Origin of the sequence: Aneurinibacillus danicus, from assembly GCF_007991215.1 — a bacterium.
GTDB lineage: Bacteria > Bacillota > Bacilli > Aneurinibacillales > Aneurinibacillaceae > Aneurinibacillus > Aneurinibacillus danicus.
Window position 1 is genome coordinate 1 of record NZ_BJXX01000019.1, and the last position, 57,671, is coordinate 57,671.

The window sequence follows — 57,671 nt, forward strand, 5'->3', positions numbered from 1 at the left end:
AATATAAATAGGACTATATACTTGGAGGTTAGGGAGTGTATAAGCAGAAATCAGTAGGCACTGGGGTTCTTTTGGCATTGTTCTTAGGTGGGATAGGAGCACATCATTTTTATGTCGGAAAGTACATAAGGGGTACGCTATATCTTCTTTTTTGTTGGACGTATATACCGATTTTTCTGGGCTTTATTGACATATTTTTCATAAGACGCTGGGTGGAACAGTCGAATGCGGCTGCCCTGCTTGTAAAAATGGAAGAAATTAGAATGATTGAAGAGAATCCGCGAGAAACGTTTGAACCTGTTTCAGTTTCCACGATTCCTTTTTACAATGAAACTGACTTGATTTTACCTGAGTTTCAGTATTTGAAGACTCCGACGCACATCTTAGAAGAGATCGAGTGTATACGGCAGCCTGTACACAGGAACAGAAGCGGTATTTATATTGAAGTTTCAACTTATCATTCTGAGTTTGTTAAGCAGTCGCTGGCATATTCGCGGCGTGTCGGTAAGAAATGTTCCCATATTCCTTTAAAGGCTTATTACACTACATTTCAACATTTAGATGAAAGGCAAAAAGAATGGTATTTTTACTGGCGCTCTCAGGTGTTACAAGGGAACTATCCTAATACAGATTTAAGTTATATCTTCTTATTTGTTTATGAACTAATTAATTACAGCTTTAATCAAAATGCAGCATTTAATATTAGCATGCTTATGCGTTTGTATAAAAATTACAAAGAGCGGCATCCGAACCTAGAACATTACCTATTGAGATGGAAAGAAGATTTTTTACACGAAATTTATGCTTAAAGACAGTCGAAGACGAAAAATGGGAAGAATTATTAAAAAGTTTACCCAGTGAATACTCTTTGTTTGACATCTTTGGTTACCATAGAAAAGGTATGGATATTCCGCTCGATACATGGGAGTTTTGGGGTAAAGTACCTGTCGGAACGAATGTATACCAATTGGTTCCTGGGGTGCCGTAGCCTGACGGAGAGAACGAGGCTCTTCCTTATTAATATACAAGCTATTAAGAAATGAACACGAATGTTATCACATGGACCGTGATAAATATATAGAAATAAATGAATTAATTAAAGAGGCGATTATAAATTGAGAAACAACCAGAAGCCATATACGATTCACATGACGTTCGGTCAGGGGGATTTAGGGGAAATTATTGACGATTTAGCACGGCAAGTCGTTAGTAAAAACATGGGTGCTTTTCATGCAGGGAACCCACGTGTTAAAAAAAGCACGTCAATCGGACGGGCAATATAATAGATTTTACGGCTTTACAAGCATAGAGTAACCTGGTCCCTCTGGTCGATTGGCCAAAGGGCATTTTATTATGCGAATCGGAAAGTGAATACGAGGGAGAGTTTATAATGAGATATCCATCAAGTCAAGTAAAAGAAGGAAAAGCTGCCATCTATGTCCGTGTCAGTACGCTAAAGGAAGCACAAAAGGATAGCCCTGATCATCAAAAAAACGTATGTCTGGAAGTAGCGAGATGTCACGGTTTACAAGTGTATGAAGAGTTTATATATGAAGACAGAGATACAGGGACAAATATTGTAGATCGTCCCGCCATTCAACAGTTAGTACGTGATGCAAAGCGCGGGGCGTTCAACGTGATTATGTTCTCTTCCTTATCTCGATTTGCCCGCGATACTGCTGATGCACTTGATTTGAAACGTAAACTCGTGAATGCGCTGGGATTGCGTTTAGTATCGCTTGAAGAGAATTATGACTCCGATATTGACCAGGATGAATTAAAATTTACCATTGTTTCTGCTGTAAATCAAAAGATGAGTGAACAAATCAGCCATAGCTCGCGGCGGGGAATTCGGCAGTCCGCGCTAAAAGGGAATTTTACGGGAAGCATTCCGCCTTACGGATATAAAAAGCAGACGATAGCGGGGAAGAAAACACTAGTTCCTGACGAAAAAACAAAAGACATCGCTCGTTTGATTTTTACTCTTTATGTTTTGAATAAAATGGGTGAAAAAGAGATTGTAAATTATTTGAATGAGCGGGGAATCCCTTCACCAAAAGGTGGAATATGGGGAATTACAACAATCCAAAGGATATTGCAGAATGAAGCTTATGTGGGAAGAAATGTATTTTGTAAGTATGAGCAAAAGAAAGTATATACAAATATTGCTGATATGTCCCAACGTAAAAACAAGCTTGTTCAACGTGATAAAAAAGAGTGGGAATATGCACATAATCCTCATACACATGAAGCGATTATTGAAGAGGAGATGTTTACTAAAGCGCAGGAAATCCGCTTGCAGCGTGGCGGAGGAAAGCGCGGTGGAATTCGTAATCGGGTAAATGTATTTGCAGGGATGATTAAGTGCGCGCATTGTGGTTCATCGCTGGTGAGTATGAAAAGTAAAACAAGAAGCCAAAAAGAGTATCGCTATCTTATTTGTTCTAAGCGTAGACGCCAAGGACCAAAAGGGTGTGAAAATGATAGCTGGATTCCGTATGAGCGGTTCCGAGACGATTTGCTCGGCATGATTTCGAGTCGAATGAGATCGATAACATCGCCAGAAGAACTATTAGAAAGACATAAGTCTTCCATTCGAATTGATACAGTAAATACAGAAAAAAGACTAAAAGAAATCGAAGAACGTATTATTGTGAATCGAAAGCTATTGTCGGATTTGCGGCGTGAGAAGTTACTAGGAGAAATTGCAGAGGAACAGTATAAATTTGAAAAGGAACAGTGCGAAAAGAAAATTGACAAATTAGAATGGGAAAAGGCGCAGATAGAGCAAGAGATAAGCAAGAAAGATGACCTGTATTTACTATATGAAGAGGTCCAAGACGCACTGGACGAAATGCTGGATCTAGATTTTGAGAAGTTCGACGAGTTGCATTTAGTTGTAAAGAAGCTAATTGAAAGTATTACTGTAAACAAAGAGAAAGAGATACATGTAAAAACAATGTTTGGAATTGAATTGCAAGAGTTGGAAGAAGTAAATAAACAGGAGTATCAGGAAGTATAGAGGAAGCAATCTATGGCAAGCACTTGCAGATAAGGCGAGTGTTTGCTTTTTTGTTATCGTTAAGTATTCTATAATCAGGAAAAAGGTGATAAAGGAGAGAGTACATGATTTACCAGTGGAAAGTTGAGCTCACAGGAATACATCCGCCAATCTGGCGTCGATTTCAGACATTTGGCGATATTACGTTTGACCAGCTTCATAAAACACTACAAATCATCATGGGCTGGAAAGATTACCATTTGTATATGTTTGGCTTTCCTGACAAGATGATTCACATTCCTGACCCTGATTTTCCGAATGAGAGAATCAAAGAATTAGACGCAAGACAAGAAAAAATAAGCGTCCATGTTACAGAAGAGGGGCAGCATTTTATTTACTTATACGATTATGGTGATAATTGGGAGCATGAACTCGTTTTGGAAAGAATTGTAGAACAGGAGAAAGAGACATATCCAGTTTGTCTGGAAGGAGAACGTCACTGTCCGCCTGAAGATGTAGGCGGTGTGCCTGGTTATCTTGAGGTACTGGAGATTTTACAGAATAAAAGCCACCCCGAATATGAGCATACATTAATGTGGGTCGGTGGGCGGTTTAATCCCGAAGCTTTTATGAAAGAGAAAGTGAACCAACAATTGTGGCAGCAGGCAGTGAAACTAAATCCAAAACAAAAGCAGCAGCCGTATGGTCAAAAGAAAGGGAGCAAACTAACCGTTCCACAGTTAAGAAAACAACTGCAAAATCTGCCACAGGATGAACTCGTTCGGTTAGTCGTTGATTGTGTGAAAGCAAGTAAAGAAGCGAAGCATTTCTTCATGATTCAGCTGGCGGGAGAAGAGGCGTTGGAAGAAATGGCAGAAACGTATCGTAAAAAGATACGGGAGGAGTTTTTCCCAACACGCGGGGAACCGAAGCTGCGGTTATCTGAGACGAAAAAAGCGATACGTGAATTTGAAAAACTGTCGCAGAATAAACGATATACGATCGACTTGTATTTGTATTATGTAGAAATGGGTGTGGAATTTACAAACATATATGGTGACATAACAGCGGGTTTTTATAGTAGCTTGCTGTCGGTATATGATTCTGTTGCTAAAATGTTATATAAGGAAGGCAACGAGAAGTTGATACAAGAATTTGAACCGAGGATGCGGGCGATTGTAGAAGAGGCAGACGGAATCGGCTGGGGATTTCATGACACTCTTCAGGATATTTATGCGGAGCTCTTTGCTTAAACATACACAGATTGGGCGGCTGCTTCTTTTTTGTTTTCTTCAGCAGGTATAAAGGGTAAAAAGGTTGTAAAGAATAGAGATAGACAAACTACCTCTTTTGTGTGTTTCAAAACACGTCAGAAACGTCATGCAGAAACTGAACGTAAAAGGTCGTTCTCAAGCAGTTGTTGAACTTGTTCGTTTAGGTGAATTAAAAATTTAATCTCACCTTGAACGACAGCCCGCCTCATATGAGGGGGGTTTTTTATGTCATAAAATCTTACGTAAAACTTGACGTAAGTGCTATTCCTGCGTATCATTTTTTCAATATAACGAGGAAAGAATGACGGTGGGGGAGGAAAATGAAAGAACAATCCGGTTTTTTCGCACGTATCTCCCAACTGCTGGCTCGCGGAGTGGGAAAACAGCAAATGAATATGTTCTATGGACAGAGAGGAAGCGATTTACGCCAGGAAGCCTGGATGCGTTCCATTCTTAAGGAATCTCAGCGCCATTCTGCTTTCCTGCAAACCCCTCTGCGCGGACTAACTTATACGTCTTTAGATATTGAAACAACAGGCTTTCACCCTGAGCACGGTGATGAAATTCTTTCTATTGCGGCTGTACGCGTCAACGGAAACAGGCTGTTAGAAACAGAACGGTTTTCCACCTATGTTCATTCTACGATTCCCATCCCACCTCATATTACTGAATTAACAGGAATTACGGAAGAAGAGGTAGGGAATGCACCGCCACTGGATAAAGTGTTTGCTTCGCTTGAAGCTTTCATCGGCAGCAGTATTGTACTCGGATATTACATTGGCCATGAATTGAAATTTTTTAATCACTTTCTGTGGCGGACAGCCCGTCGCCGATTTGGGTATCGTACATTGGAGATGAAGAAAGTGGCTGAATGCTTGTATCCTGAGCTTGGTGCCTATGGAATGGAAGAAGTATTGGAGAAAGCGGGGATTCAAATTGAAAATCGTCATCATGCATTGAGCGACGCGCAGATGACGGCTAAACTGTGGATTGTTATGCAGGAGCAATTAGAGGCCGCTGGTGTAGAAACATTAGAACAGTTGTATGCTCATTTGGCAAACGGGCAAAGAAGGTAAAAAGAAGACAGTGTGTATAAGGGTTATTTTCTACACGCTGTCTTCTTTGTACCACTTGCCCACGATAAGGGTGGCATCATCGTCAATCCGTTTCATCTCCTGTACCAGACGTTTGAGCGTCTTCTCAGGAGAAAGGCCATTGGCTATAATGTACTCCCAATTATTAGGTAACTCAATTCCGTCAGAAAACAGGACAATGGTATCATCAGGATAAAAGGGAAGATACCGTTCTATAGCGCGAAAAGGGCGGCCATTGAGAAATCCTGGGTTTGAAATCAGATACTGTTTTTTGCGTTCCCGTGTTACCACCAGACAAGTAATATTTCCGATCCCTGCATAGGCAACCTGTTGATTGCGGTTATCAATCATGGCAATTCCCACTACGGAACCGCGAGAACCGTGGAGAGAACGGTTTCCTTCTTGAAGGAGACTGAGCGGGGTATTTCCAGCTTCGGCACGCTTCTCGATTTCGTCAATCATTTTTTGGGCCGCGTCTCTGGCATCAGGGCCGCTTCCTAACCCGTCTGCAATGCTGATCAACACCGTATCACCGTACGATTTGACAAAGTAACAATCCCCTGACGGTGTGTTGGGCTTTTTAGATGTATGATGGACACTGTACTGAAAAGAATACAAAGGAAAATCCTCCAGATCAATTCCTATTCCGAATTCTTCATATAGGCTTCTCTCATCTGCTGAAGTGTCTTGCGCAGAATACGGGAAACCTGCATTTGAGAGATGCCCAGTTTCTCACCAATTTGACGTTGTGACCATTCTTCATAATATACATAATGGATGACCTGACGCTGCTGCTCATCCAAATTTTCGAGCAGATCGGCCAAATCCATTTTGCGATCCACATCTAAAAAGCCCGGATCCTGCTCCGGAATCATATCCATCAGTATATGGGAATCCTGCTCTTGATTATCAGCTTTCATTGGGGTATCAAGGGAAAGAACATGGACATTTCCTTTATTCTCCATAATCTCCAACACTTTCTCTTCACTGACTTCAAGCCTTTTCGCGATTTCATCAATGCGAGGTGAACGCTGCAGCTCGATGGTTAATTCATCAATCGTCTTCTGCAGTCGGTATCCCATCTCTTTAATCGTCCGCGGTACACGGATGCTCCATGTTTTATCGCGGAGATAGTGTTTCATCTTACCGACAATGGTTGATATGGCATAGGCATCAAAATTATGGCTTACATCACTGTCAAATTTATCGATAGCACCTAATAAAGCGAGCATGCCCACTTGGTATAAATCGTCCACCAAATGAAAGTCGCGGGCCATTTTGGAAGCGAGTTTTCTTATTGTCGTCTGGTAGTTTTCAAGTATTTGCTCTAGTACTTCTTCTGAGCCGATTTCCTGGTACGTACGGACATATTCGGTAATGTCACGGTTGAATGATTTCCTGGTGGACGTTTGGCTCACTTTCGCTCACCTCATCCCTCTTGAGATATTTAGTTAGTGAAACTTTAACCCCCTTTTCTCCAGTGTCATACTCAATTTCATCCATGAGTGTTTTCATCAGGTAAATTCCCAGTCCGCCTACATCGATTTCATCGAGGCTTTTTCCGTGAAGTGAAGAAGCTTCTTTCTTCAGTTTCTTAGCGTCAAAGGCGGCCCCTTCGTCACTGACGATAATCTGCAGACGATCGACCTCAACATGAAAGTCAACGCTTATCTCACCAACTTCGCTGTTTTTATAAGCGTGGCTAACAACGTTGTTGCACGCTTCTGCCAACGCTACCTTAATATCCTCGATGTCGTTATATGTAAATCCCATCTGATAAGCCAGTCCGGAAACGGTTAAACGAATTACGCTTATATAATCGGCACGTGCCGGAACGTTTATCTTGACGTGGTCATTCAATTCTGGCATACGAATCCCCCCTGTAAAAATTACGCAATTGTTATATATTGATCGACGCCTGAGATTTGGAAGATCCGCTGGATTTTCTTAGGAACTTCCTCTAAAAACATCTCACCATTAATGATTTTGCGCAGCTTAAGTGCCGCTACAAAAACGCCAAGACCGGTACTATCCATGTAATGAAGGTTTTTCAAGTTAACTTTTAGCGTTCTGCTATCTTTTTCAGCGAGCGGGAGCAGGGTCTCACGTAGCCGGGGAGCAGAAGCCAGATCTAGATCACCATGAATGTATACGCAGATCTCTTTCTCTTTTTCCTCGGTTTCAACTAAGAAGGGAAGCTGGTTCATTATGTTCACCTCTACTATCAGTATATGTACACGATATTTTCCTTTACCTCGGAAGAGAGGAAACCAAACAAAAAGCTATGTGAAAAATCCAATTTACTTTTTACGAATCATAACAATCGTGTGGTCGTCATCTAACTGATAGTTTTTTTCATCAATGGCATGCTGATACATATGATTGACAATTTCCTGTGCAGGAAGCGACAAATCCGCGCTGGAGATAGCCTCGCGCAGAATGGAATTGTCATCCGGCTCATCGGAATCTTTTCGCTCGGTTACTCCATCTGTATACAATACTATGAAATCTCCGGATTCAAGCTGAATGGCTTTCTCCTCATATTTTACATTGGCGTCTACACCTAAAATCAGCCCTTTGGTATTCAAATCTTGAAATTTCTTCGATTTGGCTTGATAATAAAGCGCGGGTTCATGACCGGCGGAGGAGTAGGTAAGAATAGAGGTTAACGGGTCATAAATCGTATAAAACATTGTAACAAATAGGCTCGGATCGGCATTTTTTAATACTAGACGGTTCAAATAATCAAGAATCATATTGGCTGGTTTTACGTCATTTTCCAGTGTGTCCATCGCATACTTGATCATCGACATGCAAAGAGCAGCCGGAATCCCTTTGCCTGCGATATCCGCCACCAAAATACCTAACTTGTTTTTTCCGTGTTTTGTGTAGTAGTAGAAGTCACCAGACATCTCACGTGCAGGAGTGCTGATAAAACCGACCTCCAGGTCATGGAATCCATGCTCGAACGTGTGTGGATACAATTTTTTTTGCATAGAAATGGCAACATTAATTTCGCTTTCCAACTGTTTTTTCTTTAGACGCAGGCTTTGCCGCTCTTGATACGCCATGCCAAATGATACCATGATTTCCATCAAAAACTGAAAAGAACGTTCCCATTCCCTTGGCAAAATATATCCGTTTTCTTTCATGATGTTGATGTGAAGGGCTAGAATATCTTCTGGTGGAATATCTTTTTCGATGAGCGATTTACTAAGTTGCTGACCGGCATACAGTTGATGTTCACCGGGATTTCGCAGATAGTGGAGCATGATTTTTTTATAATACTCCTTCACTTGTTTCAAAAAATGCCCTCCTTCCTTACTGGGCTATATCGTTTGTTGGTTAGAAAAGCTTCCATTTCACCGCCGTAACTAGCGTTCCCTTGCCTTCGCTGGATTCAATTGAGAATTCATCCATCAGGCGCTTTACGCCCGGCAGTCCGGCCCCTAATCCGCCGGAAGTAGAATATCCATCCTCAAGTGCTTTCATTACATCTTTAATCCCTGGTCCATTGTCGCGAGATATTATTTTGATACCTACCTTGTCACCTTCATAAACAGGAGAAACCTCAATCTCACCCTGCTTGGCGTATAGATAGATGTTGCGAGCTAATTCAGAAATAGCAGTAGTAATTCGTGCCTGGTCCACTTCTCCGAATCCGAGGGATTTAGCGAGATCTCGCCCGCTTTGTCGGGCAACAACGATATCCCACTCGTTATAAACATGAATGCTAGGATTGTTGTCCACCTTTATCCCTCCAATAACTGCTTCAATTTTTCCAGGCCCTGTTCTAAATTCATTGCGGTTTTAATATTGCGGAAGCTAATGCCTAAATCGATAAGTGTAATGCTGACCGCCGGTTGAATCCCGGTAAAGACGACTTGGCAGCCTAGCAATTCGGACATCTTGACGACATCGCCCAGCACACGGGCAATATAGCTATCAATCATCTGTACGGAGGTAAGGTCGATCACAACCCCTGTTGATCCTGTTTTATGAATCATATTCAGCAGGTCTTGCTGGAATTGAACAGCTGTTTTATCATCGAGTTCAATTTGGATAGAAACAAGCAGATAGTTTCCGAGTTTTAATATTGGGATTCTCATCGTAGCATCTACCCCCTTAATTGATCTCCTTAATTTCTTTTCCTGTTCTAGCGAGAGCTACGCGAAGGCCCTGGCTCATAGAGCTTAATGTGGTAAGCATGTCCATATCAATACCTAAGCTGATCATTGTTTGCGCAATTTCAGGTCTGATGCCTACTACAATGCATTCAGCGCCGATGAGATGAATAGCTTCCGCCGCTTTGACGATATGCCGCGCTACCATCGTATTCACTTCAGCCACTCCCGTAATATCAATCAATACTACTTTGCTTTCGTTTTTAATGGCTCCGTAGAGAAGGTTTTGCGTAATTAATTCTGCGCGATCCGTGTCAATAGCTCCAACAATCGGCATAACTGTAATATTTTCTAATAAAGGAATCAGTGGGGCTGATAATTCCATTATAGCCGAACGCTGCGCCAGCAGCTTATTTTTCCAGGAAATGGAGTAAATGTCATGGATAAAGGTAATCAGATGCAAGAAGAATCGATCCATTTCTTTTATTAAGGGGAGTATGAAAGCAGGATGCTGTTTAACCTCTTCCGTTTCCAACAGTATGTCCCGAATGAGATAGAAGGGTTGAATGACTTCAGAAACAGGGATATCCGCTTCCATACACGGTGGAACATAACGGTAGCAGGACTGTTCGATATTGTTTATTGCCTTTTCACGTTCTTTTTCCTTATCCGAGAAGAAATTGGAAAGGTGAAGAAGAAAGCCATCCTGTGTCATATGATTAATGAATGTTTCAATCGTCTGACTGTGTGAGGAAGGAACAGCAGACCTCCTTTCCCGCCACAGTTTTTCGATTTCATCGGTATTTTCTTGAATAAATTGTTGAGAAGTTTTTTTAAACATAGTAGCACTCCTATCTTCGAATTGTGCCTTTTGATATATCGTTTGCTTTGCTGCGCAACGGTATATGCTGTAATACAAACCTTCCCACTTTATCTTAACATAGTTCTCAGGCAGAAAAATACGGGTAATGAACATCAGAAAAACAACATAGATGGGAGGAAGAATTTCTTCTCCCGCCATCCTTCGGCATGACTCATTTACATTGTCTTTGAATCTATGCGCAAATGTATTGCTGTTTCATATACTATCTGAAAAACTTCCGTGCTATTCGAATACCGTGGGGACAAGGTGAGGCAGCAGGCGCTTGACCGTTCGCTATAGAAAGCGTATCGTTTTTGAGCAGGAGGACCGATTGTACTCCATTGCGTTTATCACTCCTCTTTGGATAGAATATAATGCGCTTTACCACCCCATCCAAAGGATTAAACTTAAAATAAAGAGGAAAGGTTACGCTCAGGGATTGTGAAATTCGAATCTTGTATTTCATAGATGAAATCCCCAAGATAAAAGAGAACGACTGAGAGAAGGAAGCGACTAGGAGAATGAAACAAGGAATAGGAATTATTGATTCAGGCGTCGGCGGACTGACAGTGGCTAAGGAAGTGCTGCGCCAGCTGCCGCGCGAAGCGATTTATTATTTCGGAGATACGGCCCGGTGTCCCTATGGTCCAAGGCCTGCTGAAGAAGTGCGGGCGTTCTCGCTTCAGATGATCGAATTTCTGCTGAAGAAGAACATCAAAGCGTTAATGATCGGATGCAACACTGCAGCTGCTGTGGTCCTGCAGGAAGTGAGTGAATGGCTCGATATCCCGGTTATTGGAGTTATCGAGCCGGGTGCCCGTACCGCTATTAAGGAAACGAAGACGGGGCGTGTGGCCGTCATCGGAACGGAAGGAACGATTCGCAGCGGTGCGTACGTCAGCGCACTAAAAAAACTAAATCCGCAGATTCAAGTTGTAAGTCTGGCCTGCCCTTCGCTTGTTCCTCTGGTGGAAAGCGGGAGGCTGCATGATAGGGAAGGGCTTGAGGTCGTGCGTGAAGCGCTGCGTCCGCTTGCGGAAGAAACATTTGATACGTTAATTCTCGGTTGTACGCATTATCCGCTTATTGCTCACTTCATCCAGAAAGTTGTAGGGCCTAATGTTAAGCTTATTAGCTCTGCGGAAGAATCAGCCCGGGAATTAAGCGCAATGCTTTCGTTTCGACGCATGCTCGCAAATGGGGGGGACATCGTTAATCCGCAGCACCGTTTTTTTGCAAGCGGCAATCCCGAGTTATTTATGTCCATCGCGGAAGAATGGCTCCATATTAAAGTCTGTGCTCATCAAATCAACTTAGAAGGAGAGAGAAAATAAAATCTGGACAAAGCATGTATAAATCCTGTTCAGGCTCGTATACATAGTAGTACAAAATGAGCCTGAGGAGGGGAAGCTATGGCACGCAGGTTATTTTTGCTAAGTGCCTTTATGGGTCTTTTATTCGTGCTAAGCGGTTGTGGACTGTTTGGCCCGAAGGATGCACCAAGCAATGGAGAAATTGATCCGCCTCGCTTGCAATCACAACCGGCGGCAGGAAGCGATAAGGTGAACGAACTGTCGGCCGACCAGAGCAAAAAAGCGGACAAACCGGTTAGTATGCACAAGGTGTATGTGCTTGACACAGACGGTTTTGTTGTGCCCTGGGAGATAGAACTGCCAAAGTCTGAGGGCATGGCCAAGCAAGTGCTGAATTACATGGTACAGGGAAGTGAAGCAGAGAAATCGCTGCCTCCGGGTTTCCGTGCTGTTCTTCCTAAGGGAACGAAAGTGCTCGGTATGACAATCAAAGACGGAGTAGCAACAGTAGATTTTTCGCCGGAGTTTAAGAAATATAAAGCGGAAGACGAGCAAAAAATTCTAGATGCTGTAACCTGGGCACTGACAGAGTTTGATGCTGTAAAAGAGGTAAATATCTGGATTAACGGACATCCGCAGGAAGTCATGCCGGTTAAAGGAACCCCGATCTCCCATCTAAGTCGTGAGAATGGTATTAATATGGAACTGTCTGATGCTGTTAAGCCTGGTCAGGCTATGCCGGTAACCTTGTATTTCCAGAATCAAGTATCTGACAATCTAACGTATTTTGTTCCGGTAACCCGTTTGATTCCGGAAACGGATAACAAAGGGCTGGCGGTTGTTAAACAATTGATTGAAGGGCCTAAACAGGGATCGCCGCTTTTCTCTGCCCTGCTTCCCTCTATGAATGTGAAAAGCGTAAAACAGCAAAAGGACATTATGATAGTCGATTTTGATAATAAAATTCTTTCTTATAATCAGGGGCAGGCAAGCCCGGATGCGCTCGAATCCGTAGTGCTGTCTCTTACAGATAATTCCAGCGCGCAGAAGGTGCAGATTATGGTGGATGGCAAGAATACGGTTAAGGCGGGCGCTATTGACTATACAAAGCCGGTGACTCGTTCGATGATTACGGACAGCCAGGCGTACTAAGGCGAGAGAAAGAGTGGGGGGTCCCCACTCTTTCTCTATCACGACAGCCGGGCAGACGGATAGTACATGTTCCATGACGGGTTGTGCTATAATAAGCCAGAAATGACAAGTGGGAGGGAATGGCATGAGAATCGATGGACGGGAATACGATCAGATTCGACCGGTCACCATTACCATGGATTATATAAAGCATGCGGAAGGTTCTGTTTTAATAGAAGTCGGAGCAACAAAAGTCATCTGTACGGCAACGGTAGAAGAGAAAGTTCCTCCGTTTATGCGCGGACAGGGTCGTGGCTGGGTGACGGCCGAATATTCTATGCTGCCCCGCGCTACGGAGACCCGCAACATACGTGAATCCAGCCGCGGCAAGGTAAGCGGCAGAACGCAGGAGATTCAACGTCTTATCGGACGTGCGCTTCGTTCCGTGGTAGACTTAGAGGCGCTCGGAGAACGTACAATCTGGCTTGATTGCGATGTAATCCAGGCAGACGGAGGGACCCGCACGGCTTCCATTACCGGCGCGTATGTAGCCATGGTATCGGCGATGGGCAAGCTGGTGGAGAAACAGACTATATCAAGGCTTCCTGTGACTGATTTTCTTGCGGCTGTAAGTGTGGGCATTCTTGAAGAAAAAGCGCATCTTGACCTATGCTATGCTGAGGATTCGCAAGCGAAAGTGGATATGAATATTGTGATGACAGGCCAGGGGAAATATGTTGAAATACAGGGTACAGGGGAAGAAGCGCCGTTTAGTCCAGAAGAACTCCAGGAATTGCTTGCATCCGGCAAAAAAGGCATTACGGACTTAATCGCTGTGCAAAAACAAGTGCTGGGTGTACTCGGTGAAGGGATCGGAAATATGCTTAAGGAGAAAACGAAGAATGTCTAAGCACACTTTTCCATGGAAACGCATCGTCCTGGCTACGAAGAACAAAGGAAAAGTCCGTGAGTTCAGCCGCATGTTTAAAGGGTTTGATGTGGAAATTGTGACTATTGCAGATTTGCCGGATATGCCTGACGTGGTGGAAGACGGGGAGACGTTTGAGGAAAACGCGCGCAAGAAGGCCGAAGCAATCTCACATGCGACCGGCCTTCCGGCGCTGGCGGACGATTCGGGGCTTGAAGTGGATGCACTGGGTGGAAAACCCGGCGTATATTCGGCCCGTTTCGCCGGGCCAAACGCCACTGATAGTCAGAATAATGCCAAGCTAATAGCATTGATGCAGGATATTCCGGAAGCAGAGCGCAAGGCCCGTTTTGTTTGTGTACTGGCGCTTGCGATTCCGGGCGGCGAGACGCTGTTTGCGCGGGGTACATGTGAGGGACGCATCGTGCTTGAGTCGAAAGGAGAGAATGGTTTTGGATATGATCCTCATTTTTTCCTGCCGGACAGGCAGCAGACGATGGCCGAGCTTGCGCCGGAAGAGAAGAATCGGATAAGTCACCGGGGTGAGGCGGTAAGGAAGTTAGAAAACGTACTACGGGAGCGTTTTTTATGAAATTGATAGTGGTAAGTGACACGCATGGAAGCACGGAGCATTTGCCGGCGATTCTGGCACGTCATTCCCACGAGGCTGCCTTTCACTGTGGAGACTTCTGTTATCCACGCGGGCAAGCGCCTGAATTTACTTATGTAAGGGGCAACTGTGACAGCGACATGGACACGCCTGAAGAGAAAGTCACCGAGCTAGGTCCCCTGCGGATTTTTCAAACGCACGGACACATATACGGAGTGAAGCAGAGCGCAATGCGCCTGCGTTACCGTGCCATGGAAGTCGGGGCAAACCTTGTTCTGTTTGGCCATACCCACGAAATCACCGCCATCTGCGAGAACGATATTTTATATGTCAATCCCGGCAGCCTTTTGCTGCCTCGATCGTATTTTTCAGCGACTTATGCACTGCTTACTGCGGAACAAAACGAGGAGGGGGTACGGGTAGAAGTCTCTTTTTATTCGCCGGAAGGAAAGGAACAGCCCGGCCTGAGTCGTACCTTTATGCTGCCGCCTGCCGTTTCTAAATAATAAATGTGGTTCAACCGCGTAGTAGAGAGGTGGAATGGAGGATGCCACAGAACAATAAGGAAAACGTAATTTTGTTTCCGGGGTTCGTGGAAGAGAATTTGCGGCAGGCAAGAGAAGCGTCCGAGGAAGAGCGGTATGATCAAGCGCTTGAGTATGTACAGGAGATTTTGCGCCTTGCGCCGGAGCATACGGAAGCGTTCCTTGCTGCGGCAGATATTCTTATCCGGGCTGGTCGCCTGGAGGAAGCGCTTCCGCTCGTCGCGCAAATATGGGAAGAGCAGAGCGGGAATATTGCGGAGACATTTCACACCTATCTTGGGCTTCTTCTGAAGCTAGAAGAGTTCGAAAGAATCCGGCAGTTGTTAGAACAAGCGACAATGATAAAGGAATTAACGCCTTTTATGCATGAGATTCAGGCGATTCAGGAGACATTTCAAATAGTAGAGACCCAGAAAGAGCAGTGGGAAGAGGAAGACCGCTTCTCACGTCAGACCGCTCTGCAAAAGGCAGAAATGGATCCTGCTTATGTCTTGCGCCTGTATGAAAAGCTGGAGGGCGGAACATTCGAAGAGCAGCTCGGGGCGCTTGAACAGCTTAAATACATACCTTCACCGGAAACCGTTTCGGTGTTAAAAGAATATATGATGCTTGTCTACCCTGATCCCATGCTGAAAACATTTGCGCTTCGGGCATTGAAGCGAATGGGGGAAACGGGCCGGGTCTTTCTTTATAAATTCGGCCAGAAGTTTGAGACGGTGATTGAACAGGTACCTCTGCACGATGAAGAAATGCCGGACGGCGAACGCAAAGTGCTGGAGTGCCTGTCCCGTGTTGCCTATCAGCAGGACGCCTCGTTTGTTTCATTTGCCTTTCAATTATGGATGGAATACTTATTTGCCATTTATCCGCTCCATCCGCCTGTCGATGCTCCTGAGGAATGGGCGGCGGCTTTGCATTACAGCGTAACCAGACTCCTGCGCATGGAACAGAATGAACGCGAGGTTGCCGAATTGTATCATGTTTCTCTTCCTTTAATTAAGCGGAATTACCAGACGCTGACGGAAGTGCTGCATCTGGACGCCCGATCGCCAGAATAAGTAATAATTTCCTTTTTTCTGCATTTTGTGGCGTAATTCATTGCTGCCCCTTTTTCTTGGCTAGTTTTCCTTGCAGGGAAGCAACACTGTCCATTCCGTTTCAGAAAAAGCAGCCAATTGTCTCCCTCTTCGTGCTGCCCAGATGTTTTGGATGCGCTGAAATTCGGACAGCCACGGACAGTGATACATCTATGCAACGGAAAACCAAACGAAGAAAAAGGAAGTGATTCTATGTAGAGTTGAAAAGCAATTTGATTATGATATAATGAAATGGTTATAATGGCAGATGTAACACAACATACATAGTGTGGATTTTTATAGGAACACGTGTATTGGTTTATAGATCTTTAGGAGGGGAAAGTTTAAATGAAGGCAACTTGGGAAAAGTTAGAGAATAACCAGGGCGTACTAACGATCGAAGTCGAAGAAGCCCGCGTAGATCAAGCAATCGATCAGGCGTTTGCAAAAGTCGTTAAGAAAGTAAACGTTCCCGGATTCCGTAAAGGTAAAGTGCCGCGCAAGATTTTCGAAGCGCGTTTTGGGGTGGAATCCTTATATCAAGACGCACTGGACATTATCCTGCCGGAAGCTTACACCGAGGCTGTTCAGGAGACAGGCATTGAACCTGTTGACCGTCCGGAAGTGGACGTGGAACAAATAGGCAAAGGCCAGCCGCTCGTTTTCAAAGCGACAGTAACGGTAAAACCGGAAGTAAAACTGGGCGACTACAAAGGTCTGACAGTAGAGGAGAAAGATTTCACTGTAACTGACGAAGCGGTAGAAGAAGAGCTGAAACAGATGCAAAACCGCAGCGCTGAGCTTGTTGTGCTTGAAGACGGTGCTGCTATTGAAAAAGGCGACTACGCTATTATTGATTTCAAAGGCTTCGTAGACGGTGAAGCATTTGAAGGCGGCGAAGCAGAGAACTATCAGCTCGAAATCGGATCCGGCACATTCATCCCGGGCTTCGAAGACCAAATTATCGGTCTGAAGAAAGGCGATGAAAAAGACATAGAAGTTACATTCCCGGAAGATTACCATGCTGCAGAGCTGGCGGGCAAACCGGCTGTATTTAAAGTAAAAGTAAATGAAATCAAGCGCAAAAACCTTCCTGAGCTGGATGACGAGTTCGCAAAAGACGTAAGCGAATTCGATACGCTTGACGAATTGAAAGCTGATATCAAGAATAAGCTGGAAGAAAAAGCGAAAACAGACGCTGAGAATTACAAGAAAGAATCTTTAATCGAAAAAGCGACTGAGAATGCGGAAATCAATCTGCCTGAAGTAATGGTTGAAAACGAAGTTAACCACATGGTGAACGATTTCGCACAGCGTCTGCAGTACCAGGGTATGAATCTGGACTTGTACTACCAATTCACCGGCCTTGATGAAGAGAAGCTTCGCGAGCAGTTCCAACCGGATGCTGAGAAGCGCGTCCGCACAACATTGGTGCTTGAAGCGATTGGAAAGGCGGAAAATGTGGAAGTAACAGATGAGGACGTAAATAACGAGCTTGAAGAACTGTCCAAGCAATACAATCGTCCGGTTGAAGAGCTTCGCAAAATCTTTGAAGGTCGCGATAACTTGGAAAGCCTTAAAAACGATATCCGCATTCGCAAAACGATTGACCTGCTTGTCGAGAACAGCAAATGATGTCATAATAACAACAACTAGTAACAAGGCACGAATATTCGTGCCTTGTTTTTCCAAACCAAAATACATACCGGGTTGTGAAGGGAGGATTATTGCGTTATGAGTGTTATACCTTATGTTGTGGAAAGTACAAATCGGGGGGAGCGCGCGTATGATATTTACTCCCGTCTATTGAAAGACCGCATCATCATGCTGGGATCTGAGATCGATGACCAGGTAGCCAATGCGGTTGTAGCGCAGCTGTTGTTTCTGGCTGCTGAGGATCCGGACAAGGACATACACTTATACATAAATTCTCCCGGAGGCTCAATTACAGCAGGCATGGCTATCTATGATACCATGCAATTCATAAAGCCCGACGTGTCGACAATCTGTATCGGCATGGCTGCCAGTATGGGTTCGTTCCTGCTGATGGCCGGGGCCAAGGGTAAGCGGTACGCGCTGCCTCACAGCGAAGTAATGATTCATCAGCCGCTCGGAGGAGTCCGGGGACAGGCGGCGGATATCAAAATCCATGCCGAATGGATTCTGAGAACCAAAGAAAAGATTAATCAAATCTATGCTGAGCGTACAGGTCAACCGCTTGATAAAATTGAGCGCGACACGGACCGCGACCGATTTATGGATGCCCTTGAGGCCAAAGAATACGGGTTAATTGACGAAGTCATCACTCGTAATGATCAAAAGTAAGGGGTGATTTCATGTTTAAATTCAATGATGAAAAAGGCCAACTCAAGTGCTCGTTCTGCGGCAAGACTCAGGATCAAGTGCGCAAACTTGTGGCTGGTCCCGGAGTATACATTTGTGATGAGTGCATCGAGCTGTGTACGGAGATTGTGGAAGAGGAATTAGGCACAGAGGAAGAAATCGATCTGAAAGAAATTCCGAAGCCGCATGAAATCCGTGCATTCCTTGACGATTATGTTATCGGACAGGAAGCGGCCAAAAAATCGCTTTCCGTTGCGGTCTATAACCACTACAAGCGCATTAATACAGGCTCAAAAATCGACGATGTAGAATTGGCCAAGAGTAATATCCTGATGCTTGGACCGACGGGAAGCGGGAAAACGCTGCTTGCCCAGACTATGGCTCGCATTCTAAATGTACCGTTCGCTATTGCGGATGCTACATCTCTAACCGAAGCGGGATATGTAGGGGAAGACGTCGAAAATATTCTGCTTAAACTGATTCAGGCTGCCGATTACGATGTAGAGAAGGCTGAGCGCGGCATTATCTATATCGATGAAATCGACAAGGTGGCGCGTAAGTCGGAGAATCCGTCTATCACTCGTGATGTATCCGGTGAAGGCGTACAGCAGGCGCTGCTTAAAATTCTTGAAGGGACGGTTGCCAGCGTACCACCGCAAGGGGGACGGAAGCATCCGCATCAGGAATTTATCCAAATCGATACGTCCAATATTCTGTTTATTGTAGGCGGAGCGTTTGACGGTATTGAGTCGCTTATCAAACGTCGTGTCGGCAAGAAGGTCATCGGTTTCGGCACCGATATAGAGACAGGCACAAGGGATTTGAAGTCAGGTGAATTCTTGCAAAAAGTATTGCCCGAAGACCTTCTCAAGTTTGGATTGATTCCGGAGTTTGTTGGTCGTCTGCCGGTCATTACGACGCTTGAGCCGCTGGATGAAGATGCGTTAATCCGAATCCTGACTGAGCCGAAGAATGCGCTTGTTAAACAATATCAGAAGCTGCTTGAAATGGATGATGCAGAGCTTGTATTTACAGACGGCGCGCTGCGCGAAATCGCTAAAGAAGCGATTAAACGCAACACCGGTGCCCGCGGCTTGCGCTCCATCATTGAAGGCATCATGCTTGATATCATGTTTGACCTGCCGTCCCGCGACGACATTGTCAAGTGTGTTATCACGGAAGAGACCGTTAAGCAAAAAGGCAACCCGGAGCTTTATACCAAGCAGGGCAAGCTCGTTAACGATAACAAAAAACCTGAAAGTGCGTAATGTATTTCTCAAAGGCCATCGGAGTTTTCCGGTGGCTTTTTTGCTTTAATTGTGCATGTTTATGTTGTTTTTTCTTAGCTGGTTTTCCTTTGCAGGGAAGCAACACTGTCCATTCCGTTTCAGAAAGACGGGCAAGTTCAAACCATTTCGGAAATATGGAGCGGGCATGATAACTTCTTCGCAGAAAACACAGACGTATTTTCCCCCCTGCGCCGCCTTATCTCAAATTTTTATTTATGCAACTCCTCACTTCGTTTTCCTGTGCCTCATTTTTCGTTTATTCCCCCACCTTCTAGGCAATAATACACGTAGAAAACAAGAGGTGCTGGCTTTTCACTTCTCATACATAGGAGGGACATATGAACTGGACATTACTACTTACGCTGATTCAAGTTTTTTTTGCCGTTATCATCGGCATGTACTTCATGAGCCTGCTGAAAAATCAGCGCAGCAGCCGCACATATGTAGACCGTGAATCAAGAAAAGAAATGGAACAACTGCGTAAGATGCGTTCCGTTTCCTTATCTGAGCCGCTCTCTGAAAAAACCCGTCCTGCTACGTTAAGCGACATCGTTGGACAGGAAGACGGGATCCGTGCTCTTCGCGCCGCATTATGCGGACCCAATCCACAGCACGTGATTGTCTACGGTCCCCCCGGGGTCGGTAAAACGGCAGCAGCCCGCGTTATCTTAGAGGAAGCCAAAAAGCAAACGGCCTCGCCATTCAACGAACACTCACTGTTTACTGAGATTGACGCTACGACCGCGCGCTTTGACGAACGCGGTATTGCCGATCCGTTGATTGGTTCTGTACACGATCCAATTTATCAGGGGGCAGGCGCTATGGGCCAGGCCGGTATTCCTCAGCCGAAGCCTGGGGCAGTTACAAAAGCGCATGGGGGCATCTTGTTTATTGATGAAATTGGGGAGTTGCATCCGATTCAGCTCAACAAACTGTTGAAAGTGCTTGAGGACCGTAAAGTGTTTCTTGAAAGCGCCTATTATAGTGAAGAAAATCAGCAAATTCCGAAACATATTCACGACATTTTTCAGAACGGATTACCTGCTGATTTCCGCCTTGTCGGGGCTACCACGCGTACGCCGGATGAGCTGCCGCCCGCACTTCGTTCGCGATGCCTTGAAATTTTCTTTCGTCCGCTTGTCCCTTCTGAAGTGTACAAAATTGCGAAAAACGCTGCGGAAAAAATAAAGATGGAAATAGAAGAGAGCGCCGTCGAACTTTTAACCCGTTATGCTACCAATGGGAGGGAAGCGGTAAATATGGTGCAGATTGCGGCTGGAATTGCTATTACGGAGCAGCGCAAGAACATCGCCCGAACAGATATCGAGTGGGTGGTCAACAGCAGCCAGAAGTCGCCCCGACCGGACAGAAAAGTGCTGGGAGGCTCTTTCGTCGGACTGGTTAACGGATTGGCCGTCTATGGTCCAAACATGGGAGCGCTGCTTGAAATTGAAGTTACCGCAGCAAAAGCACCTGCACCGGGAACGGGCACTGTTACGATTACCGGCGTTGTCGATGAAGAGGAGATGGGAGGCAAAGGGAGAACGCTGCGCCGCAAATCTATGGCGCGAGGATCGCTTGAAAACGTGCTAACAGTGTTGCGCCTGCAGGGTATAAATACCCTGGATTATACGCTGCATGTTAATTTTCCGGGAGGAGTGCCCATTGACGGCCCATCTGCCGGAATCGCGATGGCAACGGCTATCTATTCTGCCATTACAAAGCAGCCGATCGATAATTATGTAGCCATGACAGGCGAGTTGAGCATTCACGGTACAGTTAAGCCGGTTGGTGGCGTAGTTGCCAAAGTGGAGGCCGCACGCTTTGCAGGGGTCAAAAAGGTGTTGGTGCCGAAAGAAAACTGGCAGGAAATTTTCAGACAGGTGGAAGGCATTCAGGTGATTGCGGTCGAGCGATTGGATGAAGTACTGCATCATGCCACTCTGCCACAAAACGAAGAGGAAGCCCAGCCACTTCCGGCCGCTTTGCGCCAGGCAGCCGAAATATTAAATCCTTCTCCTACTTCCATTTAGAAAAAACGCTTTCCTGTGCTTCAGGATTAGACAACGAACAGCAGTTAAGCTAAAATGAAGTGAAGACAACCTTGTATTTGGTACAACTTTCTTGCCAATACTACAGGGATTTGGAGGTAGAAAAGATGGGAACAAACGAAAAAGAGAGACAAATCCCTCTTCTCCCATTGCGAGGATTGTTGGTATTTCCGGGTATGGTTTTGCATCTTGATGTAGGACGTGCCAAATCGGTAAAAGCGCTGGAAAAAGCGATGGTAGACGATAACCTCATTCTTCTATCTACACAGGAGGAAGTACATATTGAGGAACCAGAAAAGGAGCAAATTTTTACGATTGGTACCGTGGCCAAAGTAAAGCAAATGCTCAAGCTGCCAAATGGAACGATTCGCGTGCTTATAGAAGGGGTCAGCCGCGCAAAGATAGAAGATTATCTGCAGGAAGACGAGTATTTTGAAGCTCAGATTTCCTACCTGGATGAAGATCAGGAACGAAGTCCTGAAATTGAAGCGCTTATGCGCACCGTACTTGCCAATTTTGAGCAGTACATCAATTTATCTAAGAAGATTATTCCGGAGACGTTCGCCTCTGTTTCCGATATTACCGAGCCGGGTCGACTGGCAGACATTATCACTTCCCATCTGCCGCTTAAAATTCGCGACAAGCAGGACATTCTCGAAACCATTGATGTTAAAGCACGCTTGGAAAAGTTGCTTGGCATTCTGAACAATGAACGTGAAGTGCTGGAGCTGGAGCGAAAAATCGGGCAGCGCGTGAAAAAGCAGATGGAAAAAACGCAGAAAGAGTATTATCTGCGTGAACAGATGAAGGCCATTCAGAAAGAGCTCGGCGATAAAGAAGGACGCGCAGGAGAAGTAGAAGACTTGCGCAAAAAGCTTGCGGAAGCGAATCCTCCCGCCAATATTGTTGAAAAAGTGGAACGTGAGCTCGAACGACTCGAGAAAACACCGCCGACCAGCGCAGAAGGTAACGTTATCCGCACTTATATCGATTGGTTAATCGCGTTGCCGTGGACGAAGCGGACAGAGGATAACCTTGATTTGCACCATGCGGAGCGTGTGCTCGATGAAGACCACTTCGGTCTTGAAAAAGCCAAAGAGCGTGTACTGGAATATTTGGCTGTTCAGAAATTGGTCAATAAGCTGAAAGGACCCATTCTCTGCCTGGTAGGACCGCCGGGCGTCGGTAAGACGTCGCTGGCCCAGTCGGTAGCGCGGGCATTGAATCGCAAATTTGTCCGCATTTCTCTTGGTGGTGTGCGCGATGAAGCGGAAATTCGGGGGCATCGCCGCACTTATGTAGGCGCAATGCCGGGACGGATTATTCAGGGTATGAAAACCGCTGGCACGGTAAATCCGGTATTCCTGCTTGATGAGATTGACAAGATGTCTATGGATTTCCGGGGAGATCCGGGGGCTGCGCTGCTTGAGGTTCTTGATCCGAATCAGAATGATACGTTTAGCGATCATTATATCGAGGAACCATACGATCTGTCTTCAGTTATGTTCATTACAACGGCCAACGCGGTACATACCATTCCACGACCGCTGCTTGATCGTATGGAAATGTTGTACATTCCGGGATATACAGAAATTGAAAAGCTGAAAATCTGTCAGGATTACCTGCTTCCGAAACAGATGAAAGAGCATGGTTTAGGACGTGATCGTCTGCAGGTTCAGGAGGAAGCATTGCTAAAGGTGGTTCGCCAGTATACCCGCGAAGCCGGTGTCCGTAACCTGAACCGGATGATGGAGACAATCTGCCGCAAAGCGGCGCGCATGATCGTAGCCGGAACGAAAAAGCGGGTCGTCGTCACGGTGAAAACGCTCGAAGACATGCTGGGTAAACCAAAATTCCGGTACGGTATGGCCGAAGAAGAGGACCAGGTAGGTGCAGTGACTGGTCTTGCCTGGACGGAAGCGGGCGGTGATACGCTGACGATTGAAGTGTCCGTCGTACCCGGGAAAGGCAAACTTACTCTAACCGGAAAGCTGGGCGATGTAATGAAAGAATCCGCGCAGGCGGCATTTAGTTATATTCGTTCCCGCTCAAAAGAGCTTGATATTGACCCGGAATTCCATGAGAAATTCGATATTCATATTCACGTACCGGAAGGCGCCATTCCAAAAGATGGTCCGTCTGCAGGTATTACGATGGCGACCGCGCTTGTGTCTGCACTGACAGGAGTTCCGGTGTCTCGCGAGGTTGGTATGACAGGCGAGATTACCCTGCGGGGCCGGGTACTTCCTATCGGGGGATTGAAGGAGAAGGCACTGGCCGCACACCGCGCCGGACTTACAACTGTCATCATGCCGAAAGACAACGAAAAGGATATTGAAGACATTCCAGAAAGCGTGCGTCGTGATATGAAATTTATCCCGGTGGAACACCTCGATCAAGTATTGAGCGTAGCGCTGATGAAGGTGGCCAGAATATGAAAGTAACGCAGGCCGAATTTGTCATCAGTGCAGTTTCCTCCAAACAGTATCCGGAAGGCTCCCTGCCAGAATTTGCGTTGGCAGGGCGTTCTAATGTAGGCAAATCTTCCTTTATCAATAAAATGATTAACCGGAAGAATCTGGCCCGTACTTCCTCTAAACCGGGAAAAACGCAGACACTTAATTATTATCTGATCAATAAAGAACTGTATTTTGTTGATTTGCCGGGATATGGCTACGCCAAAGTATCCAAAGCGGAAAAAGCAAAGTGGGGTAGGATGATGGAGGAATACCTCCAGACGAGAGAACAATTGAAGGCAGTTCTTCATGTGATAGACTTACGGCACAAGCCAACGAACGACGACCAGGGAATGTTCGAGTATTTAAAGCATTATGGTATTCCCGTGATTGTCGTAGCTACAAAAGCCGATAAAATTCCGCGCGGCAAATGGCAAAAGCACGCCAAAGAAATTCGGGCCGTGCTTGGCATGGACAAAGAGGATCCGATGGTTCTATTCTCAGCTGAAACGGGTCAGGGTAAAGAAGAGGCCTGGTCCGCTATTTGGGCAAAGATTCATGAGGCCCGCCTGGCAGAAGCGGTACCTGATCCGGAGCCTGTGGAAGAAAACGAGCATAAATGAGAGAAAGGGGCCCCCATTCACCGAAGGGGGTCCCTTTCTACGTTCATTGCTGCTTCTGAGAGGATTTTAGTTTCATTCCGCAGTGCGGACAGTATACCGCAGCAGCCGTGATAGAACTTGTTTGATTGACTCATACAGTTCCTCTATATCTCAATTTCCTCGCTTGCGAAGGACAAGGCTGAAGCTAGAAGGATGTTTTTCGTTTTTTTACCCAGGACATCACCTGTTCGGGCTGAAGCTCTGCCAGAATCATACCGATAAAAATAAATAAACAACCGATTAGCGCCCGTCCTCCGAGAATTTCTTCATTAAATAGATACGCGGTGGCTGCCGCAAACACCGGTTCCATTGCGAAAATCAGCGCAACCCGTGTCGCCGTCGTAAAGCGCTGGCATTCGGTTTGTGCCAGAAACGCCAGTGCTGTCGCAGGTACGGCGGTAATCAACAGTGCCCAGTACACGGTCGGTGTGGCGAGTGTTTTCCATGTCAGTGTCGTCTGCCAGTCCTCAAAGAAGAAAGCGGCCCCTCCGCTTAATACCGCTACCGTAAGAATTTGCACGAACGCCAGTGCCAGCGAAGGAAACTGGGGCGCATAACGTCCGGTAAAGATGATTTGTAGCGCAAAAGAAATTGCACAGAGGAAGACAAGCACATCGCCCTCGTTGACGTTTATCGTATCTCCAAGCGTTAAGAGATACAATCCGACAGTAGCAAGCATAACACCGATAACGGCAGGCGGTTTGGGCCTTTGCTTTAGAATCAAAAGGGCAAAGACGGGCACGAGCACGACCGACAATCCGGTAATGAATCCTGCTTTCGACGAGCTCGTATAGAGCAGGCCGATCGTCTGAAATGCATAGCCGCAGAACAACCAGATCCCCAAAATCATTCCTGCTATGACCAGCTTTCCGTTCATCTTATGTAATTGCGGACGGTAAAATAACAACAAAAACAATAGCAGGAATACCGAAGCCAGCAAAAAACGCACACCGTTAAATGTGAGTGGGGGCAGTGTGGCAATGGCGTTCTGCACAACAACGAATGTCGCTCCCCAGACGAGTGCCACCAGTAATAAAATTCCATCCGCTATCATAGATTTTCTCAACTTGTTCTCACCCTTTCTCTCTGTAAGGCATCTATATTCTATAAAAATTTCTAATTATATACAGATAATCTTTATTATAACGAAAAGCAAGAGATGAACAATAGATAAAATTTTCTGTTAATGAAAAGATGAAGAGCAGGTAAATCATGGTTTTATAGAGAATTGTTCTTATTATGAAAGTTCATCTCTGGGAGGAATGCTGATGGAAAACTTGTTAAAGACGCGTAGCGCCCGTTCCGGCCTTGCAAAAGTTCAGCGGGTCGCTAAACGTATGGCCCCTGTCTTAGAGCGCGCCGGTTCATTTGAACGATGTGCTGAGGAAATCCGACGCATTATGGATGAAGAGTTGAGCCATGATGAATATTTTGTGTTCGTCGATGAGAAAGGACTTGGTTTACTGCATACAAATCGTCTGCGGGAAGGCACATTATTTAGTGATAAAGTGGGTGAGAAAGCCGCTACCACGGATATACCGCTTCTGCAATTGTATCCGCGCAATACGGGCGAGGTGCTGATTGATGCTTCATGTCCGGTCATTAGGTTTGAAGACGGACAGCGGTACAATTTGCGGATGGGGCGTCTGGTGCATAGACCGTTCCTTATGCCCGCCGTCTACGGACTGGGAGTTTTCCCATCGCTTATTATGATTATTGCAGGATTGGCCATAATAAAGGCTGAACCGCTCTTCTTCCTATGTGCCGCTTTTTCTCTTCTGACAGGCGTAGTAGGCGCCGCTTTCTTCTATTATCAGCTTCAATCAAGGTTGAAAGAGTGGTACCGTGTCACACGCAGCATTTCCGCCGGCAATTTAACGGTGGCCGCTCCGAGCCACGGGAGAAATCAGTTTGCTCAAATGGGATATGAATTAAATAAAATTGTCATCGGTACACGCGATATTATTCGAGAGTTGGCTGCTTCTGCCGAAGTGACCCAGGAAGTCAGCGGACACCAGGCGAATGAGTCCAGGCAGCTGGCTGAAACATTTGAGCAAATGTCGCAGATGATGCGGACATTTCGTGAAGGGACGGAGGGTCAGCTCGGTTCACTGGAAGAGCTGAGAGCGATGATGACCCAGATTATGAGCGAAGTAAGGCAGATGCAGGAACACATGGACAGCGCCCGGCTTTTATCCGCACAAGTAACCGAATTTTCTAAGCGCGGTATGGGAGCTGTAGAAGATTCGGAATGCCAGATGAAGCAAATAGAAGCAGCGGTTGAAGAGTCGGTTCGTACCATTTCCCAAGTGTCAGAGAGTACCTATGAGGTTATGAATAAGGTATCAGCCATTACTCATATCGCCCGTCAGACAAATATGCTGGCATTGAACGCATCCATTGAAGCCGCACGCGCCGGCGAGAGCGGAAAGGGATTCGCGGTCGTCGCAGGCGAAGTACGCAAGCTTGCGGAAAGCACATCTTCATTCGCTGAAGATATTCTACAGACGCTGGAAAAAACAAAGCAGCAGGCTATGCAGGCGGCAGAGAAAGCGACAACCAGCGTAACGGCTATCGAGAAAGGCCTCGAAGTCGGACGTATCGCGGGCGCTGCCATCCATGAAATGACCGACGCCGCCGATCGAACGAAGCATCAGGTTGCTTCCAATTATGAACTCGCCAACCGTGTCATCACGGACATTCAAGAGATTGAAAAAATTATCGAAAATCTGACAGGTATAGCCGAACAATTTACTGAATCAATGGCACGCGGGGCGGCAGCGATGGATGAGAAAGTCACCAGTATTCAACAATTGGCGGAAGATGCCGCACTCCTATCTACTCAATCACAATCGCTTCATAAAATTGTAAAGCGGTTTATCATTTAACGTTAAATGTAAGCGATTTCACAATCTTCATTACGAACTTCACAAAACCTTTACAAATGCTCAATATTTTTCGACTACAATAGCCATTATAAAATAAAAAGACATGATAAGGTTGGTTGCTGATGGATAAATACAGCGCCGTTATCGACATGGGATCGAATTCTGTCCGACTGGTCATTTATTACGAAACGGCTGAAGGCACATCATACGAAGTTGATAATATTAAAAACACCATTCGTTTAAGCACATTTTTAAATGAACACAATGAAATCATCGAGCCTGGAATAAAAGAAGTGCTGCGTGTGCTGACCCAGTACCGTCAACTTTGTGAAGCGCGAAAGGTCTCGTCCGTCATCGGTGTGGCGACCGCAGCCGTACGCAAAGCGATAAATAAGGAAGAACTTTTAACGAGAATATATGAAACCACAGGCTTTACGTTCCGGGTGCTTTCAGGTGAAGAAGAAGCGTATTACGGCTATCTGGCCGTTGTAAATACGATGAGCGTGTCAGAAGGGTTTACCATTGACATCGGAGGCGCCAGCTCTGAATTGGTGAAGTTTGCAGATCGTAAGCTCGTAGAGAGCTACAGCTTTCCGTTCGGAGCCGTAACGCTGGCAAAGCAATTTTTCCGTAACGGGATTCCAACGGATGCGGAACTGGTCTCGTTGGAGAAGTATCTAAAGGAGCAATTCCTGGCCCATCCATGGATAAAGGAGAAGAAATATTCACTTATCGGAATGGGGGGGAGCGCGCGTAATTTGGCGAAAGTCCACCAGAAAATGATGCGTTATCCGTTTGCGAGTCTGCACAATTATCACATGAAGAAATATCATGTCGATACGGTTTTTCATTATCTGAAAGAACTTTCTCCCACGCAAATGCAGGGTGTGGAGGGATTGTCGAAAGAGAGAGCGGACATTATTGTCCCCGGTATCTATATTATTAAAGTGCTGCTCGAGTGTATCGGAAGTGAGCGGTTTATTGTCAGCAATAAAGGGTTGAGGGACGGCGTGCATATGGAGTCACGGCTAAAAGCGAAAAACCTGACGCTACTTGACGATGTAGTCGAAGAAGGCATATATGCATTGATGGTCAATTATAAAGTAAACCAGGTGCATGCCCGGCATGTAGACAATTTATCCTGTACCCTATTTGAACAGCTGGCAAAAGAAGGGCTGCATTCTTACGGCCCCGAAGAAAAACGTCTGGTAAGCGTTGCGGCACGCCTGCATGATATCGGCCGCATGATTAACATTGGCGAATGGAATCAGCATACTTTCTATCTGATGGTGAACGTGTTTTTGCCTGGATTAACACATAAGCAGCGATTGCTTGCGGCATTAATCGCTTCATACAAGGGATCAAAACGGATGCAGCGATTGGTCGCCCCGTATGAGTCGATGGTCTCTGAAGCGGATTTGCAGATGGTTGAGCAGCTTGGCCTTCTTCTGTTGATGGCACGTGCGCTTGATCGAACAGAAAGTCAGCAGATATCGGATGTGAAGCTGTTGTGCAGTGACGGTGTGGTTGTGCTGTATTGCTGGGGCAGAGTCAATGAGCAATCCTTAGAGGCGCAGACACTCGAAGAGCATAAAAAGAAATTTAGAAAGCAATTTGGCCTTCCGCTTCGCTTGGAATGGAAGAGTAAATAAAAATTTTAAAAAAGAGGTAGAAAGCGATGGGGGAAATGACAGCTGTAAATGAAAAGGATAACAAAATCGACTTCGATTGTACATCTTACTACATTAACCGGGAGCTAAGCTGGCTTGCATTCAATCGTCGTGTCCTGGAAGAGGCGGAAGATGAGAACAATCCGATCCTGGAGCGGCTTAAGTTCCTTGCGATTACAAGTTCGAATCTCGACGAGTTTTTCATGGTACGTGTCGGTTCGATGAAGGATCAGGAGAAGCATGGTATTACGACGCCGGAAAATAAAGCGGGCATGACGCCGCGCCAACAATTGACCGCCATTTCGCACGAAGCGCATAAAATGGTTGAAACGCAGTACAAGCTGCTGTATCAAAAGCTTATTCCTGAGCTTGCCTCGCATGGCATATCGTTTGTCAAACCGGAGGAGTTGACGGAAGAACAGCATACGTTCCTGCGCACGTACTTTTACGACCGGATCTATCCGGTGCTGACGCCGATGGCGGTAGATGCCAGCCGTCCATTCCCGATGCTGTTAAACAAGAGCGTTAATTTGGCCGTAATGCTGGAGAGCGAGAAAGATGAAAAAGGCAAAGTATTATTCGCTGTTGTGCAGGTGCCTTCCGTTCTGCAGCGCTATATCCAGCTGCCCAGCCCGGAAGGCACGGCGCAATTTATTCTTCTTGAGGATGTCATTTGCTATTATGTCGATTTTTTGTTCAAAGGCAACCAGATCTTATCGGTCAAGCCGTTCCGCATTACGCGCAACGCCGATCTTACGCTGGACGAGGAAGGCGCGGAAGATTTGCTGGAAGAAGTGCAAAAAGAGCTTAAGAAACGCCGCTGGGGTGCGGCTGTGCGCCTGGAAATCACCTCGGATATGGAGCCGTACATGAAAAGCATTCTACAGGAGTCGCTTGAGATTGAGACGAGCGATATTTATGAAGTCTCAGGTCCGCTTGATTTAACGTTCCTGATGAAATTTTATTCGCTGCCCGGTTACAGCGATCTAAGGTATCAAAGTTTGCCGCCGCAGCCGCCGGCCGACTTTATCGGAGAGAGCAATATATTCGAAGCAATCGCCCACAGAGATATTCTCGTCCATCATCCGTATGAATCATTCGATCCGGTTGTACATTTCGTCCAGCAGGCGGCAGAAGATCCGAGCGTCCTGGCGATTAAACAAACATTATATAGGGTAAGTGGAGATTCGCCTATTGTAGGAGCGCTGGCAAAAGCTGCAGAGAACGGGAAGCAAGTCACTGTTCTTGTGGAGCTGAAGGCACGCTTCGATGAGGAGAATAATATCGTTTGGGCGAAAAAACTTGAGAAAGCGGGTTGCCATGTCATTTATGGCCTGGTAGGGTTAAAAACACATTGTAAAATCACCCTCGTCGTGCGTCAGGAAGGGCAAAAGCTGATACGTTATGTCCACCTCGGGACCGGTAACTATAACGATTCGACCGCCCGGCTGTATACCGATTTAGGTATGTTTACATGCAGTGAACCGTTTGGCATTGACGCTTCGTATATATTCAACCATCTCTCCGGTTATTCGAAGCCGCCGAAATGGAAGAAGATTGAAGCAGCGCCAAACGGTTTGCGCAACAAAATTCTGCGGTTAATTGATAACGAAATTGCGAAAAGTACGCCTGACAATCCGGGTCGTATCATTTTGAAAATGAATGCGCTGACGGATAAGAAGCTGATTAAAGCGTTATTTAAAGCGTCGGTGGCCGGCGTACAGATTGACATGATCATCCGTGGCATTTGCTGCCTGCGTCCCGGCATTCCGGGTGTAAGCGAAAATATTCGCGTATATAGCATTGTCGACCGTTTCCTGGAACACTCCCGTATTTTTTACTTCCAGAATGGTGGTGAAGAACAGGTATATTTGTCGAGCGCCGACTGGATGACGCGCAATATGGAACGGCGTGTGGAAATCATGTTTCCTATCGAAGTGCCTTCGTTGAAAGAACGAGTCAAAGAGATTTTGCGTGTGCTCTTGCAGGATAATGTGAAGGCAAGAGAGTTGAATTTCCAGGGTGTTTATACGAGAGTGCAGCAGAAGGAAGGAGAGAAGCGGATGCACAGTCAGCTTTATCTCCATAATCTGGCGGTTAAAAATGCGAAAAAGATTCAGCAGACTCCGTACATGAAGCAATTAAAACCGAAAACACATGTGGAAGAAGTGTGAAAAAACGTTAGGCATTCCGGAATTTAACGCGGAATGCCTTTTTGTCCTGGTCGCTTTTTTTGCTATAATAATGATAGTGTTTATACGGTGTACGGTAATATGGATATCATATTCATAAATTTTTCATATTTCGTTTCGGAATTTAGGATAGAAAGTGATATAATTAGGTACGTGCAAAAACGAGCGTATAGTATAGCAAAGAGACGACAGCGCAAACTAATCACATACAATATAAAGAAGTAGGATGGGGTGTCAATTATGCACATTCTAACAATCGGGTTAAATTACCGTACAGCCCCGGTGGAAATCCGTGAGCGGTTCGCATTCTTGGATGAGGACAAGCAGGAAGCGCTTAAGAAACTGCAGAGCACAAAAAGCATATTAGAGTGTGTAATTGTTGGCACTTGCAACAGAACGGAAATTTACGCGGTCGTCGACCAATTGCACACGGGCCGCCACTTCATTAAGAATTATCTCTCGGAGTGGTTTCATGTGCAGCGGGAAGAATTCGTCGACCATATCTATATCAAAGAAAATGACGCGGCTGTACAGCACCTGTTCCGTGTAGCCTGTGGACTGGACTCTATGGTGCTTGGTGAAACGCAAATCCTGGGACAGGTGAAAGACGCGTTTGCCTTATCGCAGGCAAACGGTGCTACCGGCACGGTGTTCAACAAACTGTTCCAGCAGGCGATTACGCTGGCCAAGCGCGCCCATTCCGAAACGGAAATCAACAAAAATGCCGTTTCAACAAGCTACGCCGCCATTGAACTCGGAAAAAAAGTATTTGGTTACTTTAACGATAAAACCGTTCTGATTCTTGGAGCGGGCAAGATGAGCGAGTTGACCGCAAAGCATCTGCATGCGAATGGAGCGGCGCATGTGCTCGTGGCAAACCGCACATATGAACGTGCTGTTGCGCTTGCAGAGAAGTTCCGCGGCAAAGCTATACCGATGGACCGTCTGCGGGAAGCTCTTGTGCTGGCCGATATTGTCATTAGCTCCACTGGTTCAAATGAATACGTAGTAACGAAGCGGGACGTGGAAGCGATTATGCGCAAGCGGCGCCATCGTCCGCTGTTTATGATTGATATTGCCGTGCCGCGCGATCTGGACCCTGCCATTAATGACTTGGATGGCGTGTATCTGTATGATATCGATGACCTCGAAGGCATTGTGGCAGCCAATATGCGCGATCGTGCCCGTGAAGCCGAGAAAATCGGTGTTATGATTGGCGAAGAGTTAGTCGCTTTCAAAGCATGGCTCAATACGCTGGGTGTCGGTCCGCTCATCAGCGCATTGCGTGAGAAGTTGCTTGCGTACCAACAGGAAGCGATGCGCAACATTCAGAACAAGTGTCCGGAGTTAACGGAGAAAGAGATTCGCATGATTAATAAGCAGACGCGCAGTTTGATTAACCAAATTATGCATGATCCGATCGTGCGCATCAAAGAAATGGCGGGGCAGCCGGGCGCAGATGAAGCGCTCGATATGTTTATCAAGTTGTTCGCACTGGAGAACGCGTTCGAAGAGACAGAGCAGACAGAGGAAGAAAGAGAAGCTTCTTATATCCCGGTTCGTCAGCGTCGTTTGTTGACCGAACAGCAAGCGTTCTAGTTATGCTCCTGAGGAGAGGAGTTATGCCACTTGTTTCATGAAAGCCTTATTTACGATGCCATCATTTATATTTATGCTTGCAGCATTTTGCTATATTTTGCTGATTTTCTAAACCGCAGCCGGAAGGTAAATCGAACCGCCTTCTGGCTGCTTTCCATTGTCTGGACGCTGCAAAGCGTCTTTTTTGTCCTTAGCATGATGGAGAAAGAGTATTTTCCGGTATTGACGCTGTTTGAAACGCTCTTTTTTTATTCGTGGATACTGGTTACGTTTTCCCTCGTTATCAACTACTTGTTCCGAATTGATTTGCTGGTATTTTTCACGAACATTCTGGGCTTTGCCGTATTAGCGTTGAATTTCTTTGCCAATAAGGACGCCTCGTCAATGGTGACGGAACGTCTGACGTCAGAGCTATTATTTATTCATATCAGTCTGGCGCTGCTCGCCTATGCAACTTTCTCGCTCTCGTTCATTTTTTCGCTGATGTATTTGGTGGAAGACCGCATGCTGAAGCAAAAAAAGTGGAATAAATGGCTGCAGAGGCTTCCGGGGCTTGGACTGCTTGATTTGTATTCATACCGCTTTAACATGATAGGGGTGCCGCTTTTGCTGATGGCGTTGATTCTTGGGGCCATCTGGGCGCATCTTAAAGTCAGTTATAGCATCTGGCTTGATCCGAAAGTTCTTACTTCGGTGGGCGTTCTCATCGTCTATTCGCTGTATTTGTATCAACGGGTAACGTACGGATGGGTCGGCCGGAAACTGGCTTTGTGGAACGCGGCGGCGTTTTCATTGATTTTGTTGAATTACTTGATTTCCGGATCGGTTTCATCATTTCATCAGTGGCTATAGAAAAGGAGAATTGACATGAGAAAAATCATCGTGGGTTCCAGGCAGAGTGTGCTGGCGCTGACACAGACAAACTGGGTCATCGATCGTTTGAAAAGCTTCGGGCTCCCGTTCGAGTTCGAAGTGAAGAAGATTGTGACAAAGGGGGACCGCATTCTTGATGTCACGCTTTCCAAGGTCGGCGGCAAAGGGCTGTTCGTCAAAGAAATCGAGCAGGCGCTGCTCGATGGGGAGATTGACATGGCCGTGCACAGCATGAAGGATATGCCGGCACTGCTTCCGGAAGGTCTCACCATCGGGTGTGTACCGAAGCGCGTGGATGTGCGGGACGTGCTGATAAGCGAAGACGGTACGCCGCTTGATAAATTGCCGGCAGGTTCCATCGTGGGAACGAGCAGCCTGCGCCGCGCTTCCCAGTTGAAAGCGCTGCGTCCCGACCTTGTGATTGAGCCGATTCGGGGTAATATCGATACCCGGATGCGCAAACTTAAAGAAGAGAGTTTCTCTGCCATCATCCTTGCAGCCGCAGGCCTTGAGCGCATGCAGTGGAAGGGAGAAATTACCGAATTTCTGCCTGTAGAAGTGAGCCTGCCGGCGGTCGGACAGGGTGCCCTGGCGATTGAATGCCGTGAAGACGATACGGAGCTGCTCGGACTGTTGAGTAAGTTGAACGATAGTGACACAATGCTTGCTACCCGGGCGGAGCGGGCTTTCCTGCGTACGCTTGAAGGTGGTTGCCAGGTGCCGATTGCCGCTCATGCTACTGTGACAGAGGGACTCATCTCTCTGACAGGGTTTGTGGGCGATCCGGATGGGCATACCGTACTGAAAGAAAGCATGGAAGATGAAAATCCGGAAACGCTTGGTGTGAACCTGGCCAATAAGCTGAAGGAGCAGGGCGCAGACAAAATTCTTGAAAAAGTATATAAGGACAATCAAGCATGAGTATGGACGCATCTCTCGCCGGCAAGCGTATCGTAGTAACAAGATCACGGGAGCAGGCGCGGGCGTTTATTCGCAAGATTGAAGAACGGGGGGGCGAGGGATTCGCCTGTCCGGTCATTCGATTCGTTCCACCCGCCGATCAAACCATGTTTGATTGTGCACTGCGGCGGCTTCCCTCATTTGACTGGATTTTTTTTACTAGTGTAAATGGGGTTAGTTTTTTCTTTCAACGGCTGGAAGAACTCGATATTGATATGTCCGGATTTACCGGCCGGATTGCCGCAGTGGGAACGAAAACAGCCGCCGCGCTTGAAGCACGGGGGCTTTCTGTGCAGCACATTCCCGGGAAATTTACTGCCGAGCACTTATTGGAAACGATGCGGGGCAAACTAAAAGCGGGACAAAGAGTGCTTCTGCCCAGAGCGAACATTGGCCGCGATGTATTGCCACAAGGTCTGCGTGCGCTTGGTCTTGAAGTGACAGACGCACCGGCTTATGATACGGTAAGGGCAGAGGAAAATATTGCGGAGCTAAAAGACAAGCTGAAGCAAGGAAAAGTCGATATGATTACATTTACAAGCCCATCAACCGTGCGTTATTTTCTGGCTGCCTTCGATGCAGAGGAGAGGCGGCGGTATATGGATGGCGTACATATCGCCGTCATTGGCCCGGTAACGGCCAGGGCGGCACGCGAGGAAGGGCTCGCCGTTCATGTGATGGGGGATGAATACAGCATTGACGGGCTGATTGAGGCTATGTCGAAGTATACCGGGTGGTAACCCGAAGGAGGATATAAGTATGTCTTTGTATTTTCAACGTCATCGCCGTCTGCGCACAACAGCTGCGATGAGAAACCTTGTCCGTGAAACGTATCTTCATGCCAACGATTTTATTTATCCGTTGTTTGTCGTAGAAGGAAACGATACGAAGCATGAAATCTCTTCCATGCCGGGCGTGTTCCATTATTCGCTTGATCGCCTGGAAGAAGAAATTCAGGAAGTTACAGAGCTTGGCATTCAGTCGATTATCGTGTTCGGCGTGCCGAATAATAAAGATGCTTGCGGTTCGGAAGCGTATGCGGAAGATGGCATCGTTCAGCAGGCAATTCGTAAAATCAAGGGATGGGCACCGGAGCTGGTCACGATGGCCGATACGTGTCTGTGCCAGTACACCGAGCACGGCCACTGCGGAATGATTCACGAAGGATACGTCGACAATGATTCCAGCCTTGAACTGCTGGTGAAAACCGCCGTATCCCAGGCGGCAGCGGGCGCGGACGTCATCGCGCCGTCCAATATGATGGATGGCTTCGTGGCGGCGATTCGCCAGGGTCTTGACGAAGCAGGATTTATCAATACGCCGATTATGTCGTACGCGGTGAAATATGCATCCCAATTCTACGGTCCGTTCCGTGACGCTGCGCATTCCACGCCGCAATTTGGCGATCGTAAGACATATCAGATGGATCCGGCCAACCGCCGGGAAGCGCTGCGCGAAGCGGCTTCCGATGTAGAAGAAGGAGCGGATATGCTGATGGTGAAGCCGGCGATGGCTTATATGGACATTATCCGCGAAGTAAAAGACAACTTCGACCTTCCTGTCGCGGCTTACAATGTAAGTGGAGAATATTCGATGATTAAAGCGGCGGCCGAGCGTGGATGGGTGGATGAAAAAGCGATTACGCTTGAGCTGTTGACCGGCTTGAAACGTGCGGGAGCTGACATGATCCTTACCTATTCGGCAAAAGATGCGGTCCGCTGGTTAAAAGAAATCGACTAATCACGCTAAACAGGAGGAGCACGGCATGCATAAAGGATACGATAAATCCATTCAAAGTTTTACCGAGGCAAAAAAATATATGCCGGGCGGCGTAAACAGCCCGGTCCGCGCATTCAAATCAGTCGGTATGAACCCGGTCTACATGGAACGCGGCGTCGGTTCGAAGATTTATGATGTGGACGGAAACGAGTATATTGATTATGTAGGTTCCTGGGGGCCACTCATTCTTGGACACTGCCATCCGGCAGTACAGGAAGCGCTGCGGGAAGTATTGGAAAAAGGCACCAGTTTTGGTGCGCCGACCGTACTGGAGACAGAGATGGCCAAACTGGTATGCGAGATTGTTCCATCGGTTGAAGTCGTTCGGATGGTCAACTCCGGGACGGAAGCGACCATGAGCGCCCTGCGTCTGGCGCGCGGCTATACGAAGCGCGATAAGATTATGAAGTTTGAAGGCTGCTATCACGGCCACGGCGATAGCCTGTTAATTAAAGCCGGATCCGGCGTGGCGACGCTTGGCCTGCCGGATAGCCCCGGTGTGCCGTCTTCTGTGGCTGCACATACGATTACAGTTCCGTACAACGATCTCGAAAGCGCGAAAGTGGCGTTTGAGCGTTTCGGCCATGAACTGGCCGCGGTTATTGTAGAGCCGGTGGCGGGCAATATGGGTGTCGTTCCGGCGCTGCCGGGCTTCCTGGAAGGTTTGCGTGAATTGACCCTGGAATACGGAACATTGCTTATTTTCGATGAGGTTATGACCGGATTTCGCGTCGACTATCACTGTGCACAGGGCCGCTTCGGCATCACACCCGATTTGACAACAATGGGCAAGGTCATTGGCGGCGGTCTTCCGGTCGGCGCCTATGGCGGTAGAGAAGAGATCATGCGTCAGATTGCGCCGGATGGTCCGGTGTACCAGGCCGGTACGCTTTCAGGCAATCCGCTGGCGATGGCAGCAGGCTATGCTACATTGAAAGAGCTGGGCAAACCGGGTGTATACGAGGAATTGGAACGCAAGAGTGCCCGTCTTGAAGAAGGCATCGCAGCCAATGCCAAAGAACTCGGCATCCCGGTCCATCTTAATCGAGTCGGCTCGATGGTGGGGGTTTTCTTCACCGGTGAAAGAGTCATCAACTATGAAACAGCGAAAACATCCGACTTAGAACGCTTTGCCAAGTACTTCCGTCTTATGCTTGAAGAGGGAATTTCACTGCCGCCTTCTCAATTTGAAGGCATGTTTGTGTCCATGGCACATACGGATGAAGATATCGAACGGACGATTGAAGCGAATTACAATACGTTGAAACAGTTGTAGATTTCTATATCGTTACCCGAGGCTATCAAAAAGCTTCGGGTATTTTATTTTCTATCATGTGTGTATTATCAATGAACTATTTGTGAATTTTTTCACTTTAACGTTCTAATTTTACTAAAATTATGTAAAAATAAAAAATAAGAAGATAACACAGCGAAAAAACGGGAATTTACAGCACGTTTACACATTTGTGACCCTCCCTTCATCATAGTTTTACAAGAAAGAATTATAATTCAAAAGGACTATGATTATGTTAGTACCTCAATTTATATAAAAAATTTACGCAAAAGGGAGAGTTGCGAATGAAGAAGCATGTTGTCTTTTTTGAAGTAGCAGGCGGAACTGACAAGGGGCCGGACGGGTATCGGCCGGATACGATGCCGATGGTAGAGTCGCTGAGAAAGCGCGGCTGGACGGCGGAAGTTATTTTTTATTCTGACGAGAAGAAAGACGAGATTTTCGAACATGTGGTCCGCAGCGCTGATGCATATGTTAGCCGGATTAACCCGGGGAATTTAAAAGATGAAAGCACATACTTCCAGATGATCCGTCAACTGTGCGAATTCGGTGTAAAAGGAATGCCCCATCCGGACGCCATGATTAACTACGGCGCGAAAGACGCGCTGGTTAAGCTGCGTGAGACACCGCTTGTGCCGGAAGATACGTTTGCCTACTATGACATTGCTTCCTTTAAAGAGAATTTCCCGAAATCGCTGAAGAACGGTGAGCGAGTACTAAAGCAGAACCGCGGTTCGACAGGAGAAGGAATCTGGCGTGTGCAGCTGGTCAGCGATATCGGTGAGGCGGAAGAGGTGCCGCTGGATGCAGTTGTGCGCTGCACGGAAGCGAAAGACAATCATGTGGAGGAGCATACGCTTGAGAACTTTATGACATTCTGCGAACAGTACATCACAGGAGAAAACGGAATGCTGGTGGATATGCGTTTTCTGCCGCGTATTAAAGAAGGTGAGATTCGTTTGTTAATGCTTCATCGAACACCGGTTAATGTTGTGCATAAGAAACCGGCCGAAGACACGGACGCCTTTTCCGCCACGTTATTCTCCGGGGCGAAATACCGCTATGATGCTCCGGAAGAGTGGGGAGATCTTGTTCATTCTTTTATGGCAAGCCTGCCGACGATTACGGAAAAGTTGGGCGGCTATGATTTGCCTTTAATCTGGACCGCAGACTTCATTCTCGATACGGATGAACAGGGACGTGACTGTTATATTTTAGGTGAGATGAACTGCTCCTGTGTTGGATTTACTTCGCAGCTTTCCCTAAGTGAAGACATAGCAGACGAGATCATCAACATTCTTTCCCAGGTGGAGGCAGTAGAGCAATAAAATCGTAATTGGAATATCGAGCCGTTTCAGTGGTACTTATGCGCCGCAGGAACGGCTTCTTTAAAGAGAGGAAAGAATGAGGAGAGGATTTTAATATAGAAAAAGGCGAAGGCCTTTTTCTTCTCCGGATCTTATTTCCTCTTTCCCTTCCTTCTTTCCTCATGATTTTCACAGAAAATGAGCATATCCTCTTTTTTCTCCCTATATATTTTAAAGAAAGCCATTTGAGGAGGGAGGATTTCTTCAGCATGCAGGACAATCAAGAAGCGATATTGACGTTTCCGGTGCAGCACTCCGTCTTTCTTTCCCCTGACCAGAGCGAAATTGAGCAGATTGATGAGATAGAATTAACGCCGCATATTCAAATCAAAGAAACGGCGGATGAAGTGATTGTGTCCGGATACTTAAAGCTGGAAGGAAAATATGCAGGCAAACCCCCGAAATTCCCGGATATCTCGCTTGATGATAACGAAGTTAAGGTAACCGGGTATGTGGATTCTGTTGTCTTTAATCCATTTGCTGTGGATCCGGATGATTTTGAAGACACAAGTGAATTCACCTCGTTTATGGAAAAAATTCCTGTGCACATCCGTATCGCACGCAGCAAAATTGAAGATGTGGAGCAAATCTACGCTTCTATTGTTTCGTTTGATTATGATATTCAGTCCGCGCGCAAACTCGGCGTATTTGCGGAACTGGCGTTAAACGGGGTGAAGAGCGAAGTCTTCACAAATTCCAGTGCAGAGCAATCCTCGGAAATTCCGCTTTCGTTCGAGTATGCAGCTTCCAGAAAGGAAGAGGAGCAGGAGGAAGAGAGAGAGGAAGCCACGGAGTCGAATGAAGCCCCGGAATCAGATGAAGCGCGTCTGGAAGAGACGGAAGAGGAAGCAGTGAAAGAGCAGGAGCCTGTAGAAGAAGCTGAAGTGCAACCGGAAATTGAGCCTGTTGCATTCGAGCAACCGCAAGAGTCAGAGGAACAGAAAGAAACCCCGGCACCTATTCAAGAGACACCGGCATCTATCCAAGAAATACAGACAAATAAAGACGAAGACAAGGTTCAGGCAGCGAAAATCGAAGAAGAAAATCCGGTATCAATCCAAGAGATACGGGGAGAAGAAGATGAAGCACAAGTTCAAACAGCAAGGGTAGAGGATGCACCGGTACCGGTACAGGAAGTAACAGCGGAGAGCCAACCCGCACGAGAGAAAGGGACGACTGTGGATGAAGGGCAGGCACAGATAGAAGACACCGCTGAGCTTGAAGCGGAAAGAGAGGCGGCTTCATTCGAAGCAGAAGAGGGGGACGCTGCTCCGGCAGAGGAAGAGGGGACAGAGCCTGAAGCGGAAAAGGGTGGAGCAAAAGTATCCATTACGCTAAAAGGTACAAAACGGGACCCTGTAACGGTAACAACCTCCTTGCTATCATCGTATGCTCAGCGTGAAGAAAAAACGGAGGCTGATCCGGTAGACATAAAAAGAGTAGAAGAAATTCAGGAAGAAGAGCCGGCGAGAAGTGAAGAACCGGAAAAAGCAGAAATTTCAAGAAAAGAAGGTGCATTGTATTTAACGTCTTTTATGAAGCAGGATGCCGAAAAGTTCACACGCCTAAAAATGTGCATCACCCAGCAAGATGAAACGCTTGACGGCATCGCCGAGAAGTACAGCGTCAGTCCGGCTGACATCGCCGCAGCGAACGGATTGCACACGAATGCGACAGTGGCCAAAGGTCAGGTGTTGTATATTCCGGTAAAATCATAAAGTCAGAGGGAGAAAAAGATGAAGCCGCACGAAGAGATACTGCGCAGTCATCTGGAAGGATACCCCTTTATGATTCAGGAAGTAAAGCAGGCAGAGACAGGGTGGTACGCGCTGACTGACCGTGGAAAAAAGCGTATCATCTACTGTCCGGATGAGAATTTGCTGCGCTGGTCGCATAGATGGCGCGAGTACCTGGCCGATCAGGGAGTCAGGCAGGTAGAGCGCTATTTGACAACAAAGCAGAGGGAGCACTGGATTTCAGTTTCTGTCGGCTGCTATGCACTGTCCGATTATTGGGAACAGGATACTACGTGGTTTACGCATCCTTTTCTTCAGAAGGAAGGATATCAGGTGCTTGGAGAAACACTGGCGCGTATCCATGAATGTTTTGAAAGTATAGAGGAAGTATACCGGGGACGCTATCGCAAAAAAGGAATACTGAATGAAACAAGACTGAAAAATAGCTACCGCCATTTACATGCCGCCATGAAAGAGATGGAAAAAGAGACAATGAACGCGACGAATAAATGGCTGCTTTATAATCTTTTCCGTGTTGCGGAAAGAGTAAAAAAGGCGGAAGCATTGTACAGAGCAAGCGGGGTAGAAAACGATCAGACCCCGCTTTCGTTTGCCTATTTTCCTCTTTCTTCACTTGTATATTGGGAGGAAGCGTGGTATATAACGGGTCTGCATAATCCGGTCCTTGTGCCTCGCCATGAAGACACGCTTTCCATACTGGAACAAATTCATGAAACCGGCGGGAAAGAAGGTGTTCGCGTCTTTCTTTCCGCTTATGCCGGTAGACGTTCCATGCCTATTCGTGAGAGAAATTATCTGCTTGCATTGCTTTCCTATCCGCTGCCGGTTTTTTCGCGCCTTGAAAACATATCGGTTTTTGTGGAAGAAAAAGAGCGGATGGGAATCGATTTCCAGCTTCAAATCCGGCGTGAGCATCTGCTTCAATGTGTGCTGGAGACACAGGAGCTTTGCGGGGAGGCGTCCGGATGATGGAAAGGATGGAATGGCTGGCAAAACATTTGCTGTACGAATATGATTTATTCTTACACCAAATCGAAGAGCGGGGAAAAGACACCTGGAGAGTGGATACGAATCAAGGTGCTTTTCTGCTTAGGAGGATGTATGAACATCCGGTGCAGCTGTATTTTGTCGCTTCCTGGTTGCATTATTTATATGACAGGGGGATCAGGTCTATCATCCCTTTTTGTGTGACAAAATATGGAGAGCCATATGTTTTTGTATCGGGAGATCGTTATGCATTGAACCTATGGATCGAAGAAGCAGAGCCGATTCGGAGCGTGCCAGGCTGGGAAGCGCGCGTATTAAGAGAGGTGGGCCGCATTCACAAGGTAAGCCAGCAGGCGGGAGAGCGGTGGCGAGGATATGCACCGGTATCTCTTGAACAGGTTAAGCGGCGTTGGGAAGATAGCATCAATCGAATGACGGTCGTAGCAGAAGCGGCAGGGGGAGCAGGAAGGAGCATGGAGTTTGCACGGACGGTCAGAGGAAGCGTAGAGCAGATTTCATTGTTTACTGACCGGGCCATGTGCGGGCTGGCGGAGGTGGCAGTCAAACTCGAGGGAAAAGAGCTTGCGCGGGCGCTATGCCATGGACGGCTCTATCGCCGCAATGTAATTGTCGGAACAAGCCGAAAGCTGTATCTTACCCATTTTGAACACGCTAATTTTGATGTTCCGATCCGGGATTTGGCGATTTTTTTCCGCCGCTATGCGCCGTATTACGAGTGGAACATTCAAAAAGGGCAGGAGTGGCTGGCCGAATACGAAGCGGAGCGTCCGCTTACCTTAGAAGAGCGGCAGTTACTATCATGCTATTTACTCTTCCCGGAACGTTTGATGCAACTGGTATGGAGCCATATACGTGATTCGGAAGAGCAGCGGGAGGAGCACGCGCGGCGGCGTACGAAAACATGGCAAAAGCATCTTCGGCTTCTTCCGAAGATGCACAGATTTGCTTTTTCCGTTATACAAAAATGAACCGCAGCCAGACAAGGTTGCGGCTTGTTTTATATCCAGTCACATAAAATGGCGGCATACAGCAGGGCAAGCAGCATGAGCAGAACTACATCGAAGGATGTGGGGAACAAGAGAGTGCGAATAAACTGGAAAATAATAAACGGAACAATAAGCTGTAAAGCACCGAACCTGATTTTTAAGTAGAATGGATGATAACGCCAGCGTCCTTTCATCGGGGCAGCTCCTTTCTGAGCATTTTCCTGCTGCCAGTATACGCGGGCGCGTAAAGAGAGGTGAATACTGCCACAAAAAGGAGGAGCCATAAAAAGCTCCTCCTTTTTTCCTATACGTTCAATTTGAAATCATTGTCACGAAGTCGACAAACTTTCTCGGTAAATGATAATTGACCCTCTTAGAATATGGATATATCCTAAAAGCGTAGCAATTAACAAATGCCAGAGCATAGTTTAACACTATTATCGCATTGTTTATTTGCTGTGTCAAGCTATTGTTGTGTTTGTAGTGTTTAATTCCTAAATTCCACATTTCAGGATGAAAACACTATGAAACAAAGCATTTTTAATGCGAAATATTACTTACACATTAAAGGGGGAGGTTCACAACATGTTAAGTAATGCTCCATTTAGTACCGCAAAGAATTTCTGGTACACCTCAATGTTCTGGCTGATTGTGTCGATGCTGGCCGGTCTTGTTGTGGCGATAAAGCAAATTGACCCTGATTTTCTCTATTTTCAGGGTCAGGATGCTTTGAACTTCGCATTGACATACGCCCACATCCGTATCATTCACACCAATGGCATTCTGCTGGCATGGTTGTCAATGGCAATGGTTGGCGCTATGTTCTACATTATTCCGAAGCTAACACGCACGCCGTTGTGGAGTGAGAAACTGGGGAATCTGACCTGCATTATTTGGAATCTGGCTATCGTTGCCGCTGTTGTTGCTATTTGCATGGGTTATTCTACAGGGGTGGAATATGCTGAACTGCCGTTGATTCTTGACCTTGGTGTTGTTGTTCTTTGTGTGTTGATGTCGATTAACCTTTTCATGACTATCGCGAAGCGCCAGGAAAAGCAATTATATGTTTCTATCTGGTATTTTGTCGGCTCTTTAATCTGGCTGCCGCTCGTATGGACGGTTGGTAACATTCCGTCTTCCATCGTAGGCGGCGCCGCGCAGGCGAACATGAACTGGTTCTACGGGCATAACGTTCTCGGTCTGTGGTTTACCACTGTAGGTATCGGCCAAATTTACTACCTGCTGCCGAAGCTTACAGGTAAGCCATTATACAGCCATAAGCTTTCGCTTATCGGTTTCTGGACCATCGCTACGATTTACGTATGGAACGGACCGCACCATCTGGTAAACGGACCGATTCCGGTATGGTTGATGAAAGCGGGCATCATTCCTTCCGTTCTTTTGATTATCCCGGTTTGGACTGTACTTGCAAACGTATTTGGCACTATGCGTGGTGTATGGCACAAAGTGTCTGAGGATGTAAGCATGAAATTCCTTATTACTGCTGCAATCTTCTATCTGATGGCGTGTCTGCAGGGACCGTTCCAGGCGCTTATGCAGGTAAGCGCGGTTGTTAAATTCACCCACTGGGTTGTAGGCCACGCACATATGGCTCCGTTTGCCGCGTTCTCGTTTGTATGTTTCGTTACGATTTACTATGCGATTCCGCGCCTTACAGGCCGCAATATTTACAGTAAAACTTTAATGAACCTGCACTATTATTTCTCCGTTATCGGTTTCTTGATGTTTGCCTTTACCCTTTGGATTGCCGGTGTTATTCAGGGCTTTGCATGGATGGAAGGCAAGCCGTTCATCGAGACCATTAACACCGTACAGTCGCTGATTGTATGGCGCGCCGTTGGTGGTACGATGATGATTGTCGGTCAATTCTTCTTTGCATTCAACATCTGGAAAACTGTGAAGTCCGGCACGAAATTTGTTTCTGACGAAGAAAGCGTTGTTGCTTAATCTATCCCGAGGAGGGGACAACTTTGGAAAGAAACGCGTTAGCTATTTATCTTGCTGCTATTGCGCTCTTTATGATGGGGACGTTCGCGACGATTATCCTTCCGTTCTTTGATAAAGAGATGATGACGCCGACCGCGAATGCGGAAGCGCGTAACTATGCTCCGGATTCTCCGGAAGCGAAAGGGCGTCAAGTATACATTGCAAACGGATGTAACACCTGCCATACGCAGGTTGTACGTCCGGTTAAAGCCGACCTGGCGATGAATATCGGTCCTGTGACCGTACCTGGTGATTATGCCTATGACAAACCACACCTGTTTGGTTCTAACCGTACTGGCCCGGACTTAATGTGGGTAGGTGCCCGTACAAGTAAAGAATGGAATATTGAACACTTAAAGGACCCGCAAAAGATTGTTCCTGGCTCTATCATGCCAAAATATGATTACCTGAGCGACGAAGACCTGAATAACCTTGTTGCATACTTGATGAGCCTGAAACCGGCTCCGGCGAAATAGTTGGGAAAAGGAGGCGACGACATGTCTGATAAACACAAAAACCATGAGCATCATGAAGACCATATTGATGAAGTAATGGGTATGAAGCAAGGCCACGGAAAAGTCCCTCGTTTCCTGATTGTCGTGTATGCCGTGCTTGCCATCTGGGCTGTCGGTTATGCATTAACTGTAAAAGGAATCGACGAACGTCCGGCCGGCGGTGAGGCGGCCCAGGGTGTAAGTGCGGAAGTAGGAAAAGGACTTTCCGGCCAATGTATTGCCTGTCATGGCGCTGATTTTAATGGCGGTATGGGAGGCGCGGCTCCGACGCTGCACGGTGTAGTGGATAAGCTGAAGCCAGAGGGAGTTAAAGAAGTACTGACCAAAGGCCGTGGTGGTATGCCGCCGCTCGGGGCTTCCTGGACACCGGATCAGCAGGATTCCATGGTTGAGTTCCTAAAAACATTGAAATAAGCAGACAAAGACCAGATGGATCTTTCCTCTGGTCTTTTTGCTTTGCCTGTTCCTGGTGGTATAATAAGGGAAAAATAAGGAAGAGAGTGGTGAACAAGCATGCTGAGCGGCGTACAGATTATTTATTACATTCTCTGGTTTACAGTTATTAGCGGGCTTTTCTTTATGATGATTAAAATTTTATCGTCGCGGGATTGACACAATCACCTCAGTAAATTTTATTAGCACTTTGCTATAATGGAAAAAGAGGCTGAGAGATATAGAGGTGTGACAAGGAATGAAGAAGCTTTCCACGGTGGCCTGGCGTAATTTACGGCGGAAAATGTCACGGACCGTTTTGCTTGCAGGTAGCGCCGCTATTACCGCTTTTATTTTGTTTGTAAGCTATTTTTTTGTGTTTTCCATGGAGCGAAGCATCGCCGCAAGCGCAAGCCGCCTTGGCGCCAGTTTGATGGTGGTGCCCAAAGGTTTTGGCGGTCAGGCGGGAGACATGATTATTTCAGGTACTCCGACCAAGTTCTACATGCCGGAGAGCGTACTGGATAAAGTCCGTACAATCAGTGAAGTAGAGGCGGCTTCTCCGCAGCTGTATTTGGAAACGGTCTCTACCGTGTGCTGTCAGACATCCGGGGATTTTCCTGTCGTAGCTTACGATCCGAAAACCGATTTTACGCTGAAGAATTGGACAGCCACTGAGAAACAGATCGGGAAGTACGATTTGATTGCCGGAGCGGAAGCCGGTGGAAAGAACTATATTTATCATTTTGATAACGAATATATGCAGGAGTGGGTCACGTTATTCGGCAAAGATTTTATGCTGAAAAACATGATTTTTCCCACCGGTATGGGAACCGATAAAACGCTTTTTATTACGCTGGACGCTGCACGGGAGCTGAATCATAAAAAGAACAAGCTGGATTTTCCGGAAAACTCGATTTCCATTATTCTTGTTAAAACCAAGCCGGGTATGGAAGAGTTTGTGAGCCGGCAGATTGACCGGATGAATTTGAACGTAGACGTAGTGAAAGGAAGCGGCTTGCAGGAGACGGTAAATAAGCAGGTATTCCCGGTAAAAATGATGAGCTATATGATGATCGGGTTAGTCCTTATTATGAGCGCCCTGCAGGTTATGACGATGTTCACCGCTCTTATCAGTGAGCGTCAGAAGGAAATTGGTATGCTGCGAGCCATGGGGGCTTCACGAGCTGTTACGTTCCGTCTGTTGTTGATGGAAGCGGGGTTTGCTTCGGTTATTGGAGCAACTTTTGGCTCGTTTGCAGCCGCAGCGGCGTTGTATGACAACCGCATCCTGATTCTGCAGCTGCTGCAACTGCCAATGCTGTTCCCGGATTGGTCGACAGGTTTGCTCATTGGCCTGGGGACGACTGCAATAACGACACTGATTGCGATTGTGGCCGCCTTCTTTCCGGTTCGCTCGACACTGAAGCTGCAGCCGTATGAAGCGATTCGGGAGGGCGAGTATTAATGATTGTACTTGAGAATATTTGCAAAACGTATCGGATTGGGCGGGAGCGAAAAGTACATGCGCTGAGCGATGTAAGCGAAACAATCGGAGCAGGCGAGTTCGTTGCGGTCGTCGGACCGTCAGGCAGCGGTAAGTCGACGTTTCTTGCGATGGCTGGCCTATTGGAGAGGCCGACGGAAGGTATTGTACGATTTGACGGCAAGGATGTAACGGATTTACGTGATACGGAACGGACCCGCATCCGCGCGGAACGCTGCGGCTTTATTTTTCAGTTCCCAAGCTTAATTCCGACGCTGAACGCGCTGGAAAATGTGCTGCTGCCGAAAACTGTACACCGTACCTATAAGGCAAGCGATGAAGAATGGGGCAGGGAAATGCTTGCACGGGTCGGTATGGGTGATAAGTTGGAGAATCTTCCCTACCAGTTGAGCGGCGGTGAGCAGCGCAGGGTGGCGCTCGCCCGTGCGCTGATCAATAAGCCGGACGTGATTTTGGCCGATGAACCGACCGGTGCGGTAGATGCATATAATGCCGATGTAATTATGAATTTGTTTAAAGAATGGAACGCCCAGGGCAAGACCGTCATTATGGTAACTCACGATATGAAACTTGCCGGCGAAGCCGGACGTGTCATTCAGCTTAAAGACGGCCGGGTTGCAGATGAGAAGTAAGAGAAAGAAAGGTATATTGACTATTTCTTTCTAAACTGGGTACAATGGATAGTGCATAAGTATATATGTATACTGGCGTTGAAGAGGAAGAGTATATCGGGATGCCATGCCAGAGAGCGGACCAACGGTGGAAGGTCTGTATGGATGTACTGATAGAAGGTAGCCTCGGAGCCGTTTGCCTGAACGAAAATCCAGTAGGGCAAACCGGGTAATCCCGTTATCCTATTGCAAGTGAGCCTGTGCTCGCGCCGTTTGTGCGCACATAGGCTAACAAAGGTGGTACCGCGAATAAACTCCTTCGTCCTTTGACAGGATGGGGGGTTTTTTATTTTTATGAAAAACACGAGATAAGAAGGAGGAAGTGGAAAAAGGCCTTCGCCTTTTTCTACAATAATATCTTGTATTCCTTCATTTCTCATCATTTCAGTATTTTTTATGGAGGTAAACTTATGTCCAATCAGCCGAATCAAACTGAAATGCCAACCAAATATGAACCGAAACAGGCGGAAGCGAAATGGTATCCGTTCTGGCGCGACAACGGCTACTTCAAAGCTGAACGAAATAAGGGCAAAACGCCGTTCACCATTGTGATTCCGCCGCCGAATGTAACCGGAAACCTGCATATCGGCCATGCGCTGAATAATACGCTGCAGGATATTATGGTTCGTTTTAAGAGAATGCAGGGCTATGACGCACTCTGGCTTCCGGGCATGGACCATGCCGGTATCGCCACACAGGCGCGCGTAGAAGGAACGCTGCGCGAAGAAGGCATCACACGTCATGATCTGGGCCGTGAGAAGTTTGTGGAGAAAGTATGGGAGTGGAAAGAGCGTTACGCCGGCATTATTCGCGAACAATGGACGAAAATGGGCCTTTCGCTCGATTACAGCCGCGAGCGTTTTACACTGGATGAAGGACTGTCCCGTGCGGTACGCGAAGTGTTTGTCCGCCTGTACGAAAAAGGGCTTATCTATCGCGGCAAATATATTATTAACTGGGATCCAGTCACCCGCACGGCCCTCTCTGATATTGAAGTGGAATATAAGGATGTACAAGGTGCGCTGTATCATTTGCGCTATCCATTGAAAGACGGCACCGGTTATATCGAAGTGGCGACCACGCGTCCGGAGACGATGCTGGGCGATACAGCGGTAGCCGTGCATCCGGAAGATGAACGATATAAAGATTTGGTGGGCAAGACGGTGGTTCTTCCGATTGTCGGTCGTGAGATCCCGATTGTTGCCGATGATTACGTAGACCGTGAATTCGGAAGCGGTGCGGTGAAGATCACGCCTGCGCATGACCCGAATGACTTCGAGATCGGCCAGCGCCATAACCTACCGCAGATCCTCGTCATGGATGAAGGGGGCAAGATGAACGAGAACGCCGCCGGCTATCAGGGACAAGATCGTTTCGAATGCCGCAAAAACATCGTGCGCGACCTTCAAGAGCAGGGCGTTCTATTTAAAATCGAAGAACATATGCACTCCGTAGGACACAGTGAACGCAGCGGCGCGGTCGTTGAGCCGTATCTGTCCACGCAGTGGTTTGTAAAAATGGGACCGCTGGCCGAACGTGCGATTGAAGCGCAGAAGTCGAGGGAAGGCGTTCAATTCGTGCCGGATCGCTTCGAAAAGATTTACCTGCACTGGATCGAAAACGTACGCGATTGGTGTATCTCCCGCCAGTTGTGGTGGGGCCACCGCATTCCGGCCTGGTACTGTGAAGACTGCGGGGAGATGACCGTATCACGCGAAGATATTCATGAATGTCCGAAATGTGCAAGCCAGAATCTGAAGCAGGATAACGACGTGCTCGATACATGGTTCAGTTCCGCACTCTGGCCGTTCTCTACGCTTGGTTGGCCGGATGAGACAGAAGACATGAAGCACTTCTATCCAACCGATGTACTCGTAACCGGATATGATATCATTTACTTCTGGGTAGCCCGCATGATTTTCACGGCGCTTGAATTTACTGACCAGAAGCCGTTTGAACACGTATTAATTACAGGTCTTGTGCGCGATGCCGAAGGCCGCAAAATGTCCAAATCGCTCGGCAACGGGGTCGACCCGATGGAAGTTATCGAACAGTATGGCGCTGATGCTATGCGTTTTATGCTGGCGACAGGCTGCACACCGGGGAACGACCAGCGTTTCCGCTGGGAGCGCGTGGAAGCGGCGCGTAATTTCGCCAATAAGATTTGGAATGCATCCCGCTTTGCACTGATGAATATGGAAGGGTTCCGTTACGAGGACATCGACATCAGCCAGAACCTCGGCATTGCCGACAAGTGGATTCTGCACCGTCTGAATGAAACGGTGAAAGACACGACTCGTCTGCTCGATAGTTTCGAATATGGTGAAGTGGGCCGCGTGCTCTATAATTTCGTCTGGGATGAGCTGTGCGACTGGTATATCGAGGTAGCGAAACTGCCGTTGTACGGCGACGATGAGGCGGCGAAGAAAACGACGCGCTCCGTACTGGCATACGTGCTTGATCAGACAATGCGTCTGCTGCACCCGTTCATGCCGTTTATCTCCGAAGAAATCTGGCAGCATCTTCCGCACGAAGGCGACAGCCTGATTGTCGCTTCCTGGCCGGAAGCAAAGCCGGAACTCGAGAATACGGAGGCCGTGAAACAAATGGAGCTGCTGATGGGCGTTATCCGCAGCGTACGCAACATTCGTGCGGAAGTCAACGTACCGATAGCCAAGAAAATCGAACTGCGCATCAAAGCGAATGACGAAGAGATGCTGTCGTATCTGGAGAGCGGCAAGGCATACATTGAACGTTTCTGCAACCCGGAAGTGCTGAGCATCGGTACTGACATTGCGGCGCCGGAGAAAGCGATGTCTGCCGTTGTCAGCGGTGCGGAGCTGTACCTGCCGCTTGCGGGTCTCATTGACATCGAGCAGGAAATTGCCCGCCTTGAAAAAGAACTGAAATGGCTCAATTCGGAAGTCGAGCGTGTACAAAAGAAATTGTCGAACAAAGGTTTCGTTGAAAAAGCTCCGGCTCAAGTTATCGAACAGGAGCGGGCAAAGGAAGCCGACTATCTCGACAAACAGGCAAAAGTAAAAGCACGAATTCAAGAGCTTAAAGGGTGAGTGTAACATGGCATCACAATCATTAGATCAGGCGCTTTCCTGGCTGGCCGGACTGGAGCGGTTCTCCGTCCGTCCGGGCCTTGCAAGAATGGAATACATGATGGAGCGCCTCGGACACCCCGAGCGACGCTTGAAATTTATTCACATCGCCGGCACGAACGGCAAAGGCTCGACCGCCGCGTTTCTGCACGCGATCCTGCGGCGGGCGGGACAAGATGTAGGGATGTTTGTATCACCATACGTTACGTCATTCCACGAACGGATTCAGTACAACGGATCGTACATCACGACTGAAGAATTGGTTGAATTGATCGAGAAAGTAAAACCGGTTGTGGAAGAAATGAAAGAAAGCGAATTCGGCACGCCGACCGAATTTGAAGTGGTGACCGCACTGGCGCTATTGTATTTTGCTACGGTGACGTACCCGGATATCGTTGTCTGGGAAACAGGACTTGGCGGGCGGCTCGATTCCACCAACATCGTCCATCCGCTCGCCTGCATTATCACTAATGTCGGACTCGATCATATAAATATACTGGGAGAGGATTTACCCGCTATTGCCCGGGAAAAGGCCGGGATTATCAAAAACGGGGTTCCGATTATTACCGGGAAAATGCCGGGCAAAGCGCTGGAAATCATCGAAGAAGCCGCCCGCAGCCGTCGTGCTTCCATATACCGAGCGGGTGAAGAATATGACGCGGTGCGTATTCGAGAGAACGATCGTGAGATGATGGACTTTGCGGGTATGTTTGGCAGCGTGGCGGGATGCGAATTGGGACTTGTCGGTGCACACCAGGTAGATAATGCGGCTGCGGCGTTGATGACGCTTCAAGTCCTAAGTAACTACTTCGCTTTATATATTGAAGAAGAGCACATTCGCGAAGGGCTGCGCGAAGCCAGGTGGCCAGGTCGTTTCGAAAAAATCAGTGAAGCTCCGGACGTTATTTTGGACGGCGCGCACAACGCGGAAGGCGTGTCTGCGCTTATACAGACGGTGCAGGACTATTATCCGGGGCGGAAAGTTTCTCTTGTTTTTTCCGCGCTGGCAGATAAAAATTATGCAGAGATGGCCTGGCAGCTCGCCCCGATATGCAACAGGGTGTGGGTAACGAAGAATGACCATCCGCGCGCGGCCCGCGTAGAAGATCTTGCGGCCGCATTCAGAACGGCTGCCCCTGATATGCCCGTACAGGCGGAGGAAAATTGGCAAGAAGCATGGCGGCAGGCGTTACATACGGTCACCCCGCAGGAAGTGTTGCTTGTGGCCGGATCGTTGTATTTTATTTCAGACATACGAAACGAGTGGAAAGAAAACAGGAAAGCTGGTGATGAATAAGATGGACACTCAGGTAGAAAAACAGCACGAGCACAAGCGGGAACATGTTCATTTTATTGGCATTGGCGGGTATGGAATGAGCGCCATCGCCCGTGTCATGCTGGATATGGGATGCCATGTCACAGGTTCCGATGTGGCTCGTAAAGAACTGACGGATAAGCTGCAGAAAAAAGGAGCACAGGTGTTCATCGGTCATCAGGCGGAAAACATCGCAGGAGCGGATTTGGTCGTGTATTCGACCGACATCCCGAAAGAAAACGTAGAGCTGGTCGCAGCGAAAGAACAGCAGATTCCGCTCCTTCACCGTTCCAAAATGTTGGCGCGTCTGCTGAATGAAAAGAAAGGCGTCGCGGTAGCGGGTGCCCACGGCAAGACGACCACTTCGTCGATGATTGCCCTTGTAATGGAGAAGACGGGAATGGACCCGACGTACATTATCGGCGGAGAGATTATGGACATCGGCAGCAATGCCAAAGCGGGCCAGGGGGATTTCGTCGTGGCGGAAGCGGACGAAAGCGACGGCACGTTCCTGGAATACTTCCCGCACATTGCGGTTGTAACCAACATTGAACCGGATCATCTCGAAAACTATGACGGCGATTTCGAGAACTTAAAGAAAGCGTACCGTCAGTTCCTCTCCCAGGTAAAAGAAAACGGCACGGCGATCGTCTGTATCGATGACGATTATGTGGGAGAGATGCTGGCGGAGAAAAAAACCAATGTGTCGCTCATTACGTACGCCATCAATAAGCAGGCCGACTACATAGCCAGCAATATTGAGCCGGGCGACCGTACGATTTCTTTCGATGTCATGCACAAAGGACAACTGCTGGGCCGGATGAAGCTTTCTGTGCCGGGCATACACAATGTGTATAACGCGCTGGCGACGACTGCCGTATGCATGGAAGCAGGTCTTACGTTTGAAGAGATTGCGGAAGCGATTACCGCGTTCCGCGGCGCGAAGCGGCGCTTTCAGGTCATTGGTGAAGTGAATGACATTCTGGTAGTGGACGATTACGCGCATCATCCGACCGAGATCGAAGCGACGCTGGAAGCGGCCCGGTCAACAAACCGCCGCATTGTGGCGATTTTCCAACCGCAGCGGTATACGCGCACATTCTTCCTGCTGGATGCATTCAGCAAAGCGTTCAAGGAAGCGGACGAAGTGATTATTGTCGATATCTATTCTCCGGCAAACGACCCTGAGATTGAAGGGGTGAGCGCGGAGAAGCTGGTGCAGTTGATTCGGGAGAACAGCAATCCGAACGCGAAATATATCGCGACGAAGGAAGAAGTGGTCGAGTACTTAAAAGACGTCGTAAAACCGGGCGACCTCGTGCTGACAATGGGCGCGGGGGATATTTGGAAGGCTGCGGTACAGCTGGTTGAGGAATTGGAGAAGAAGTAAGAAGAACATGCGAAAATAATATAATGAGAGCCCTCTTTTACCGTTCAAGATGAGAGAGGGCTTTTTTATTACTTATAGAGGCAAAAGAAATGGAACATTTCACCTTTTAGCCATTTAATTTTAAATAAGTATGATTTAAGATATAGGTATGATGGCCTTGTATGTCAGAGGCTATTATAAGGGGGGGATATCGGTGAATATCAAAAACTTCAAGGGAGCATTATCTATTATTCTGATACTGGCCCTTTTGCTGGGCAGTATCGCGGCAGGCATTACTTATATATATGCAGACGAAGCGATTAAGATAAAGGTCCTAGAGATTACGGATAAAAAACAAGGGGATGACAGCCAAGAAAGGCTGAGTTCAGATCTTGACGCCTTAGCCGGAGATGATAGATACATTATAGAAACGATTAGCATGAAGAAATTTGTTGCTTTGCGCGAAGAGCTGGACGGAAAGTATGACGTGATTTATATCGGCAGCGGAACATATGCCACTACCCCTGTGCTTCCTTATAAAAATAATTCGAGAGAAAAGGCACACGATACGAAAGATAGGATGAACGACATTACAAATCTCAAGGCCGGAGAAATCAAAAGGGATTTTATAGCCAAAGGCCAACTTGTAGTATTGCATGAAGATATCCTCACGCAAAACGGAAGCAAGTTACAAAATAACTTTAAAGAATATAAAACAGCGCCTGTAAGCAATGTAAAATTCGTCACAAGCAAAGAGCAGGCGGTTACCGCTATTCGCTCAGCAGAAGTAAAAAGACCCCGCATAAAGGTAACAAGTCAACCAAGCAATTATAACCCTCAAGCCCCGCAGATCTACAAGCCAGGAGATACAGTCAATTTTGATTTCAACATCAGTAACTATGCGCAGCTGCCATCTAAAAATCTGGTCGCTAATCTGTATATCGATACCGATTTCAATAAAAGGTATGATCCGGTTGAAATGATAGGAACGACAGAACTTGCCTATGCTTCCGGTAAACTTAGCTATCCGCTTATGAGAGGATATTCGGGAATGCGGTATTGGAAACTGGAAGTTGTAGATAAAAATACCGGACTCAAAGATTATACTACAGGTGCATTTCAATTTCGTGATCAAAAAGTAGAGGTGAAGGTACTTCAGGTAACAAAGGACACCGCAAACACCAGCAGCCTGCTTAAAGAAGAGAACATGAAGCAAACTTATTTAGAAACGCAAGACTATAAAATTAGCATTACAGTTACAAGCATGGCCGATTTTAACAAAAGCGGATACACGAAACTAAACGGAAAATACAACATGCTTATTTTCGGCTTTGCAGATGTATACAATGACGCACAAATAAGCAAGGAGGCTGCTGCGGAAGTTAAGAGGTTTATTAGTACAGGGCAGGGAGTCATGTTTACCCACGACACTATTTTTAAAACAGGAAATAACTGGGTAGACAATTTTATGGATGTAACCGGCCAGCAAAAGCCGCAAACCGATTTAGGACTGAACGCTCCAAATACTTCACAACAAACAAAGAAAGTAAATGAAGGGATGATCAATCAGTTTCCGTTCTTGTTAGATGAAAATGTTCAGATTGCCACAACCCATAACCAGTACTATACTCTGGATTTAGAGGACGAGAACGTCGTTCCCTGGTATAACATTATCGGCAGCAAGCGGGACACGGACGATAGCTGGAACCATTATTACACTTATTCCAAGGGAACGGTAACTTATTCTGGAACCGGGCATACAAACAAAGGTTTTCCGGATCCGGAACAGCGCCTGTTCGTAAATACGATGTATCGCGCCTTTATTGGGGCCAATCACGCTCCGGAACTTACCGTCTATACTCCTCAAGAGAAGAAGACAGGGGAAGCATTAGATCGGATGCGGACGATTGACCCTTTAGAGATTGTATATAAAATAGAGGATTTAGATTTAAAAGATGTAGATGTATACACAAAGGTTTCAGTTAAAGAAGTACCAGCAAAAGATGCAAGTCAGGAACAGACCCTTCCTTATAAGACGATTTATCCAAATCAGAACAATGGGGGAGAAAGAGAAGGCTGGCAAAAATTAAGAAACGGTTCGCTTGTTACAGTGCCATCTTATACACTTTCAGACAATATGAAAGACGGAGGCACGGTAATTGTTGAAATCGAAGCACAAGATAATCAGGGTGCTCAAACCAAAAAAACAATAAAAATTGAAGTGAAGCGAGTAATCGCCAAGCTAAAATTTGAAAGAGCCGAAAGCCTTCAGGGTGTAAAAGATGAGGAAACTGTTATTCCATATCGTATTGTACCGGAGAAGCTGTCTGTTGATTTAGGTGAGAAATATCCAGAAATGATTGTTAAAAACGTAAAATTTACTGAATCGTTTCCACCCGGTTTAGAGGTCGAAATTCCACAGAGAGAAGGATGGATACGAACCGGATCGCTGGAAACAGGCTATAAAGTGACAGGGTTGATAGAGGATATTAGATATGTAAGAGAAGCAGATGGAAGTGGCTATATAGTGCGGGAAGAGCCTGTGTCGTTTGAAATCAAAGTAATTCCAAGAGGCAATCAAAAATATATACTCGGCAATTCAGAAGTCGAGTATAAAGATCTGGATAACCAAATCGTAGCAGGTAAGTTCAAGCCGCTTATTTTGGACGCAGAAACAGTTATCTCCAATCTTGCTTTGCGTGATATAGAGTTAGAAGTGGGCGAAGAAGTCACGCTGTTTCCGAAAGCGGAACCGGAAAATGCGGATTTGCGCGGTGTTGAATGGGAATGGATAGAGAACGTAAACTATGCCAGCAAGACAGAGAAGAATGACGGCAGTGTACTTATTAAAGGGTTAGCACCAGGTACAGCTACTATTAAGGCGAAAATTATATCTGGTGGCAGAGAGGTTTTCGCTACAAGCAGGATTACAGTGTTAAATCCGTTAAAGAAATTAACATTAACGAGATCTCTGGATAAAAACAATATAAAACCAAATGAAGTAGCAACCATTACGTACAATATCGAGAATAAAGATGTTGAAGAGTATAAAGGGATTTTTCCGCTTGCTTTGCCACAGGGTGACGGATATGAATTGCACAAGGTGTATGATTTACTGAGCTTTAAGTCTCACGGGAATTTTGGGGTTTTGGAACTTTCAGGAGGTACTTTGCAGCAGCAGATGCAGGAAGGATATCAGACCTCTGTAGCAGTTGGACAATGGCTGAATATGGACAATGGAAAAGATCAGTTGAACAAGGAAGTCGCTCCTTTTCTTAAAAAACAAGAAAACATTGGAAAAATAATCACTGTACCTTTATCTGGTGAAGAAAGAGGGGAAGGAAATCACCTTCAGATTCAAGTAGGTAAGTTTGCTACTTTTAAATTAACAGGAGAAGGAAATGGAGAATTTTTAGGTTATGGGTCTGTAATGCCTGATCTTTCATTCATTGAGACCTTCCCTGCCGCACCTGCTTTTGAGATTGTATCCATTCCGGAGGGATGGACAAAAGATGGAAATATTGTAAGAGGAAAACCCGCTTTTGTACTTCAAGGAGATAAGTATATAGCTACATTTGAAATTCAAGTCTCTGCTAATAAACGTGGCACATAT

At 46.8% G+C, this 57,671-nt stretch carries 49 protein-coding genes, 1 pseudogene and 1 other annotated feature (1 of these 51 running past the window's edge); of the genes and pseudogenes, 40 read left to right on the forward strand and 10 right to left on the reverse strand.

The genetic code is table 11. From position 1 onward, the window contains the following. The first annotated feature begins 35 nt into the window (after positions 1-35). The 6 genes and pseudogenes from ADA01nite_RS02235 to ADA01nite_RS02255 all read left to right on the forward strand — a co-directional run bounded on the left by ADA01nite_RS02235 (position 36) and on the right by ADA01nite_RS02255 (position 5,351). A complete protein-coding gene (locus ADA01nite_RS02235) occupies positions 36-809 on the forward strand; it encodes a TerB N-terminal domain-containing protein (RefSeq protein WP_146808274.1) in 774 nt (257 codons plus the stop codon). A 306-nt stretch (positions 810-1,115) separates the two neighbouring features. Next, positions 1,116-1,283, forward strand: coding sequence for a hypothetical protein (locus tag ADA01nite_RS21875; RefSeq protein ID WP_170230093.1), 168 nt, complete (start codon positions 1,116-1,118; stop codon positions 1,281-1,283). A 107-nt stretch (positions 1,284-1,390) separates the two neighbouring features. After that, on the forward strand, positions 1,391-3,022 hold the full coding sequence (locus ADA01nite_RS02240) for a recombinase family protein (RefSeq protein WP_146808275.1): 1,632 nt from the start codon (positions 1,391-1,393) through the stop codon (positions 3,020-3,022). A gap of 104 nt (positions 3,023-3,126) precedes the next feature. Further along, complete coding sequence (locus ADA01nite_RS02245) at positions 3,127-4,254, forward strand: DUF6155 family protein (protein ID WP_146808276.1); 1,128 nt, start codon at positions 3,127-3,129, stop codon at positions 4,252-4,254. 103 nt (positions 4,255-4,357) lie between these two features. Continuing rightward, positions 4,358-4,456, forward strand: a pseudogene (locus tag ADA01nite_RS02250) (LuxR C-terminal-related transcriptional regulator); the annotation flags it as partial. Between the two features lie 139 nt (positions 4,457-4,595). After that, complete coding sequence (locus ADA01nite_RS02255; RefSeq protein WP_146808277.1) at positions 4,596-5,351, forward strand: exonuclease domain-containing protein; 756 nt, start codon at positions 4,596-4,598, stop codon at positions 5,349-5,351. Between the two features lie 30 nt (positions 5,352-5,381). Here the strand turns inward: ADA01nite_RS02255 and ADA01nite_RS02260 are convergent, their stop codons facing one another. The 8 genes from ADA01nite_RS02260 to ADA01nite_RS02295 all read right to left on the reverse strand — a co-directional run bounded on the left by ADA01nite_RS02260 (position 5,382) and on the right by ADA01nite_RS02295 (position 10,334). Then, positions 5,382-5,987: a SpoIIE family protein phosphatase gene (locus tag ADA01nite_RS02260; RefSeq protein ID WP_170230095.1), complete on the reverse strand. Its 606-nt coding sequence runs from the start codon at positions 5,985-5,987 to the stop codon at positions 5,382-5,384. Between the two features lie 23 nt (positions 5,988-6,010). Beyond that, entirely contained in the window at positions 6,011-6,787 is a 777-nt protein-coding gene (locus tag ADA01nite_RS02265; protein ID WP_146808279.1) for a sigma-70 family RNA polymerase sigma factor, read from the reverse strand. Then, positions 6,750-7,238: an anti-sigma B factor RsbW gene (gene rsbW / locus ADA01nite_RS02270; protein WP_146808280.1), complete on the reverse strand. Its 489-nt coding sequence runs from the start codon at positions 7,236-7,238 to the stop codon at positions 6,750-6,752. The genes ADA01nite_RS02265 and rsbW overlap by 38 nt, the downstream gene beginning before the upstream one ends. Before the next feature lie 20 nt (positions 7,239-7,258). Continuing rightward, on the reverse strand, positions 7,259-7,576 hold the full coding sequence (locus tag ADA01nite_RS02275; protein WP_146808281.1) for an STAS domain-containing protein: 318 nt from the start codon (positions 7,574-7,576) through the stop codon (positions 7,259-7,261). Positions 7,577-7,669: 93 nt separating this feature from the next. After that, on the reverse strand, positions 7,670-8,665 hold the full coding sequence (locus tag ADA01nite_RS02280; protein WP_246147192.1) for a PP2C family protein-serine/threonine phosphatase: 996 nt from the start codon (positions 8,663-8,665) through the stop codon (positions 7,670-7,672). Between the two features lie 49 nt (positions 8,666-8,714). Next, a complete protein-coding gene (locus tag ADA01nite_RS02285; RefSeq protein WP_146808283.1) occupies positions 8,715-9,119 on the reverse strand; it encodes an anti-sigma regulatory factor in 405 nt (134 codons plus the stop codon). 2 nt (positions 9,120-9,121) lie between these two features. Beyond that, positions 9,122-9,478 carry an STAS domain-containing protein gene (locus ADA01nite_RS02290; RefSeq protein WP_146808284.1) on the reverse strand — a complete coding sequence of 119 codons (357 nt, stop codon included), beginning with the start codon at positions 9,476-9,478 and terminating at the stop codon, positions 9,122-9,124. Between the two features lie 16 nt (positions 9,479-9,494). Beyond that, entirely contained in the window at positions 9,495-10,334 is an 840-nt protein-coding gene (locus tag ADA01nite_RS02295) for an STAS domain-containing protein (protein ID WP_170230097.1), read from the reverse strand. Between the two features lie 542 nt (positions 10,335-10,876). Between ADA01nite_RS02295 and racE the strand changes: the two genes are divergently transcribed. The 12 genes from racE (at position 10,877) to yihA (ending at position 24,720) form a co-directional block, all read left to right on the forward strand. Next, the gene (gene racE, locus ADA01nite_RS02300; protein ID WP_146808286.1) at positions 10,877-11,689 is read left to right on the forward strand and encodes a glutamate racemase; all 813 of its coding nucleotides are present in this window, start codon (positions 10,877-10,879) and stop codon (positions 11,687-11,689) included. Positions 11,690-11,767: 78 nt separating this feature from the next. Beyond that, complete coding sequence (locus ADA01nite_RS02305) at positions 11,768-12,820, forward strand: GerMN domain-containing protein (RefSeq protein WP_146808287.1); 1,053 nt, start codon at positions 11,768-11,770, stop codon at positions 12,818-12,820. A 124-nt stretch (positions 12,821-12,944) separates the two neighbouring features. Next, positions 12,945-13,709, forward strand: a complete 765-nt coding sequence (gene rph / locus ADA01nite_RS02310; RefSeq protein ID WP_146808288.1) for a ribonuclease PH — start codon at positions 12,945-12,947, stop codon at positions 13,707-13,709. After that, the gene (locus ADA01nite_RS02315; RefSeq protein WP_146808289.1) at positions 13,702-14,319 is read left to right on the forward strand and encodes an XTP/dITP diphosphatase; all 618 of its coding nucleotides are present in this window, start codon (positions 13,702-13,704) and stop codon (positions 14,317-14,319) included. The genes rph and ADA01nite_RS02315 overlap by 8 nt, the downstream gene beginning before the upstream one ends. Beyond that, on the forward strand, positions 14,316-14,843 hold the full coding sequence (locus ADA01nite_RS02320; RefSeq protein WP_146808290.1) for a metallophosphoesterase: 528 nt from the start codon (positions 14,316-14,318) through the stop codon (positions 14,841-14,843). Before ADA01nite_RS02315 ends, ADA01nite_RS02320 begins: the two co-directional genes overlap by 4 nt. Before the next feature lie 41 nt (positions 14,844-14,884). Further along, positions 14,885-15,940 (forward strand): tetratricopeptide repeat protein, encoded by a 1,056-nt coding sequence (locus ADA01nite_RS02325; protein WP_146808291.1) that lies wholly within the window; start codon positions 14,885-14,887, stop codon positions 15,938-15,940. A gap of 366 nt (positions 15,941-16,306) precedes the next feature. Then, a complete protein-coding gene (gene tig / locus ADA01nite_RS02330; RefSeq protein ID WP_146808292.1) occupies positions 16,307-17,593 on the forward strand; it encodes a trigger factor in 1,287 nt (428 codons plus the stop codon). Positions 17,594-17,692: 99 nt separating this feature from the next. Beyond that, positions 17,693-18,283 (forward strand): ATP-dependent Clp endopeptidase proteolytic subunit ClpP, encoded by a 591-nt coding sequence (clpP, locus tag ADA01nite_RS02335; protein WP_146808293.1) that lies wholly within the window; start codon positions 17,693-17,695, stop codon positions 18,281-18,283. An 11-nt stretch (positions 18,284-18,294) separates the two neighbouring features. Then, a complete protein-coding gene (gene clpX, locus ADA01nite_RS02340; RefSeq protein WP_146808294.1) occupies positions 18,295-19,569 on the forward strand; it encodes an ATP-dependent protease ATP-binding subunit ClpX in 1,275 nt (424 codons plus the stop codon). Between the two features lie 359 nt (positions 19,570-19,928). After that, positions 19,929-21,623 (forward strand): ATP-dependent protease LonB, encoded by a 1,695-nt coding sequence (gene lonB, locus ADA01nite_RS02345; protein ID WP_146808295.1) that lies wholly within the window; start codon positions 19,929-19,931, stop codon positions 21,621-21,623. A 125-nt stretch (positions 21,624-21,748) separates the two neighbouring features. Then, positions 21,749-24,079, forward strand: coding sequence for an endopeptidase La (lon, locus tag ADA01nite_RS02350; RefSeq protein WP_146808296.1), 2,331 nt, complete (start codon positions 21,749-21,751; stop codon positions 24,077-24,079). Further along, a complete protein-coding gene (gene yihA, locus ADA01nite_RS02355) occupies positions 24,076-24,720 on the forward strand; it encodes a ribosome biogenesis GTP-binding protein YihA/YsxC (RefSeq protein ID WP_146808297.1) in 645 nt (214 codons plus the stop codon). Before lon ends, yihA begins: the two co-directional genes overlap by 4 nt. Positions 24,721-24,904: 184 nt before the next feature. Here the strand turns inward: yihA and ADA01nite_RS02360 are convergent, their stop codons facing one another. Continuing rightward, positions 24,905-25,825 carry a DMT family transporter gene (locus ADA01nite_RS02360; protein ID WP_146808298.1) on the reverse strand — a complete coding sequence of 307 codons (921 nt, stop codon included), beginning with the start codon at positions 25,823-25,825 and terminating at the stop codon, positions 24,905-24,907. A gap of 202 nt (positions 25,826-26,027) precedes the next feature. Between ADA01nite_RS02360 and ADA01nite_RS02365 the strand changes: the two genes are divergently transcribed. From ADA01nite_RS02365 to ADA01nite_RS02425, 13 genes are all read left to right on the forward strand, one after another. Beyond that, positions 26,028-27,647, forward strand: coding sequence for a methyl-accepting chemotaxis protein (locus tag ADA01nite_RS02365; RefSeq protein WP_170230098.1), 1,620 nt, complete (start codon positions 26,028-26,030; stop codon positions 27,645-27,647). A 122-nt stretch (positions 27,648-27,769) separates the two neighbouring features. Further along, positions 27,770-29,299 carry a Ppx/GppA phosphatase family protein gene (locus ADA01nite_RS02370; RefSeq protein WP_146808300.1) on the forward strand — a complete coding sequence of 510 codons (1,530 nt, stop codon included), beginning with the start codon at positions 27,770-27,772 and terminating at the stop codon, positions 29,297-29,299. 26 nt (positions 29,300-29,325) lie between these two features. After that, positions 29,326-31,491 (forward strand): RNA degradosome polyphosphate kinase, encoded by a 2,166-nt coding sequence (locus ADA01nite_RS02375; RefSeq protein ID WP_281285961.1) that lies wholly within the window; start codon positions 29,326-29,328, stop codon positions 31,489-31,491. Between the two features lie 258 nt (positions 31,492-31,749). Further along, positions 31,750-33,108, forward strand: coding sequence for a glutamyl-tRNA reductase (gene hemA, locus ADA01nite_RS02380; protein ID WP_146808301.1), 1,359 nt, complete (start codon positions 31,750-31,752; stop codon positions 33,106-33,108). A 30-nt stretch (positions 33,109-33,138) separates the two neighbouring features. Further along, a complete protein-coding gene (locus ADA01nite_RS02385) occupies positions 33,139-33,960 on the forward strand; it encodes a cytochrome C assembly family protein (RefSeq protein WP_146808302.1) in 822 nt (273 codons plus the stop codon). A gap of 15 nt (positions 33,961-33,975) precedes the next feature. Beyond that, the gene (gene hemC, locus ADA01nite_RS02390) at positions 33,976-34,902 is read left to right on the forward strand and encodes a hydroxymethylbilane synthase (RefSeq protein WP_146808303.1); all 927 of its coding nucleotides are present in this window, start codon (positions 33,976-33,978) and stop codon (positions 34,900-34,902) included. Beyond that, positions 34,899-35,681 (forward strand): uroporphyrinogen-III synthase, encoded by a 783-nt coding sequence (locus tag ADA01nite_RS02395; RefSeq protein WP_146808304.1) that lies wholly within the window; start codon positions 34,899-34,901, stop codon positions 35,679-35,681. Before hemC ends, ADA01nite_RS02395 begins: the two co-directional genes overlap by 4 nt. Positions 35,682-35,700: 19 nt before the next feature. Further along, positions 35,701-36,681, forward strand: coding sequence for a porphobilinogen synthase (hemB, locus tag ADA01nite_RS02400; RefSeq protein WP_146808305.1), 981 nt, complete (start codon positions 35,701-35,703; stop codon positions 36,679-36,681). A 25-nt stretch (positions 36,682-36,706) separates the two neighbouring features. Then, positions 36,707-37,996, forward strand: a complete 1,290-nt coding sequence (gene hemL, locus ADA01nite_RS02405; protein WP_146808306.1) for a glutamate-1-semialdehyde 2,1-aminomutase — start codon at positions 36,707-36,709, stop codon at positions 37,994-37,996. A 302-nt stretch (positions 37,997-38,298) separates the two neighbouring features. Continuing rightward, complete coding sequence (locus ADA01nite_RS02410) at positions 38,299-39,342, forward strand: Cj0069 family protein (RefSeq protein ID WP_146808307.1); 1,044 nt, start codon at positions 38,299-38,301, stop codon at positions 39,340-39,342. A gap of 248 nt (positions 39,343-39,590) precedes the next feature. Beyond that, entirely contained in the window at positions 39,591-41,099 is a 1,509-nt protein-coding gene (locus ADA01nite_RS02415) for a LysM peptidoglycan-binding domain-containing protein (RefSeq protein WP_170230100.1), read from the forward strand. 18 nt (positions 41,100-41,117) lie between these two features. Further along, positions 41,118-42,107, forward strand: coding sequence for a hypothetical protein (locus tag ADA01nite_RS02420; RefSeq protein ID WP_146808309.1), 990 nt, complete (start codon positions 41,118-41,120; stop codon positions 42,105-42,107). Continuing rightward, on the forward strand, positions 42,104-43,114 hold the full coding sequence (locus ADA01nite_RS02425; protein WP_146808310.1) for a YutH/CotS family kinase-like spore coat protein: 1,011 nt from the start codon (positions 42,104-42,106) through the stop codon (positions 43,112-43,114). The genes ADA01nite_RS02420 and ADA01nite_RS02425 overlap by 4 nt, the downstream gene beginning before the upstream one ends. A 29-nt stretch (positions 43,115-43,143) precedes the next feature. Here ADA01nite_RS02425 and ADA01nite_RS02430 read toward each other — a convergent pair whose 3' ends face one another. Continuing rightward, on the reverse strand, positions 43,144-43,416 hold the full coding sequence (locus tag ADA01nite_RS02430) for a YszA family small membrane protein (protein WP_246147189.1): 273 nt from the start codon (positions 43,414-43,416) through the stop codon (positions 43,144-43,146). 301 nt (positions 43,417-43,717) lie between these two features. Between ADA01nite_RS02430 and ADA01nite_RS02435 the strand changes: the two genes are divergently transcribed. The 9 genes from ADA01nite_RS02435 to ADA01nite_RS02475 all read left to right on the forward strand — a co-directional run. Continuing rightward, entirely contained in the window at positions 43,718-45,100 is a 1,383-nt protein-coding gene (locus ADA01nite_RS02435) for a cbb3-type cytochrome c oxidase subunit I (protein WP_170230102.1), read from the forward strand. Positions 45,101-45,123: 23 nt separating this feature from the next. Beyond that, positions 45,124-45,615 carry a cbb3-type cytochrome c oxidase subunit II gene (locus ADA01nite_RS02440; RefSeq protein ID WP_170230104.1) on the forward strand — a complete coding sequence of 164 codons (492 nt, stop codon included), beginning with the start codon at positions 45,124-45,126 and terminating at the stop codon, positions 45,613-45,615. Positions 45,616-45,636: 21 nt separating this feature from the next. Next, on the forward strand, positions 45,637-46,068 hold the full coding sequence (locus ADA01nite_RS02445; protein WP_146808313.1) for a c-type cytochrome: 432 nt from the start codon (positions 45,637-45,639) through the stop codon (positions 46,066-46,068). 277 nt (positions 46,069-46,345) lie between these two features. After that, a complete protein-coding gene (locus ADA01nite_RS02450) occupies positions 46,346-47,554 on the forward strand; it encodes an ABC transporter permease (RefSeq protein ID WP_146808314.1) in 1,209 nt (402 codons plus the stop codon). Then, on the forward strand, positions 47,554-48,225 hold the full coding sequence (locus ADA01nite_RS02455) for an ABC transporter ATP-binding protein (protein WP_146808315.1): 672 nt from the start codon (positions 47,554-47,556) through the stop codon (positions 48,223-48,225). Before ADA01nite_RS02450 ends, ADA01nite_RS02455 begins: the two co-directional genes overlap by 1 nt. 69 nt (positions 48,226-48,294) lie before the next feature. Beyond that, positions 48,295-48,534 (forward strand) — a binding site (T-box leader). Between the two features lie 140 nt (positions 48,535-48,674). Next, positions 48,675-51,335 carry a valine--tRNA ligase gene (locus tag ADA01nite_RS02460; RefSeq protein ID WP_146808316.1) on the forward strand — a complete coding sequence of 887 codons (2,661 nt, stop codon included), beginning with the start codon at positions 48,675-48,677 and terminating at the stop codon, positions 51,333-51,335. Between the two features lie 7 nt (positions 51,336-51,342). Next, entirely contained in the window at positions 51,343-52,671 is a 1,329-nt protein-coding gene (locus ADA01nite_RS02465; protein WP_146808317.1) for a bifunctional folylpolyglutamate synthase/dihydrofolate synthase, read from the forward strand. Beyond that, complete coding sequence (murC, locus tag ADA01nite_RS02470; protein ID WP_246147190.1) at positions 52,664-54,079, forward strand: UDP-N-acetylmuramate--L-alanine ligase; 1,416 nt, start codon at positions 52,664-52,666, stop codon at positions 54,077-54,079. The genes ADA01nite_RS02465 and murC overlap by 8 nt, the downstream gene beginning before the upstream one ends. Before the next feature lie 193 nt (positions 54,080-54,272). Beyond that, positions 54,273-57,671, forward strand: the 5' portion of a protein-coding gene (locus ADA01nite_RS02475) for a DUF5057 domain-containing protein (RefSeq protein ID WP_170230106.1). 837 nt of this gene lie beyond the right edge of the window; only the first 3,399 of its 4,236 coding nucleotides appear in the window; the start codon lies at positions 54,273-54,275; the stop codon falls past the right edge of the window.

Excerpts from the sequence above, each read along its gene's own strand:
- ADA01nite_RS02240 (WP_146808275.1), top strand. The coding sequence starts at position 1,391 with ATGAGATATCCATCAAGTCAAGTAAAAGAAGGAAAAGCTGCCATCTAT.
- ADA01nite_RS02245 (WP_146808276.1), top strand. The coding sequence starts at position 3,127 with ATGATTTACCAGTGGAAAGTTGAGCTCACAGGAATACATCCGCCAATC.
- ADA01nite_RS02255 (WP_146808277.1), top strand. The coding sequence starts at position 4,596 with ATGAAAGAACAATCCGGTTTTTTCGCACGTATCTCCCAACTGCTGGCT.
- rsbW (WP_146808280.1), bottom strand. The coding sequence starts at position 7,238 with ATGCCAGAATTGAATGACCACGTCAAGATAAACGTTCCGGCACGTGCC.
- ADA01nite_RS02275 (WP_146808281.1), bottom strand. The coding sequence starts at position 7,576 with ATGAACCAGCTTCCCTTCTTAGTTGAAACCGAGGAAAAAGAGAAAGAG.
- ADA01nite_RS02290 (WP_146808284.1), bottom strand. The coding sequence starts at position 9,478 with ATGAGAATCCCAATATTAAAACTCGGAAACTATCTGCTTGTTTCTATC.
- ADA01nite_RS02295 (WP_170230097.1), bottom strand. The coding sequence starts at position 10,334 with ATGTTTAAAAAAACTTCTCAACAATTTATTCAAGAAAATACCGATGAA.
- racE (WP_146808286.1), top strand. The coding sequence starts at position 10,877 with ATGAAACAAGGAATAGGAATTATTGATTCAGGCGTCGGCGGACTGACA.
- ADA01nite_RS02305 (WP_146808287.1), top strand. The coding sequence starts at position 11,768 with ATGGCACGCAGGTTATTTTTGCTAAGTGCCTTTATGGGTCTTTTATTC.
- rph (WP_146808288.1), top strand. The coding sequence starts at position 12,945 with ATGAGAATCGATGGACGGGAATACGATCAGATTCGACCGGTCACCATT.
- ADA01nite_RS02315 (WP_146808289.1), top strand. The coding sequence starts at position 13,702 with ATGTCTAAGCACACTTTTCCATGGAAACGCATCGTCCTGGCTACGAAG.
- ADA01nite_RS02320 (WP_146808290.1), top strand. The coding sequence starts at position 14,316 with ATGAAATTGATAGTGGTAAGTGACACGCATGGAAGCACGGAGCATTTG.
- ADA01nite_RS02325 (WP_146808291.1), top strand. The coding sequence starts at position 14,885 with ATGCCACAGAACAATAAGGAAAACGTAATTTTGTTTCCGGGGTTCGTG.
- tig (WP_146808292.1), top strand. The coding sequence starts at position 16,307 with ATGAAGGCAACTTGGGAAAAGTTAGAGAATAACCAGGGCGTACTAACG.
- clpP (WP_146808293.1), top strand. The coding sequence starts at position 17,693 with ATGAGTGTTATACCTTATGTTGTGGAAAGTACAAATCGGGGGGAGCGC.
- clpX (WP_146808294.1), top strand. The coding sequence starts at position 18,295 with ATGTTTAAATTCAATGATGAAAAAGGCCAACTCAAGTGCTCGTTCTGC.
- lonB (WP_146808295.1), top strand. The coding sequence starts at position 19,929 with ATGAACTGGACATTACTACTTACGCTGATTCAAGTTTTTTTTGCCGTT.
- lon (WP_146808296.1), top strand. The coding sequence starts at position 21,749 with ATGGGAACAAACGAAAAAGAGAGACAAATCCCTCTTCTCCCATTGCGA.
- yihA (WP_146808297.1), top strand. The coding sequence starts at position 24,076 with ATGAAAGTAACGCAGGCCGAATTTGTCATCAGTGCAGTTTCCTCCAAA.
- ADA01nite_RS02365 (WP_170230098.1), top strand. The coding sequence starts at position 26,028 with ATGGAAAACTTGTTAAAGACGCGTAGCGCCCGTTCCGGCCTTGCAAAA.
- ADA01nite_RS02370 (WP_146808300.1), top strand. The coding sequence starts at position 27,770 with ATGGATAAATACAGCGCCGTTATCGACATGGGATCGAATTCTGTCCGA.
- ADA01nite_RS02375 (WP_281285961.1), top strand. The coding sequence starts at position 29,326 with ATGGGGGAAATGACAGCTGTAAATGAAAAGGATAACAAAATCGACTTC.
- hemA (WP_146808301.1), top strand. The coding sequence starts at position 31,750 with ATGCACATTCTAACAATCGGGTTAAATTACCGTACAGCCCCGGTGGAA.
- hemC (WP_146808303.1), top strand. The coding sequence starts at position 33,976 with ATGAGAAAAATCATCGTGGGTTCCAGGCAGAGTGTGCTGGCGCTGACA.
- ADA01nite_RS02395 (WP_146808304.1), top strand. The coding sequence starts at position 34,899 with ATGAGTATGGACGCATCTCTCGCCGGCAAGCGTATCGTAGTAACAAGA.
- hemB (WP_146808305.1), top strand. The coding sequence starts at position 35,701 with ATGTCTTTGTATTTTCAACGTCATCGCCGTCTGCGCACAACAGCTGCG.
- hemL (WP_146808306.1), top strand. The coding sequence starts at position 36,707 with ATGCATAAAGGATACGATAAATCCATTCAAAGTTTTACCGAGGCAAAA.
- ADA01nite_RS02410 (WP_146808307.1), top strand. The coding sequence starts at position 38,299 with ATGAAGAAGCATGTTGTCTTTTTTGAAGTAGCAGGCGGAACTGACAAG.
- ADA01nite_RS02415 (WP_170230100.1), top strand. The coding sequence starts at position 39,591 with ATGCAGGACAATCAAGAAGCGATATTGACGTTTCCGGTGCAGCACTCC.
- ADA01nite_RS02420 (WP_146808309.1), top strand. The coding sequence starts at position 41,118 with ATGAAGCCGCACGAAGAGATACTGCGCAGTCATCTGGAAGGATACCCC.
- ADA01nite_RS02425 (WP_146808310.1), top strand. The coding sequence starts at position 42,104 with ATGATGGAAAGGATGGAATGGCTGGCAAAACATTTGCTGTACGAATAT.
- ADA01nite_RS02430 (WP_246147189.1), bottom strand. The coding sequence starts at position 43,416 with ATGGCTCCTCCTTTTTGTGGCAGTATTCACCTCTCTTTACGCGCCCGC.
- ADA01nite_RS02435 (WP_170230102.1), top strand. The coding sequence starts at position 43,718 with ATGTTAAGTAATGCTCCATTTAGTACCGCAAAGAATTTCTGGTACACC.
- ADA01nite_RS02445 (WP_146808313.1), top strand. The coding sequence starts at position 45,637 with ATGTCTGATAAACACAAAAACCATGAGCATCATGAAGACCATATTGAT.
- ADA01nite_RS02450 (WP_146808314.1), top strand. The coding sequence starts at position 46,346 with ATGAAGAAGCTTTCCACGGTGGCCTGGCGTAATTTACGGCGGAAAATG.
- ADA01nite_RS02455 (WP_146808315.1), top strand. The coding sequence starts at position 47,554 with ATGATTGTACTTGAGAATATTTGCAAAACGTATCGGATTGGGCGGGAG.
- ADA01nite_RS02460 (WP_146808316.1), top strand. The coding sequence starts at position 48,675 with ATGTCCAATCAGCCGAATCAAACTGAAATGCCAACCAAATATGAACCG.
- ADA01nite_RS02465 (WP_146808317.1), top strand. The coding sequence starts at position 51,343 with ATGGCATCACAATCATTAGATCAGGCGCTTTCCTGGCTGGCCGGACTG.
- murC (WP_246147190.1), top strand. The coding sequence starts at position 52,664 with ATGAATAAGATGGACACTCAGGTAGAAAAACAGCACGAGCACAAGCGG.